General features: G+C 45.0%; 47 protein-coding genes, 1 tRNA gene and 1 pseudogene. 29 read left to right on the top strand and 20 right to left on the bottom strand.

The features are described 5' to 3' along the window. Window positions 1-687: 687 nt before the first annotated feature. Window positions 688-804 (bottom strand): annotated as a pseudogene (locus tag IM485_RS22990) (Clp protease N-terminal domain-containing protein); the annotation flags it as partial. Between the two features lie 168 nt (window positions 805-972). On the opposite strand from IM485_RS22990, the gene IM485_RS10460 reads away from it, so the two are divergent. Beyond that, window positions 973-2871: a GIY-YIG nuclease family protein gene (locus IM485_RS10460; RefSeq protein ID WP_104395418.1), complete on the top strand. Its 1899-nt coding sequence runs from the start codon at window positions 973-975 to the stop codon at window positions 2869-2871. Between the two features lie 114 nt (window positions 2872-2985). Here IM485_RS10460 and IM485_RS10455 read toward each other — a convergent pair whose 3' ends face one another. The 10 genes from IM485_RS10455 to IM485_RS10410 all read right to left on the bottom strand — a co-directional run bounded on the left by IM485_RS10455 (window position 2986) and on the right by IM485_RS10410 (window position 12567). Beyond that, window positions 2986-4689 (bottom strand): DUF262 domain-containing protein, encoded by a 1704-nt coding sequence (locus IM485_RS10455; RefSeq protein WP_130757157.1) that lies wholly within the window; start codon window positions 4687-4689, stop codon window positions 2986-2988. 130 nt (window positions 4690-4819) lie between these two features. Continuing rightward, a complete protein-coding gene (locus tag IM485_RS10450; RefSeq protein ID WP_002741682.1) occupies window positions 4820-5155 on the bottom strand; it encodes a ribulose bisphosphate carboxylase small subunit in 336 nt (111 codons plus the stop codon). 15 nt (window positions 5156-5170) lie between these two features. Further along, complete coding sequence (rcbX, locus tag IM485_RS10445; RefSeq protein WP_002732424.1) at window positions 5171-5569, bottom strand: RuBisCO chaperone RbcX; 399 nt, start codon at window positions 5567-5569, stop codon at window positions 5171-5173. A 130-nt stretch (window positions 5570-5699) separates the two neighbouring features. Further along, window positions 5700-7115, bottom strand: a complete 1416-nt coding sequence (locus IM485_RS10440) for a form I ribulose bisphosphate carboxylase large subunit (protein WP_002753365.1) — start codon at window positions 7113-7115, stop codon at window positions 5700-5702. A 551-nt stretch (window positions 7116-7666) separates the two neighbouring features. After that, window positions 7667-8329, bottom strand: coding sequence for a beta-carboxysome scaffolding protein CcmN (gene ccmN, locus IM485_RS10435; protein WP_287742918.1), 663 nt, complete (start codon window positions 8327-8329; stop codon window positions 7667-7669). Window positions 8330-8460: 131 nt separating this feature from the next. Further along, window positions 8461-10419, bottom strand: coding sequence for a RuBisCO small subunit-like domain-containing protein (locus IM485_RS10430; RefSeq protein ID WP_287742917.1), 1959 nt, complete (start codon window positions 10417-10419; stop codon window positions 8461-8463). Window positions 10420-10489: 70 nt separating this feature from the next. Further along, entirely contained in the window at window positions 10490-10801 is a 312-nt protein-coding gene (gene ccmL / locus IM485_RS10425) for a beta-carboxysome shell vertex protein CcmL (protein WP_002734360.1), read from the bottom strand. A gap of 32 nt (window positions 10802-10833) precedes the next feature. Then, window positions 10834-11175 carry a carbon dioxide-concentrating mechanism protein CcmK gene (locus tag IM485_RS10420; RefSeq protein WP_002733426.1) on the bottom strand — a complete coding sequence of 114 codons (342 nt, stop codon included), beginning with the start codon at window positions 11173-11175 and terminating at the stop codon, window positions 10834-10836. 66 nt (window positions 11176-11241) lie between these two features. Further along, window positions 11242-11553: a carbon dioxide-concentrating mechanism protein CcmK gene (locus tag IM485_RS10415; RefSeq protein ID WP_002734613.1), complete on the bottom strand. Its 312-nt coding sequence runs from the start codon at window positions 11551-11553 to the stop codon at window positions 11242-11244. Between the two features lie 729 nt (window positions 11554-12282). Further along, window positions 12283-12567 carry a Nif11-like leader peptide family natural product precursor gene (locus tag IM485_RS10410; RefSeq protein WP_002741693.1) on the bottom strand — a complete coding sequence of 95 codons (285 nt, stop codon included), beginning with the start codon at window positions 12565-12567 and terminating at the stop codon, window positions 12283-12285. Between the two features lie 310 nt (window positions 12568-12877). On the opposite strand from IM485_RS10410, the gene miaB reads away from it, so the two are divergent. Then, window positions 12878-14218 carry a tRNA (N6-isopentenyl adenosine(37)-C2)-methylthiotransferase MiaB gene (gene miaB / locus IM485_RS10405; RefSeq protein WP_104398391.1) on the top strand — a complete coding sequence of 447 codons (1341 nt, stop codon included), beginning with the start codon at window positions 12878-12880 and terminating at the stop codon, window positions 14216-14218. Window positions 14219-14474: 256 nt separating this feature from the next. After that, window positions 14475-14861 (top strand): C6orf136 family protein, encoded by a 387-nt coding sequence (locus tag IM485_RS10400; RefSeq protein WP_104398393.1) that lies wholly within the window; start codon window positions 14475-14477, stop codon window positions 14859-14861. Window positions 14862-14870: 9 nt separating this feature from the next. Here IM485_RS10400 and IM485_RS10395 read toward each other — a convergent pair whose 3' ends face one another. After that, on the bottom strand, window positions 14871-16283 hold the full coding sequence (locus IM485_RS10395; RefSeq protein ID WP_287742914.1) for a slr1306 family protein: 1413 nt from the start codon (window positions 16281-16283) through the stop codon (window positions 14871-14873). A 177-nt stretch (window positions 16284-16460) separates the two neighbouring features. Between IM485_RS10395 and rpmG the strand changes: the two genes are divergently transcribed. The 8 genes from rpmG (at window position 16461) to glgA (ending at window position 24085) form a co-directional block, all read left to right on the top strand. Beyond that, window positions 16461-16655 carry a 50S ribosomal protein L33 gene (gene rpmG, locus IM485_RS10390; protein WP_002734724.1) on the top strand — a complete coding sequence of 65 codons (195 nt, stop codon included), beginning with the start codon at window positions 16461-16463 and terminating at the stop codon, window positions 16653-16655. A gap of 40 nt (window positions 16656-16695) precedes the next feature. Continuing rightward, the gene (rpsR, locus tag IM485_RS10385) at window positions 16696-16911 is read left to right on the top strand and encodes a 30S ribosomal protein S18 (RefSeq protein ID WP_002732313.1); all 216 of its coding nucleotides are present in this window, start codon (window positions 16696-16698) and stop codon (window positions 16909-16911) included. Window positions 16912-17306: 395 nt separating this feature from the next. Beyond that, window positions 17307-19535, top strand: coding sequence for a sensor histidine kinase (locus IM485_RS10380; protein ID WP_287742912.1), 2229 nt, complete (start codon window positions 17307-17309; stop codon window positions 19533-19535). Between the two features lie 76 nt (window positions 19536-19611). Beyond that, window positions 19612-19684, top strand: a tRNA-Phe gene (locus tag IM485_RS10375). 382 nt (window positions 19685-20066) lie between these two features. Next, complete coding sequence (locus IM485_RS10370) at window positions 20067-20810, top strand: HEAT repeat domain-containing protein (RefSeq protein ID WP_104398396.1); 744 nt, start codon at window positions 20067-20069, stop codon at window positions 20808-20810. Further along, window positions 20794-21411 carry a flavin prenyltransferase UbiX gene (locus IM485_RS10365; RefSeq protein ID WP_002734602.1) on the top strand — a complete coding sequence of 206 codons (618 nt, stop codon included), beginning with the start codon at window positions 20794-20796 and terminating at the stop codon, window positions 21409-21411. The genes IM485_RS10370 and IM485_RS10365 overlap by 17 nt, the downstream gene beginning before the upstream one ends. A gap of 127 nt (window positions 21412-21538) precedes the next feature. After that, window positions 21539-22201, top strand: a complete 663-nt coding sequence (locus IM485_RS10360; RefSeq protein WP_287742910.1) for a LapA family protein — start codon at window positions 21539-21541, stop codon at window positions 22199-22201. A 456-nt stretch (window positions 22202-22657) separates the two neighbouring features. Beyond that, the gene (gene glgA, locus IM485_RS10355; RefSeq protein WP_002732907.1) at window positions 22658-24085 is read left to right on the top strand and encodes a glycogen synthase GlgA; all 1428 of its coding nucleotides are present in this window, start codon (window positions 22658-22660) and stop codon (window positions 24083-24085) included. 48 nt (window positions 24086-24133) lie between these two features. On the opposite strand, the gene IM485_RS10350 is transcribed toward glgA, so the two are convergent. Beyond that, on the bottom strand, window positions 24134-24739 hold the full coding sequence (locus tag IM485_RS10350) for a vWA domain-containing protein (RefSeq protein ID WP_002733700.1): 606 nt from the start codon (window positions 24737-24739) through the stop codon (window positions 24134-24136). Window positions 24740-24933: 194 nt separating this feature from the next. On the opposite strand from IM485_RS10350, the gene IM485_RS10345 reads away from it, so the two are divergent. The 10 genes from IM485_RS10345 to IM485_RS10300 all read left to right on the top strand — a co-directional run bounded on the left by IM485_RS10345 (window position 24934) and on the right by IM485_RS10300 (window position 32974). After that, entirely contained in the window at window positions 24934-25266 is a 333-nt protein-coding gene (locus IM485_RS10345) for a TMEM165/GDT1 family protein (protein WP_002741725.1), read from the top strand. 7 nt (window positions 25267-25273) lie between these two features. Then, a complete protein-coding gene (locus tag IM485_RS10340; RefSeq protein WP_080602244.1) occupies window positions 25274-25492 on the top strand; it encodes a hypothetical protein in 219 nt (72 codons plus the stop codon). Beyond that, entirely contained in the window at window positions 25431-25706 is a 276-nt protein-coding gene (locus IM485_RS10335) for a TMEM165/GDT1 family protein (protein WP_002732425.1), read from the top strand. The genes IM485_RS10340 and IM485_RS10335 overlap by 62 nt, the downstream gene beginning before the upstream one ends. 456 nt (window positions 25707-26162) lie before the next feature. After that, window positions 26163-27479, top strand: coding sequence for an urea ABC transporter substrate-binding protein (gene urtA / locus IM485_RS10330; RefSeq protein WP_069474430.1), 1317 nt, complete (start codon window positions 26163-26165; stop codon window positions 27477-27479). Window positions 27480-27573: 94 nt separating this feature from the next. Further along, window positions 27574-28734 carry an urea ABC transporter permease subunit UrtB gene (urtB, locus tag IM485_RS10325; RefSeq protein WP_106908143.1) on the top strand — a complete coding sequence of 387 codons (1161 nt, stop codon included), beginning with the start codon at window positions 27574-27576 and terminating at the stop codon, window positions 28732-28734. A gap of 3 nt (window positions 28735-28737) precedes the next feature. After that, the gene (urtC, locus tag IM485_RS10320) at window positions 28738-29892 is read left to right on the top strand and encodes an urea ABC transporter permease subunit UrtC (protein ID WP_287742905.1); all 1155 of its coding nucleotides are present in this window, start codon (window positions 28738-28740) and stop codon (window positions 29890-29892) included. 31 nt (window positions 29893-29923) lie between these two features. After that, window positions 29924-30046, top strand: a complete 123-nt coding sequence (locus tag IM485_RS10315) for a hypothetical protein (RefSeq protein WP_287742903.1) — start codon at window positions 29924-29926, stop codon at window positions 30044-30046. Window positions 30047-30069: 23 nt separating this feature from the next. After that, window positions 30070-30816: an urea ABC transporter ATP-binding protein UrtD gene (gene urtD / locus IM485_RS10310; RefSeq protein WP_104396923.1), complete on the top strand. Its 747-nt coding sequence runs from the start codon at window positions 30070-30072 to the stop codon at window positions 30814-30816. 38 nt (window positions 30817-30854) lie between these two features. Continuing rightward, a complete protein-coding gene (gene urtE, locus IM485_RS10305) occupies window positions 30855-31553 on the top strand; it encodes an urea ABC transporter ATP-binding subunit UrtE (protein WP_004163060.1) in 699 nt (232 codons plus the stop codon). 197 nt (window positions 31554-31750) lie between these two features. Then, entirely contained in the window at window positions 31751-32974 is a 1224-nt protein-coding gene (locus IM485_RS10300; protein ID WP_012264228.1) for a BaiN/RdsA family NAD(P)/FAD-dependent oxidoreductase, read from the top strand. Between the two features lie 314 nt (window positions 32975-33288). Here the strand turns inward: IM485_RS10300 and pckA are convergent, their stop codons facing one another. Further along, complete coding sequence (gene pckA, locus IM485_RS10295; RefSeq protein ID WP_287742899.1) at window positions 33289-34968, bottom strand: phosphoenolpyruvate carboxykinase (ATP); 1680 nt, start codon at window positions 34966-34968, stop codon at window positions 33289-33291. A gap of 637 nt (window positions 34969-35605) precedes the next feature. Between pckA and IM485_RS10290 the strand changes: the two genes are divergently transcribed. After that, window positions 35606-36976, top strand: coding sequence for a cobyrinic acid a,c-diamide synthase CobB (locus tag IM485_RS10290; protein ID WP_104396920.1), 1371 nt, complete (start codon window positions 35606-35608; stop codon window positions 36974-36976). Window positions 36977-37413: 437 nt separating this feature from the next. Here IM485_RS10290 and IM485_RS10285 read toward each other — a convergent pair whose 3' ends face one another. Continuing rightward, entirely contained in the window at window positions 37414-37800 is a 387-nt protein-coding gene (locus IM485_RS10285; RefSeq protein WP_002800703.1) for a hypothetical protein, read from the bottom strand. 530 nt (window positions 37801-38330) lie between these two features. Here IM485_RS10285 and IM485_RS10280 point away from each other — a divergent pair. Continuing rightward, on the top strand, window positions 38331-40190 hold the full coding sequence (locus IM485_RS10280; RefSeq protein ID WP_104396919.1) for an iron uptake porin: 1860 nt from the start codon (window positions 38331-38333) through the stop codon (window positions 40188-40190). 47 nt (window positions 40191-40237) lie between these two features. Here IM485_RS10280 and IM485_RS10275 read toward each other — a convergent pair whose 3' ends face one another. After that, a complete protein-coding gene (locus tag IM485_RS10275) occupies window positions 40238-40654 on the bottom strand; it encodes a CoA-binding protein (RefSeq protein ID WP_002771573.1) in 417 nt (138 codons plus the stop codon). Between the two features lie 41 nt (window positions 40655-40695). On the opposite strand from IM485_RS10275, the gene IM485_RS10270 reads away from it, so the two are divergent. The 4 genes from IM485_RS10270 to thrB all read left to right on the top strand — a co-directional run bounded on the left by IM485_RS10270 (window position 40696) and on the right by thrB (window position 43393). Further along, on the top strand, window positions 40696-40899 hold the full coding sequence (locus IM485_RS10270) for a hypothetical protein (protein ID WP_287742896.1): 204 nt from the start codon (window positions 40696-40698) through the stop codon (window positions 40897-40899). After that, complete coding sequence (locus tag IM485_RS10265; RefSeq protein ID WP_287742895.1) at window positions 40886-41560, top strand: TIGR04283 family arsenosugar biosynthesis glycosyltransferase; 675 nt, start codon at window positions 40886-40888, stop codon at window positions 41558-41560. The genes IM485_RS10270 and IM485_RS10265 overlap by 14 nt, the downstream gene beginning before the upstream one ends. Window positions 41561-41762: 202 nt before the next feature. Further along, complete coding sequence (locus IM485_RS10260; protein WP_104396916.1) at window positions 41763-42473, top strand: superoxide dismutase; 711 nt, start codon at window positions 41763-41765, stop codon at window positions 42471-42473. 2 nt (window positions 42474-42475) lie between these two features. Beyond that, a complete protein-coding gene (gene thrB, locus IM485_RS10255; RefSeq protein WP_287742892.1) occupies window positions 42476-43393 on the top strand; it encodes a homoserine kinase in 918 nt (305 codons plus the stop codon). Here thrB and IM485_RS10250 read toward each other — a convergent pair. Next, on the bottom strand, window positions 43390-43569 hold the full coding sequence (locus IM485_RS10250) for a hypothetical protein (protein ID WP_287742889.1): 180 nt from the start codon (window positions 43567-43569) through the stop codon (window positions 43390-43392). The two genes, thrB and IM485_RS10250, sit on opposite strands and share 4 nt — an antisense overlap. Before the next feature lie 18 nt (window positions 43570-43587). On the opposite strand from IM485_RS10250, the gene crtD reads away from it, so the two are divergent. After that, window positions 43588-45099: a C-3',4' desaturase CrtD gene (gene crtD / locus IM485_RS10245; protein WP_287742886.1), complete on the top strand. Its 1512-nt coding sequence runs from the start codon at window positions 43588-43590 to the stop codon at window positions 45097-45099. Window positions 45100-45338: 239 nt separating this feature from the next. Here crtD and IM485_RS10240 read toward each other — a convergent pair whose 3' ends face one another. After that, on the bottom strand, window positions 45339-46676 hold the full coding sequence (locus IM485_RS10240) for a histidine phosphatase family protein (protein ID WP_287742883.1): 1338 nt from the start codon (window positions 46674-46676) through the stop codon (window positions 45339-45341). 410 nt (window positions 46677-47086) lie between these two features. Here IM485_RS10240 and IM485_RS10235 point away from each other — a divergent pair, with 410 nt between their 5' ends. Next, entirely contained in the window at window positions 47087-48334 is a 1248-nt protein-coding gene (locus tag IM485_RS10235) for a DUF4912 domain-containing protein (RefSeq protein WP_287742880.1), read from the top strand. Between the two features lie 91 nt (window positions 48335-48425). Here the strand turns inward: IM485_RS10235 and IM485_RS10230 are convergent, their stop codons facing one another. Together IM485_RS10230 and IM485_RS10225 are read right to left on the bottom strand one after the other, a co-directional pair. Next, on the bottom strand, window positions 48426-50078 hold the full coding sequence (locus IM485_RS10230; RefSeq protein ID WP_287742877.1) for an acetolactate synthase large subunit: 1653 nt from the start codon (window positions 50076-50078) through the stop codon (window positions 48426-48428). A gap of 219 nt (window positions 50079-50297) precedes the next feature. After that, the gene (locus IM485_RS10225) at window positions 50298-50777 is read right to left on the bottom strand and encodes a hypothetical protein (RefSeq protein WP_002782775.1); all 480 of its coding nucleotides are present in this window, start codon (window positions 50775-50777) and stop codon (window positions 50298-50300) included. Window positions 50778-51146: the final 369 nt, after the last annotated feature.

The following is a 51146-nucleotide window of genomic DNA, read 5'->3' as shown; positions in this document are numbered from 1 at the left end:
TTGACTGGTGCAGTTTGAGCATTTGTACTAAAAGTTCCAATACCAGCGCAGCTTATAGACTCTAACAAGTACCGAAAACTAGCACCCATAACCTTGAAAACTCAAACTGTAGGGCAGGGCATATCCGAACAGTATAATCTAAGCCTGGGGAAATAAGGTCGCTGTTTTATTGGCATTAGGGCGAAACCCTTACCCTTACTGCATGGGGCTTCTCAGAAAAAATTGACAAGCCGTTACTGAGTACATTTTCCCTTGAAAATTGACGTTCGGCGTGAGCTCAGTCGAACGCTCAGTCGAGCCGTCGAGCCGCTGTACTGTTGACTGTATCTAGAGTAGAGCGATTCTGTGGAGTTGGCTGTATAGTGATCGCTAACCTTATGGTGACAGATGGTGTCATTAATCTCTAGAGTAAGCGATTCCCTCTGTAGCCATGTTTTTGCTGGTTTTCAGCCCCGAAACAAGCTATAATGGTCTAAGGGTCGAATTTGAAAAATTTTGCCTCAAACCCTATCTGCGTAAGAACTTCAGGAGTTTGTGTTCAGTAGTCCGTTAGTATTATATTGCTTTAACTCAGGCTCTGTAAGACTTTTAGCCATAGCTAGTATATTTATACGGGGGAAGTTCAGTCATACTTCAACCTAACCTAAGTTCTAACTGACGAGGATTGAGGGAAAAATTGACTCTTTACATAATGACGTGTTCTACTTCTAAATTCTGATTTTTAAAGCGTCGCGCCACTTCTTGCGACTTGACGATCGAATCCCCAGCTTGTTCGGTAAATTTATTCGAGTCGGTGGGTTGCATTCTGAACTATGATAAGCCAGTGTCAGAGGTCTAGTATAGCGTGCTATCTGGGCAATTACACGGCGATCGGGTTTTCGGTGAGTGATAATGAGATTAATGAAAAATCAAGGGAAGTGAATTATTATTGGAATTATCCGATCTTTCCGTTAATAGATGATGATTTTCTAGATGCCTAACAAAAAAACACGACAACAGTGGCTCGAAGAATTTTATAGAGTACATGGAGACTCTTATAATTATTCATTAGTAGAGAATATCGATTCCTCCACAAAAATTAAGGTTATATGCCCTAATCATGGAGAATTTGAAATCACTCCAGGACATCATAAAAATGGGGTTGGATGCCGTAAATGCTACTTTGCATCTCAGAAGATATCAAAGGAAGAGTTTGTTCGTCGCTCCGAAGAACACTTCGGAAACCGCTATAACTATTCACTGTTTACCGAGCTTCCTAAAGTTGGTGAGCGGGTCAGTATTTCATGTAGAGAACACGGCGTAATTTTTTTACAAGAACCTCGAAGTCATATGCGAGGGCATACAGGATGCCCGCAGTGTAAATCGATGATTTTGTCTGGGTCTCAAGAGGAAATAGGCAAAATCAAAACAAAAGAGGATTTGAAAAAAAGCTTTATCGAGCGGGCGATTAAAATTCATGGTAATAAATATGATTATAGCGAGTTCGAGTATTTAAAGTCCAGTACAAAAGGAAAAATAATTTGTTCAGAACATGGAGAGTTTTGGCAAACTCCTAGCAACCATTTAAGAGGTAGTAATTGTCCAGAATGTTCGCAGGAGAGTAAACATAAAGATACCTTCAAAAATAAATGCAAGGAATTGGGCATCGATTATTGGAGAGCATTGAAAAGACGCGAGGCGGGATTGCCTGAAGAAAAAATTTTTGAAAAACAATACGTTCGTGGTTCACGAGAAATTAACAAGGTCGTGGTATTTGGAACCGAATATCCTAATCTTGAGGAGGCAGTAAGGTGTTTAAATCCATCTGCTAGTAGCACAACAATAAGCCGGTGGTTAAAAGAAGGAATAACGCCGGAAGAAGCTTTTGAGCGAATTCCTAATCCAGGCTATGCGGAAGGAATTATTTATTTGGTTACAAATAAAATATCTGGCAAGCAGTATGTTGGATTAACAATTCAGACTCTAGAGCGTCGCTGGAAATACCATATAGAACAGGCTTCCGCTGGACATATCAAAGGTGCTGAATCATTACACCACGCGATTCGAGAGCATGGTTCGGATACTTTTGAAATACGAGAAATAGATCGAGGAACTTGTAAAAAAGATCTTGAGAATAAAGAGAGAGCGTGGATCAAAAAACTAAATACTTTGGTTCCCAAGGGATATAATATTTCTACAGGTGGGGTCAGCGGTGGATCGCACAAAAAAGTCACCTATATCGATGACATCCGCTTTGAAAGTGTAGAACAAGCTTCAATATATCTCTCTAGGACTCGAAATATTAGCCTTTCTGCGGCGAAAAAAAGGATTAGTCTAGGGCGTATCGATATTAAAACTCCTGCCAAACCTGGCGAAAGCCTAGTAAAAACACAAGTTTACAAAGCTTGGAGCCGAATAATTCACTGTGTGATAAATCCCAATTCCAAAAACTATATACCAGGAGTTGAAGTTCATGATTCATGGCGTGATTTTAAGCGGTTCCTACAAGATGTTGGTCATCCGCCTGAAAAAGGTATGGTATTTTCTAGGCTAGATAAAAACCAAGGATTTTTTCCAGAAAATTGCGCTTGGCTTACGAGAAGTGAGGCAAGTAGGCTCAATGCCGAACAAACCCAAAAGAAAGGTAAGCTTAGGAAAAACAAAGATAAAAATAATCGGGAAATTATGAATCACAAAGTAAAAAGTTTATCTGATTGTATGGAAATACAACTCGAATTACCTTTAGATCTATCAGTAGGTACAGCAGATAGAATTATTGTTGAAGGTATTCAAACTCAAGACCGGAAACCTACGAAAACTTTTTTTCAAACCGCAAAATCTTTACAATTGCAAGGAGATCCGGATTGGTCGGTTCAAATCGACGATCGATAATCAGGTTTCCCTCGATCGCTCGAAATCCTGACAGATCGATCGCTTCCTCGTGAAAATTATCCTAGAAATCTATTCCCAAGTAAAAGCGAATCGAGAACATTTTTTAACCCGCTCTCAAACAAAGTCGGATTTCCAAATATGAACCGCTCGTCGGGCTAAACTTTCTTGACGTTTAGCGATCGTGTCCGGTGTCCATTCCTCTGGTACTATATTTCTCGCTAGAGCATAATCGCTTTGTTGGTAAATCTCTTGTTTATCTGTATAGTATTGATTGCCGATTTGACGATTCAAATTAGCTTCTAAAGGAATCAAGTTACCGATCCGATAGGTCATTTCCTCGATCTCGTTATCGAGAAAGTCAACGCGCCATCGATCGCTCGGCGATTCTGGTAGAATATGCTCGATCGAGAATCCATCTTCCGCTATATTAGATCGACCCGATTCGTCCATTTCTAATTTCCAGAGAATATATCGAACCAGTTTTTTCTTTTGACCTCTGGTAGAAATCGAAAGAATCGAAAAATCCTGCACGAACTTAGTATCCGTGACATAAACCGATCGCAAGCCCTCGAAAACTTGCCTCGGAGTCGTCATTTCGCCATTATTTATGGCGATTGCTATCTTATTATAAATTCCTTCTAGCTCATTCGGGTTAAGACTACTGACAATCGTGTATCGAAACGAAATTATACAAACCAATTTTAGTACGCGAGTGAAGTTCTCGCTTGAAAATTTATTGTATGCCGAGAATAAAACTGGATAGGCTTGTTTTACGCCAAATAGTTCAATTTCTCGAATATAAGGGATATTATCTGGAGTATCTTGCCAGAATTCATCATTGGGATTATTAAGAGCGATAAAAAGACCACTATATTCTTCGAGTTGTTCGAGTAATTTAAACGCGCTTTCAGCGTTTTGTATAGACTCTCGAACCCATTTAAATAAACGTTCCCGTCTTACTCTCGTCCGCGTGAGGCTGAGATAGTAACGTAGGAACTCGGGGAATTTTTCCATTGTAACGGTATCAATAATTCCTCTCCACTGTCGTTGTCCTTCTCGCAAATCATCCGCCCCTCGGAAAAGAGAAAACAAATAATTTTTTAATAGATCGGTTGAACTTAGCTCTATCCCTCTAGCGTTTAGGGTTTCGAAAACCGTATACGCATTCAATTCATCTTCAACATTAATCTGAATAAATAAGAGTCTTTTGGCAACGGTATCCGTTAAAAAAATTGCCAGTTCTTTTCCACTGTTAACTACGCTTGTAAGCTTTTGCAATGAATCCGAAAAGTATTGAAAAGCTTTCCATAGGAGTTGGTTGGATTTTGCGAGCGTTCGAGGATTGCGAGGAGGTCTAAAGTTAATGAGACGACTTTGATAAAAATCATTATTATTTTCATTCAAAATTAATTTACTAGATTCTTTTAAAGAACCCAGATCTTTATTACTCAAATAACCGCTTTTGAGAAGCTGTTGTCGTTCTATATTCGCTTCCGCTTCTTCCCCCCGATCGATTAACGTTTGAATTTTTTCGATAATCGCTATAGCGAGAATACTAATCGTTACCAATCGTTGTTGTCCGTCAATAATTGTAAAATCCGTATCCGATCGCTGGGAACCCTGTAAAACGATCGCTCCCATGTAATGACTAGAATCGGGGTTTTCATAGAGCGTTTGAATATCCTGCCAGAGATCTTCCCAATTTTCTTCCTTCCACGAATAATCTCTTTGAAAAGGGGGAACTCGGTAGATTTTGCCATTGCCGATGAGATCGCTAAAATTGCTGGTTCGGGTATCTAATAGATGAGTACGGGGCATAGGTTCGATCGGCAGTCAGTTCATCACTTCTAACTTACCAAATATCGGCCGATCGTTTACCCGTGTTAAAAACCACCAAAAAAAGGATGGCCTCGCGGCCATCCCTACAAACCTTTAAACTACAGCCAAATTAGTAGCGGCCGGCATTGGGTTTATGAACAATAAAGCTCATGGTTTGACATTGTTTGATGTTGTCAAAAGCGATAACGCGGATGTAGCAATCAGAATATTCAGTGCGGCATTCGCGAACTTCATTAAGAACTTCTTGGGGGCCAGAAACAGAGAATAAAGGCAGTTTCCACATCGTCCAATGATAATCCGCGGGTTTGGGATCTTTTTCAAATTCCACAGCAGGAATATAACCCTGATCGATCATGTATTGAATTTGTTTAGCAATTTGTTGATCGGTGAGGGGAGGCAAGTAGGAGAGGGTTTCGTAACGCTTCTCTTTAGGTAAAGTTTTCATGGGTTTCTTGATTCCTTATGGGTTGGGTAGATCATCAACATCGAGATTTAATTCCGATGTCTCTGGTTGACTTATAGCAGTACGGGTGAGACGTTCCAAAAGTTGCCGACGATGTTCGGTATTGTCATTAATAATTCCCGTTTTTACCATCTCTGGCAAGAACTCTAAAACCTGTTCGGCTAGATGTTCTCTTACCGTCATGATCCGCAAAACTAACTCTTTATTCTCAGTCATTAACCCCGCAATATAGGCCTCGCCATCCTGAATGGAATGGCTAGAAGTATAGTGACTCAGCCAAATAGCCAAAGTGGGATTAGTTTCTGACAATTGATCGATAATCGTGCGAACCGCTTGGTAAGTTAGGTAACTTTGTAAGACTTTCGCGGTATCTTGAACAACTTTTTTCGGATACATTTTATACAGTTTTCAGTTATTGGCTAGACAGTTATCAGTGTTGAAATTCTAGCGACTGCTTGCCGATTTTGGGCAAGTCCCCGGCATTATTTTGCACCGATAACTGCTAACAACCTTCTGAATGGCTGTATTAGAGGGTATCCATAGCCTCGAACTCGAATTTGATTTCTTTCCAGAGTTCGCAAGCGGCAGCCAGTTCAGGACTCCAACGGCAAGCTTCCCGGATAACGTCGTTACCTTCGCGGGCCAAGGAGCGTCCTTCGTTACGAGCTTGGATACAAGCTTCCAGAGCCACACGGTTAGCGGTGGCACCAGGTGCGTTACCCCAGGGGTGGCCGAGGGTTCCACCACCGAACTGTAAGCAGGAATCGTCACCGAAGATTTCCACCAACGCGGGCATATGCCAAACGTGGATACCACCAGAAGCAACCGGCATTACCCCGGGTAAGGAAGCGTAGTCTTGGGTGAAGAAAATACCACGAGCGCGATCTTCTTCTACATAGTCTTCACGCATCAGGTCAACAAAACCCATCGTGATGCCGCGTTCACCTTCGAGTTTACCGACAACGGTTCCCGAGTGCAGGTGATCACCACCAGAGAGACGTAAGCACTTAGCTAAAACGCGGAAGTGGATACCATGATTTTTCTGACGGTCGATAACCGCGTGCATTGCCCGGTGAATGTGGAGCAGTAACCCTTTGTCGCGGCAGAATTTCGCCAGGGTGGTGTTAGCGGTGAAACCACCGGTGAGGTAGTCGTGCATGATGATCGGGGTTTTGATTTCGGCGGCGAATTCAGCCCGTTGCATCATCTGCTCGCAGGTAGGAGCGGTTACGTTGAGGTAATGTCCTTTAACTTCGTTGGTTTCTGCTTGGGATTTAACGATCGCCTCTTGGACAAAGAGGAAACGATCGCGCCAACGCATGAAGGGTTGAGAGTTAATATTTTCGTCGTCTTTGGTGAAGTCTAAACCACCGCGGAGACATTCATAAACGGCACGACCATAGTTTTTAGCGGAAAGGCCGAGTTTGGGTTTGATGGTGCAACCGAGTAAGGGGCGACCGTATTTGTTTAATTTGTCCCGTTCAACGGTGATACCGTGGGGAGGACCTTGGAAGGTTTTGATTAAAGCGACGGGGAAACGGATATCTTCTAAACGGAGACCGCGTAGAGCTTTGAAACCGAAAACGTTACCAACGATCGAGGTGAGGATGTTGGTGACGGAACCTTCTTCAAATAGATCTAAAGGATAGGCAACGAAACAGAAGAACTGGTTATCTTCGTTGGGTACGGGTTCGATATCATAACAACGACCTTTATAGCGATCGAGGTCGGTTAAGTTATCGGTCCAAACGGTGGTCCAGGTACCTGTGGAAGATTCCGCCGCTACTGCCGCACCTGCTTCTTCAGGAGGAACTCCGGGTTGGGGTGTTACCCGGAAGCAAGCTAGTAGATCGGTATCTTTGGGGGTGTAGTCGGGGGTGTAGTAGGTCAGGCGGTAGTCTTTTACGCCGGCCTGGAAACCTTTGGATTTGGCTTGCACCATTGGGATTATTCCTCCATAAACTGCATGATTAGTCGCACCTGTAAAATCTCGCCGTCAACCGACATAGATTTTTCTTAAGCTCCTGTCCCCTGCTGCTAGGAGCGAAGTTAGGGAGCAATTTTCACTAATGTTTTTTTCAACTGATCATCTTAACACGAACTTTATCCTATTCTGATCATTTTTTTTCTCTATCCCTAAAATTTTGATTGTTTTTTTTTCTCGGGGGGATTAGTTTCTTTAATCTGTCGTCATCTAACTTTGACAATCTCTACAAAAACACAAAAAAATCAACAAAAATTTACCTGATTGACGCACAGAAACTTCTGCTCATCAGGCTTTGAGCGATTAAAACTACTCTTTAATTGAGGAAGATTATCAATAATTACAACCTCAAAAAATTGTCGGCAATCGCTAAATATTAACTGGATTTCTAAGCAATTATACCCAGTACCTAGAGGACAGTTAGACAGCAGTGAACTCTAGATAAATTAGGTCTAATTACTCAGTAATTATTGTTGAGATTTTTGGCTTGTGAACGATTATTTTCCCCTTCAAGAATTATGGTTATTGTTGCCATTAAAACGATGACGTTCTGGAAATAGCGTGACCAACAACTGATTGATATAGACCTTTCCGACCACCGATGCTTGATTCGGTCGGTTAGTAGTAGATGCTTGTTCTCTGGTTTCCGGAGGACTGGCCTCGGCGACCATTTCCTCGCTATCCCAAGGACTGGCCACGGTTTCGGCGACCACTTCCTCCACAGACGGGACTGGGGACACTTGACTGACTACGGGTTGCGGTTCCGGTAAAGGGGGCTTTTCCGGTTCCGATGGGGTTGCTGACACCTCGATGGTAATTTGACGGGAAGTATCTCCGATCAGGGAGCCGGATGGCACGAGCGACATCGCTGCCACAGAAGCATTAAAAATGGTTGTGGTTGACCCAATACAGGCATTTTCACCGATTTCACCCCGACCGACGACGAGAACACCTGTACCTAAAATTGCTCCCGCACCGATAGCAATAACACCCTGATAGGCGGTTAAAATTGTTCCCATACCCAGGCAAGCACCCGCACCGATAATTATTTGGCTATTGGGGGCTGCTCGGAGAATCACCCCCGGAGCCACGATCGCACTCTCATGAATGGTGACATCACCATTGACATAGAATTCCGAGCGGCTAATAGGTTGAACGGGGGGTAAGGACATAATTGACAGTTACTCAGTGATCAGTGATCAGTGAGCGGGGGTTAGGGGGTAGGGGTTAGAGTTTCCGGTATTTTTCCCGGTCTGCCAACACCTAACACCTATCTCCCTTCACCGATCGCCGAGTCCTGAAATTAAGGGCGTTGAATAATCGATTCGAGAACACGACGTTTCGCTTGGGAGTCAATCCCGATCAGACGAACGTATTCCCCTTGATGGTCGCGCAGACAGGTTTCTAAAGCGGCCACCACATCGGATTCGCGACTGCTCTCGATCGGGGTGCAGCTTTGCCAAGAACTGGTTTTAAAACGACGTTTATCCGCGTGTTCGGCCCCGATTTTGTGACCTTGGTTCAATAAAGAGCGAATTTGAGTGATCGTTTCTGCGGTTAAGGTACTGGTTAAAGTGGCAGTACCGCCGCCAGAAGAACCAGAAGCATAGCTTTTGAAACTCGGTTCAGCAACGGTGGCGGTTTTACCGTTGCCATTGCTAGCCACCGAACCATCGGGACGCTGGATCACCGTTTCTAAAACCCGTTTTTTGGCTTTAGCATCGATACCGAGTAAGCGGACGTATTCGCCGCTATGTTCCCGTAAACAATCTTCCAAAGCAGTAATTACATCAGATTCGCGATTGCTTTCGATCGGGGCGCAACTCTGCCAAGAACTGGTTTTAAACCGGCGTTTATCCGCGTGTTCGGTGCCGATTTTGTAGCCTTGGGCGAGCAGGGAACGAATTTGAGCGATCGTTTCCCCACTTAAGCTACCACTGCTGCTATGACTGGCTCCGTTACTAGCGGGGGCGCTGTAGCTGCTGGCTTTGCCGCTGCCGTTACTAGCGGGGGTGCCGCCGGGGCGGTGAATAATCATTTCGACGACCCGTTTTTTCGCTTGCGGGTCGATCCCGATCAGGCGGACGTACTCATCGCTATTTTCAGTCACGATCGCTTCGATATCGCGAATGATGCCCGCTTCGCTCTTGGTTTCGATCGCAGGTCCAGTTAACCAAGAACTGGTTTTAAACCGGCGTTTATCCGCGTGTTCGGTGGCGATTTTCAGCCCTTGGGCCAGCAGGGAACGCACTTGTACGGACAGGTCGGAATGCCCGTTACCGTTGCCATGACCGCCGTGGACGGCGGTGGTGGTGCGGGCCGGTTCTCCCGGGGTGTCTTCGGGGCGCTGGATAATCATTTCCAGTATGCGCCGTTTAGCGGCGGGATCGACTCCGATCAGGCGGACGTATTCGCCTTGCAGGTCTCTCAGGGAGGCTTCTAGGGATTGGGATACCTGTTCTTCGCGGCCGCCGTCGATAAAGCCGGCACTTAACCAAGAACTGGTTTTAAAGCGGCGTTTGTCAGCGTATTCGATGCCGATCTTGTAGCCTTGGGAGAGGAGGGAGCGAACCTGCGCTCGAATGTTTGTATTTAAACTCATAGGTGTCACCGAATTTCTATATAGCGTCTCATTAGCGATGTTTATAGCGGCTGCTGGTGCAGGAGTCGCTGGGCTGTGGGCTTTGACCGGGACGCTGGGGGCGAGGTCGATATCGACAATGTGACGAGTGAAGGCTCGATCGATTTCTGTGACATCGGGTAAGCGATCGGCCTGTTGTTGGCTGGTGATCACGGAACCGGATGGCACGAATTTCCCTGCGGGGATTTCCACGTCTTGAACGAGGGCGTGCATCATGACAATGCAATCGGCCCCGATGCGGGCATTAAAGACGGTGGAGCGAAAACCGATAAAGCAGCGATCGCCCACATAGGCTGGCCCGTGAATGAGTGCCATGTGGGTGATGCAGCTGCCCCGGCCGATCCACACCGAATATTCTCGGCCGTCATCTCCCACCACACGGCTTTTTTCTAAACCGTGGATGATTGCTCCGTCCTGAATTTTGCTGTCGTCGCCAATGTGAAAGGGGGTTCCTTCATCGGCGCGGATGGAAGTCCCCGGAGCAATCACCACTCGCGCCCCGATCTCGATAGCGCCACTGAGGTTAGAAAAGGTGTGGACTTTGGCACTCTCGTCTATGCGCGTTTCCTCTGGGGATTTGGTCCGCTTTTTCGGACTAGCCGCCGTTGTGCGGACGACCATAGTTAGTCTTCCTCCATACTGAATTTGGCTGGCTGGTTGTTAATTAACTGTGTTTGGGTCCTATCGATTTCTAACCGGATTGACGAAATTCGTCTCTCTTGCTGTAGAGGGTGCGATTTTCTACGGTTATAGTGTCAATAATCCCCACCACCATCGCGTCAAGGGGGCGATTGTTCTGCCCGTCTTCGATCCGAGCTGCTCCTCCCCGGGACACTAGCACCCATTCATTAAGCCCCGCTCCGACAATATCACCCGCTACTTCATATTTAGGCAAAAGTTGCCCTTGAGCGTCGATGAATTGCAAAAGCAGAAGTTTCACTCCCGTCATACTGCGCGGTTTCAGGGTGCTAACGACGGTTCCGCAAACTTTGGCAATTTGCATGGAATTTGTTTACACTAAAAGTTAGTTGCGCTCTAGATTCGTCTTAAAGGTTGTGGGTTAACACTTTCACGAAACTGTTCCACGGCTTCTGTATAACGAATGGGAAGAACGTATTCGAGGTTTTCGTGGGGACGGGCGATGATGTGGGTCGAGAGAACCTGACCACCTTTAACACGATTAGATGCCGCTTCTGTCCCCGCCGATACGGAGGCCTGTACTTCCGAAACGTCCCCTCGGACGATGACGGTGACGCGACCACTACCAATTTTTTCGTAACCTACTAGGGTTACGCGGGCGGCTTTCACCATGGCATCAGCCGCCTCGACGACGGCTGGGAAACCTAGGGTTTCCACCATGCCCACTGCAATTGACATAATATTTTTGTCTCCTAATGGTTGGCTTTCTTCGACTCTATAGATGCGGACCCCGATCAACGGTGTTTAATAGCTGCGGAATTGCTCTACTTCTTCGGTGTAGCGAATGGGCAGCACGTATTCGAGGTTTTCGTGGGGACGGGCGATGATATGGGTAGATAGCACTTGTCCTCCGTTAACCCGGTTGGCGTTTTCCACTCCGGCAGCCACAGAAGCTTGCACTTCTGAAACGTCTCCCCGGACAATGACAGTGACGCGACCACTACCGATCTTTTCGTAACCCACTAGAGTCACCCTGGCGGCCTTGACCATGGCATCGGCCGCTTCCACAACGGCGGGAAATCCTAGGGTTTCAATCATTCCTACTGCAATTGGCATTTTTTTGTTCCTCGCTTGTCAAGCCAAACTAAACTATTAATTTCGTTAGCGTTATCAACTTTGTTTCAGTCAAATTCTTTCCTTGTTACTTTTCCTGCTCTAGCTTTGGTGGCAGTCGGGATCGTGGCAAGGTGGGGGTAAGACCATCCTAAATTTTATCTCGATCGTGACTGTTTTCATCCACTAATTTTATTTTCTAGGGCTGGTTGGTAAAAATTTGACGAGTCAGGCAAAATTATCAACCTAAAAAAAGCATAGGAAACTATGACACCTTTGACAATATAAAACATTATGATTATTTCTCATCTTCCGGTTAACGAAAGTTAATCATTCTTTCCCTTCGTTCATCAGCCTCAGCAATTCTCAGGACATTGACAGCTAAAACCTTTGCTATGACTGCATTTGCGCTTTAACTTTTCTCTTGGCAGCTCGATTGTCTCTGCTGGATTTACTGGCAGATAAAAGCCTATTTTTCGCTGATTTCGGCTTTTTTATAATTTTTTTATACTATATACGGCTGGGGTTGGGGAGTGGGGAGAGGGGAGTGGGAATTATGAATTATGAATTATGAATTGGGAGCATCCCACTTTTGCCATAAGCAATTATACTTAGACTAAATGAGAAGTGCTTAGTGGGATGCTCCCTTATGAATTGGGGAGTGAGGGAGCCTTTTTCAGTGATCAGTAAACAGTGAAAGGAAAACTCACCTCTGATCACTGCTCACTGATTCTAGCGATCGATCTCACCTTCGTAGGGTTGGACACCGATCGAGGGATAATTATCGTGGTTAGGGCTGAAAACTTCTAAGACTGCATGAGCTAACTTTTGGAAAAAGTCGGGACTCTCGTGCAAGGATTTAAGTGCCGCTTCTAATTCCGGACGGGAGAAATCGAAGCCTTGGGAGCGAGCTATCTCTAGTAATTGCTGAGGATCTTGGGTTGAACGCATTTTTTGACCCAATTCTTCGTTTTTAGCGGCTAAGGCGAAAAAGTCGAACACTTGATTTTTAGACATATAAATACTTTTCCTTTGATGATTAAAGGTGTGGCCTCGGCGGCGTGGAGGTTAAACTGCCTAGTATGGTTTATTTTTATCCTACCAGTCAGGAGATATCCTCAAAGCAAAAGTTTCGTTTTTATTTGCTTGTATAGCTGAGTATGCTTTTTCTGGGGTGTGGGGTGTGGGGTGTGGGGAAGTGGGGACAATAAATAAAAATAATCTCCTCAATCCTCAATCCTAACTTTTTGGCCATCGGGGCAGGCCATAGTCAGAGGATAAATAGCCTAAAATAGAAACCTGCACTCTTGTTTCTGTAGCCAGCATCATGAATAAATCCCCACGTCGTTACCATATCACCACCTTTGGTTGTCAGATGAATAAGGCTGACTCCGAACGCATGGCGGGTATTTTAGAAGATTTGGGGTTTCAATGGTCTGAGGATGCCAACGAAGCCGATTTAATCCTCTACAATACCTGTACAATTCGCGATAATGCCGAACAGAAAGTATATTCCTATCTCGGCAGACAGGCTAAACGCAAACAAACTCAACCTGATCTTACTTTAGTTGTCGCTGGCTGCGTGGCCCAACAGGAAGGGGAACAATTATTGAGAAGGGTTCCCGAAGTGGATTTAATTATCGGTCCCCAACACGCCAACCGTTTGGGAGACTTATTACAACAAGTTTTTGACGGTTCCCAGGTGGTGGCTACCGAACCCATCCACATCATGGAAGATATCACCAAACCGCGCCGGGATAGTAATATTACCGCTTGGGTGAACGTCATCTATGGTTGTAATGAACGCTGTACCTATTGTGTGGTTCCGGGGGTGCGCGGGGTGGAACAATCGCGCACTCCTGCGGCAATTCGAGCAGAAATGGAACAATTAGGACAACAGGGTTATCAAGAAATCACCCTTTTAGGTCAAAATATCGATGCCTACGGACGGGATTTACCCGGAGTGACGGCAAGCGGCCGACATCTGCACAATTTCACCGATTTACTCTACTACATTCATGATGTGGCCGGCATTGAACGTCTCCGTTTTGCCACCAGTCACCCCCGCTATTTTACCGAACGTTTGATTAAAGCTTGTCAGGAATTACCTAAGGTTTGTGAACATTTTCATATCCCTTTTCAATCGGGGGATAATGATGTTCTCAAGGCCATGAAACGGGGCTATACTCAGGAAAAATACCGACAAATTATTGCTAATATTCGCGATTTAATGCCGGATGCTGCCATTAGTGCCGATGCGATTGTCGGATTCCCCGGAGAAACAGAGGCACAGTTCGAGAATACTTTAAAATTAGTCGATGAGATTGGTTTTGATCAATTAAATACGGCAGCCTATTCTCCCCGTCCTGGCACTCCGGCCGCTATTTGGGATAATCAATTAAGTGAGCAGGTAAAAAGCGATCGCTTACAAAGATTAAATCATTTAGTGGCCACAAAAGCCGCTGAACGTTCCCAAAGATATTTAGGCAGAATTGAGGAAATTTTAGTGGAAGACGTTAACCCTAAAGATGCTAGTCAAGTTATGGGAAGAACTAGAGGCAATCGCTTAACTTTCTTTACGGGAAATATTGAGGAATTGCGAGGCACATTTGTTAAGGTTAAAATTACCGAAGTCCGTCCCTTTAGTTTGACGGGAGTGATCTTTTAAGTAGTGGTGCAAAACTAATTTCTTGGTTAGGAGAGGCAATAGGCAATAGGCAATAGGCTTCGGCCGTGAGCTCAGCCGAACGGCAAAAGGTAGTTAAATATGTGTAACTAATTTTGCTTAGGTACTTAATAGTTAACAGTGACCCCTCTTATTCAGGGGGATTCCCCCGCCTATCGGCACCCCCCTTATCAAGGGGGGCAGGGGGGATCAAAGGCAAAATCTATCTTCAATTTGATTATAACTAATTACTTATTTTATGGATATTATCGCTATTTTGCAGCAAGATTATCAAAGATTTCCCCTCGATCAAACCTATGATATTTATGCTGATAACGTTTATTTTCAAGACCCTCTCAATCAATTTCGGGGGATTAAACGCTATCGGGAAATGATTGGTTTTATGAGTCAATGGTTCCAAGCTATCAAGATGGATGTCCACGCAATTGAACAGCAGGGAAATATTATTAATACCCGTTGGACATTGCACTGGACAACTCCTTTACCTTGGCGGCCTCGCATCGCTATTTCTGGACGCAGCCAATTAACTCTCGATGACAATAATCTGATTATTTCTCATATTGATTATTGGGATTGTTCGCGCTGGGATGTGCTGCGTCAACATTTACCTTTTCCCAGTTCTTAACCACATTTTTTAACCAGAAAATGCCGACCAACGAGCGCTCGTTTGCTTGACAAAATCCTGTAAAAATGCTAGGCGTTGATTTTGTTCCCAGACCTGTTTAACTTTATTCTGCAAACTCGTCCAATTCCAATCATTATTCAGTTGCTCGTTAATTTCCTGTTCTTGGAAATATTCAACTAAACTTAAACCAGCTAAACGAGTTAGATAGGCTGCCCCAATTCCCTGCACTGTACCACCGGCAATATAAGTAATCGCATTTCCCTTGAGAATCGTTCCCAATGCCTGGGTTGTCACCTCTACCATGCCCAATTGTACCATCATTTTCCCCAGGGTAGTCATGGCTGTTTTTGCTTGTTCAAGAGACATTTTTTGTTGATAAATTGCCCCTAAATCCACTAACATTTGAGCGTTAGTGGCTGCCGCTAAAACTAAATCTAGGGCCGCAAGAGGATTAGCAAAAGTGGCAGTAGCGGCTATCCATTGGTATTGTTCGATAACAGGTAAAGCCTTTTTGCGTCGGGATTGATTAAGTAATTGTTTGGTTTCCTTGACTAATTCGAGCGCTTGTCTCCAGATAGTTCCCAGAACTAATTCGGACTTTTCTTGTTCGATAATTTGTCGGAGATAATTATCTAGATTATCAATAACAATAGCTTGGGGTTCCGTCCATTCCTTGATTTCTCCATTGCTTTGATGTTGACGAACTTTTAGGGGTTCAGGGGCAGCGGCTATGGCTAAAATATGATGAGAGGGAATAGTTTCTTTCAGTCTTTGTTTCAGGGAAAGGAGTATTTCTTCTCTGGTTTCGGCGGGTAAACGATCCTGTTTATTCAGTAACAGGATAACACGCTGGTGCATTTGATCGAATTGCTGGAGAATTTGCCATTCGGAATCGTTTAAATCCCCATTGATCAGATACAAAACTAAGTCGGCTGCCAGAGCTTTTTTCTGGTTAGCGGTGGAGTCGAAAGTTAGAAGCGGTTCCGTTTCCAGAAAAGCGATAGATTCCCCAAAGTTGCCGTTTTCTAGTAGTTTTTTTAGGGCAGTTTTACCAGTTTTTCTAGCACCAGTAATGGCAATTTTCAGGTCTTGGCGACTAAATTCTTGATTTAATTGGGTTAAACTGATTTTGAGTGAGGTTAAGTCTTGATTGGGGTCTTCTTTGGCCAGATAATTAATTATCTTCTCGGCTTTGCTAATCGCTTGTTTAACCTTTTCTAGACTCAGGGGAGTGGGATGGGAAAAATCGATTTTCGTGTTGGGTTTTTGCCAAAACCAGATACCAGCACCAAGAGCAATCACACCGAAAATACCCCATGAACCGATTTCGCTCAGTGTACTATTGAGAGTTTCCCCCAGGGTGAAAGCGATGGTAATGCCTATCCCCGTCACTAAAATCGGTTTACCCAATCTTACCGTCATTTTTCCTCATCCTCGCCAACTGCTGTGATTATTCTAGCTTTTTTGTGCTGGATTTCATCCCAAACTCAACTTTTTAGCCGACAATTCCTCGCAGGTGTCCCGGCCGCTCTTGCCTAAAAGGCCCTAGATATGTCATAATGATCGATTGCGTGTAAATTTACCCGATCCCCTGTTGTTATGGCTAGTAAAAAAGGCGTTCGCCTAATCATCACTGTAGAATGCACGGAATGCCGCAGTAATCCCGATAAGCGTACCCCCGGCGTTTCTCGCTACACCACCAGCAAAAACCGTCGCAATACCACCGGCAGACTGGAAATCAAGAAATACTGTCCCCACTGCAATAAGCACACCGTCCACAAGGAAATTAAGTAAGCACACTTTAGTTAAAAAGTCAAGCAATCTTTACAAATCTATGAGCTACTATCGTAAACGTCTCTCCCCCATCTCCCCCAGTCAACCGATTGACTACAAAGATACCGAACTCCTCCGCAAATTCATTACCGAACGCGGCAAACTTCTACCTAGACGCATCACCGGTTTAACTTCTAAACAACAGCGAGATTTAACCGAAGCGGTAAAACGGGCCCGTTTAATGGCTTTATTGCCTTTTGTCAACCAAGAAGCCTAAATTCAGTGATCAGTAATCAGTAATCAGTGAACAGTGATCGCTGAAAATAACACATATAAGTAATAGGACAAAATTAACTTCTTGGTGAGGATAGGCACTCATGGAAGAAGTAATTGGATATGTGTAATTAATTGTATCTAGCTACTTAACTTAAAACTTAAACCTGATAACTGATAACTGATAACTGGTCACTGATAACTGATAACTGATAACTGATAAGCGATCTCAGTATATTGGGGTTGCTTTCTCGTTTTTGCAAAGAAATATATCGAAATGGGCAGCCGATAGGAAAATTCGTGCGAGAATCTAAAGAAATTGTTAAATCGCCCTAGGAGTAGCCAACGATTTTGTGATTATCGATCCAAATCCACCAATTAGCACAAGGGGAGGCTCTTATGGAAAAGCAGCCATCAGAAATCGAGATCGAGCTAGATGCACAGCTAAAAGAGGAGGATTCCGAGCAGTTTCTGCGTAGTATATTTAATTCCGTGCAAGCGTCGATTTTTGTGGTGGACGTGCTGGAAAATAGAGATTTTCGCTATGTGGGAGCAAACCCCGTTCATGAACGCTGGACAGGATTGCGTTCATCGGATATTAAAGGCAAAACTCCCGAACAAATCCTTCCCCCTGATGATGCGCGTAGTGTGCGGCAACATTATAGTGACTGTGTGCGTTACGGAACGACTATTTCCTACGAACAGTATTTACCTTTTCAAAATATACCCTACTGGTGGCTAACGACTTTAACACCCCTACGGGATAACAATGGAAGCATCTATCGTTTGGTGGGAACCAGTACCAATATCACCGAACGCAAACAGGCCGAAGAAGCTTTAAGATTACAAGCAGAACGAGAACAACTACTGGGGGTAATGCAGGAAAGAATCCGGCAATCGTTGGATCTTGATCGCATTTTGCAAAGAACCGTTAAAGAAGTGCGACAATTTCTCAACTGCGATCGAGTGTTAATTTATCGTTTATTCCCCGATCGTAGTGGCATGATTGTGGTGGAATCCCATACTGCGAGGATTAATTCTGTCTTAGGAAACAGGATCCTGGATCCCTGTTTTAATTTATCCCCAGAACGTCTGGAAAATTATCGTCGCGGCAGGATTCAAGTTATTGAAAATGTCCATAATTCTGGACTTGATCCCTGTTATCGCAGCTTACTCACCTCTTTGCAAGTACAGGCTAACCTGGTGGTGCCAATTATCTGCGATAACCAACTTTGGGGGTTACTAATTGCCCAAAACTGCCAAAAAACTCGTCCTTGGCAATCCCAAGAAATCGATCTGCTCAAACAATTAGCCATTCAAGTGGGAATTGCCATTCAACAAGCGGAACTGCACCAACGGGTAAAATGCTTGAATACTGCCTTAGAATCGGAGGTTCAGCAAAGAACCGCCGAATTGCAGATGACTTTGAAGTATGAAGCATTAATCGGACGGATTACCGAAAAAATTCGCGATAGTCTCGATGAAAATCATATTCTGCAAACTACCACTAGGGAATTAGTGCAGGTTTTACCCGTAGAAAGGGCCCAAATTGAGCTTTATGATTCCAGTCGCAGTCAAGCCACCATTGTCCACGAATATACCACTCAAGAGCTTATCTGTCAGGGAATTACCCGTCAAATTAGCGATTTTCCCGAAATCTATCAACCGCTGCTGCACAAACAAATTTTACAATTTGTTGATCGTCTTCCCCTTGGTAATCCGCAAATTGGTCGTGTTAACCGTTGCGCTTGTGCTATCTTTGACGATCAGGGCTTTTTGGGCAATCTTTGGCTAATTCGACCTGCTAATCAGATTTTTAACTCTTTAGAAACTAATTTGATTCAACATATTGCCACCGAATGTGCGATCGCTATTCGCCAGGCGCGACTTTACGAATCTTCCCAAGCACAAGTGAGGGAATTAGAGAAACTGGAAAGATTAAAAAGCGAATTCCTGAAAACCCTTTCCCATGAACTGCGAACCCCGATTACCAGCATTCGTCTAGCGGTGGAAACCCTAGAAAGTCTCCTAGAAGATCAAGGGATCGAGATCGATCCAGAGAATTCGATCGGTCAACTGTTGCAAATTCTTAACATTGAATCTCAACGTCAGAGTAAGTTAGTTAATGATCTGTTGACTTTAACCTATCTGGATGCGGAAAGCGAACCCCCGGCGATCGAAACAATCGACTTACTTTCTTGGCTACCCTTATTAGTGGAACCTTTTCGCACTCTCACCCGCGAGCGACAACAGCAGTTAATTTTAGATATAGATGGGGATATACCGGAGATTAACACCAGTCTGTGTCATATCGAGCGCATCATAGCGGAATTACTGACCAATGCTTCCAAATATACCCCAGAACAAGGAATAATTCGGGTAAATGTGAGGCGTGCGGACGAGCAAATATTAATTAGTGTGAGCAATTCAGGGGTAGAAATCGTCCCAGAGGAATTATCAAAAATATTCGCCCCTTTTTATCGCATTCCTAACCACGATCCCTGGCGCTACAGTGGTACTGGTTTAGGTTTAGCTTTGGTCGGCAAACTGATTAAACCCCTGAATGCTACCATCGATGTCACCAGTGCCAACGCTGTCACCACTTTTACCCTCACCCTGCCAATCTAGTCGAGCAGAAAACTTTTTAGAAAAAAACCTTGCAATTATTTCGAGGGCGTGCTATATTGATAAAGGACTGAAAAAAGCCGAGATAGCTCAGTTGGTAGAGCAGAGGACTGAAAATCCTCGTGTCCGCGGTTCAAATCCGCGTCTTGGCATCGGAAAAACAATAAAATTTGCCCTGTATTTACTTTCTAGTCTGCTAGGTTTTGTAAATGCAAGAATAGGCGGTGAGAATGCGTCTTATAGCGGTGTGCAGTCGTATGAGGTACAGTTTCACGAGCTATAAACCATGCTAGGCAAAGCTTGGTTTGTATCTCACTCAAGCGCTTACCGCTATAGCTTATAAGTAATGATATGGGCTGCCTATCTTCCCTCGGATTTGGCTCTTCAGTTCACAGTAACGCACAGAAAACGGGTTTCTCGGAGAAACCCGTTTTCTAACTACTCATGCAAAACTGAAAAGTCTCCCGAACCAGCAATTACTTTTTGATTTTGGGCTTGACGTAAGCGGTCACGGATTAAGATAATCTAACAAGTATGTACGACAATGAAATCCTAGACTCTAGCAACTCCTTAAATAATCCTCTCGATGGGAGCGATCCGGATCAAGCAGCGGAAATCCCCCCCGATCCCGAGGAAATGCTTTCATTGCTTACTTCTGCTCATGTCAGCGAGAGGATGATCGCGGCCCGCGCCTTTTGTGAATTGCGTGACGAAAGAGCGATCGCACCTTTACTAGAGATGTTAAACGATGTCTGTCCCCTAGTGCGTGTCAGTGTCGCCTATGCTTTGGGACGAAATCCCAGTCTTAGCGCCGTGGAGCCTTTAATCGATTTACTGGCCAGAGATTGGAATGGTTACGTCAGAAAAGGGGTAGTTTGGGCCCTGGGTAACTGTGGCGATCGCAGGGCGATCGAGCCTTTGGTTCATGCTCTCAAAACCGATATTTCGGCGGTGCGATTATGGGCTGCCAGTAGTTTGGCTCAGATTGCCAAGGTCAATTATGAAGATATCATCACCGTGTTGCCGCCTTTAATTGAAGGATTGCGCCGAGATTTAATCGCAGCGGTGCGGAGTAATTGCGCTTGGTCAATCGGTCAATTATGCCGAGAATTGCCCTTCAATGTGATTTATGCCACGGCGATCGATGCTTTGATCGAGGCCTTGGTGGAAGATGAGGATTTAGGTGTCAAGGAAGATGCTAGGGGTGCTTTATTAAAAGTGGGCGACCCGAGAGGATTACAATTGATCGAGGAATTAGAGCTTGAAGGAATTATCTAAACCGCTAATTTTGGGCGTTACAGGGGCATCAGGGCTGATTTATGCTGTCCGTACTCTCAAATATCTACTTTTAGCCGACTACACGATCGATCTAGTGGCCTCCAGATCAGCTTACACTGTCTGGCAAGCGGAAGATAATATTCGGATGCCGCCAGAACCGGAGCTGCAGGAACAATTTTGGCGCAGTCAATGCGGGGTGATGGAAGGGGGAAAATTACGCTGTCATCGTTGGGGGGATGTGGGGGCAACGATCGCCAGTGGTTCCTATCGCACCCTTGGTATGGTAATTATTCCCTGTAGCATGAGTACAGTGGCTAAATTAGCGGGGGGGTTAAGTTCCGATTTGCTAGAAAGAGCGGCGGATGTGCAGATTAAGGAGGGCAGAAAATTGGTTTTAGTGCCGCGAGAAACCCCTTTTAGTTTAATTCATCTGCGTAATTTAACCACTTTAGCCGAGGCGGGCGTTAGAATCGTGCCAGCAATACCGGCATGGTATCATCATCCCCAATCGATCGAGGATTTGGTCGATTTTGTCATCGCTCGTACTCTCGATCAGTTAGATATCGATTGTGTGACAATTAATCGCTGGCAAGGACATTAACAGTTATCAGTTATCAGTTATCAGATGTAAGTTTTAAGTTAATTAGTTAGTTAGTTATCTTTATCTTTATACCTGTTTACTGTTTACTGATCACTGTTTACTGATCACTGAGTCAAGGGAGGTAAAAATGGGCTGGATTATGGTCTTATTTGCGATCGCTGTAGGCGGATTACTGATCTGGCAGAATCTGGGGGTGATCACTTTGGTCTTTTTTGGTGGTATTATGACGGTAAAACTGCCCCTAGCTGTCTGGGTGTTACTTTTCACCCTAGCGGGAATTATCAGTGGTTTAACCCTGCAATTTCTCTATAGTTTTGGTCGTCCTTTGGCTGCCCCAAAAGCCTCCCCTCGTATAGCGAATAATCCTACAGTACCACCGCCATCTCCCCGACCTACCTATATTCAAGATACTGCTCCGTCTGCACCCCTTCGACGTAGCTCAGGGCAAGCGAGTAACGATTGGGAAAGAGATAGCGGTGATGATTGGAATTTTGATACACCCCCCCTTCGACGTAGCTCAGGGCAAGCCGAAAAACCGACGATCATTCAGGAGCGGGAAGAATTCCCGCCTAGGCTGGCAGATCAGGAAAGAGTTGATTTTGTCAAGCCACCAAGTGACAGTTCTCAAACCGGCTCGGTTTATTCCTATAGTTACCGCACAGCCAAACAGACTCGCGGGGAAAAAGCAGATCAAGTGTACGATGTCAATTATCGGATTATTACGCCCCCCGCCGAGGATCAAAACGGAGAACGGGAAGTAAACAAAGGGGATGAAGAGGAGTGGATTTAACTTTGACAGAGACAGAACCGGTGCTGATCAGCTAAAATTTGCTAAAAAGGCGGTAAAAAAAGCCTAAAAAACTTAATAATGCCCAAAACAGCTAATTGGGGCTTGCTCAATAAATCTAAAAACCTTGTTGGGTAAGACTTTTAGACTTTTTGGAAACCAAAAAGTACCAGATCTGGGAGTGATCGGGTGGAAAATTCAGGTACTTTTTCCCTGAAAATTAGGTAATTGACCAAATGAAAATCGCTAAAACCCTACACCCTACACCCCACACCCCACACCCCATACCCTACCCCCACCGAAAAACTTTTTGCCGCAAACCCTGATTATGTCCCTCGTTGGCTCTCTGGTTAGTTAAAGAAAAATCTAGGCTAATCCGATAATACCTGCTGGCAAATCCTGCTGGGGGGGGTTTATCTGTTAAAATTTCTTGTCGTCGTGAAGTGAAGCGGGAAGAGTATGCGAATTCTATTTGTGGGTGCCGAGGCCGCTCCAATTGCCAAAGTTGGGGGAATGGGGGACGTAATTGGGGCATTACCGAAAGTCTTGCGTCAGCTAGGTCATGATGTGCGGATTTTTCTACCCTACTACGGTTTTCTTCAGGAAAAAATGGACATCCCTTCCGAACCCATTTGGTCAGGATTCGCCATGTTTCAGGATTTTTCAGTCTATGAAACGGTTTTACCCGATACAGATATTCCTCTCTACCTCTTTGGTCATCTAGCTTTCTCTGGACGCAGTATCTACGGAGGCGAAGATGAGGCCTGGCGATTTACCCTATTTGCCAATGGTGCGGCGGAATTCGCCTGGAATTACTGGAAACCGCAAGTTATTCACTGTCATGATTGGCATACGGGCATGATTCCCGTCTGGATGCACCAAGACCCCGATATTAGCACCGTTTTTACTATCCATAATCTCGCCTACCAGGGTCCTTGGCGGGAGGCATTAGAAAAAATGACTTGGTGTCCTTGGTATATGCAGGGCGATAATACCATGGCCGCGGCGGTTCAATTTGCCAATCGCGTCACGACTGTCTCTCCCACCTATGCCCGTCAAATACAGACCCCCATTTATGGCGAAAATTTAGAGGGATTATTGTCCTATATTTCCGGCAATCTGGTGGGGATTGTCAACGGCATCGATACGGAGGTGTATAACCCGGCTAAAGATGTTTATCTTAAGCAGAATTTTACCCCAGAAACCATCGAAAAACGTCTGGCTAATAAAATTGCCCTGCAAGAAGAAGTGGGGCTACAGGTCAGCAGAAATGCCTTTGTCATGGGGATGGTGACGCGTTTGGTGGAACAAAAAGGTATTGATCTAGTGATGCAAATTTTAGATCGCTTTCTCACCTATACTGATGCACAATTGATTATTTTAGGTACAGGAGATCGCTATTATGAAACCCAACTATGGGAGATGACTTCCCGTTTCCGGGGGCGAATGTCCCTGCATCTTCTCTATAGCGATGCCCTTTCCCGTCGCATCTATGGGGGGGCCGATGCTTTGTTAATGCCTTCCCGTTTTGAACCCTGCGGCATTTCCCAATTAATGGCCATGCGTTACGGTTGTATTCCCATGGTACGCCGCACCGGTGGTTTAGTCGATACGGTATCTTTCCACGACCCAATTCAGGAAAAAGGAACAGGATTTAGTTTCGATCGCTATGAACCTTTAGACCTGTTTACCTGTATGATCCGGACTTGGGAAAGTTTCCGTTATAAACAGGATTGGCAAAAACTACAACAACGGGCAATGACTCAAGATTTCAGTTGGTATAAATCCGCTTTGGAATATCTCAAAATCTACAAACAAATCACCGGACAATCCGATCAATTATCCGATGAGGAAAAAGATAAATTTGTCGCCCTGACTAGCAGTTAAATCCTGATTAAGTAGGGGTGAAGATATATCACCCCTACTGGCTAGAAATTAATCGGTAACGGCGTTGAGAAGAACTTCCGCTAGGGTCATATCTTCCATATCATCGATAGTAATTGTGTCAACGATATCAAATTTAGCCCCCGCCGATTCTAGCTGATCGTCTAAAGCTTTAAGAAATTCGGTTGCTTGTCGATCATGGCCTACTTGAATCAGAGAAATGGCTAATTCTTCATCCCTATCGAGTTTTCGAGAAGCTTCGATAATTTGACGCATCACCGCTTTGCGATCATCTGGTTCTCCGTCGGTAATCACCAGAATAGTTTCTCCGTTGGGTTTAGTTTTGCCAGCAGTTTTGCGCTGAAAATAATTATTGAGGGCATCTTGGAGAACAGCGGCTAGGTCTGTCCTCCCCATGGGTTCATTTTCTTGATAAATTTGTGTCACCTTATCGGAAGTAACATTATCATAGCGTCGGAAACGTCCAGAAAAAAGATAGATAGTGATGCCGTCGGGATCGAATTCCTCGCACTTTCTAGCCAAGGCGAGGGTGGATTCTTGGGCAATTTGCCAACGGGTTTTCTCGCTGGGTTTATCAGCAGTGGACATACTGCCACTTTTGTCAATAATCAGAGTATAATCTCTGTTTTCTACCATAGGGGCTATACCTCCAAGCAATTTGCGCTCGTCCTAGTCTAATAATTATTAAACTCTAGGATGGAAACTCTACCTCGATCGACTAGGGTTTTTTAACTATTGGTGGAGGAGACAGCGTAATCAACAGCAGAAACTATCGCCAGAAAACCAGTCGGGCTAAAATGAAAAAAGTATGAAAATTATTTCCTTAGCCGATGAGTGATAGCAAATCGATCGCCTCAACCGAGAAAAAGCCAGATCATCCACCTTCTTGGAGTTTTTGGACGGTGTTTAGTTCCACCTTCCTAACCATATTTTTTGCTGAAATCGGCGATAAAACCCAATTAGCCACCCTTCTCATCAGCGCCGAATCTCAATCCCCCTGGGTGGTTTTTGCCGGGGCAGCCAGCGCTTTAATCGCTACCAGTCTCCTCGGTGTCCTGATCGGTTATTGGATTGCGCGTCGTCTTTCCCCGAAAACCTTAGATATCGGTGTCGCTATCCTTCTCCTTTTGATCACTGGTTTACTCATCGGCGATATTCTCTAATCAATCAGTGATCAAGAGTCAGGAGTCAGGAGATAGGAGACAGGAGACAGGAGATTATTTCTATTTATTCTTCCGACACCCCACACCCCACACCCCACACCCCACACCCCACTTCCCCACTTCCCCACTTCCCCACCTCCCCATCACCCATCTCCCTAGAATTTATGAATTGGCAATTATTCGGACTGACATTTATCACGGTTTTTTTGGCAGAAATAGGCGATAAAAGTCAATTAGTAGCGATCGCTCTCGGTGGCAGTTCCAAATCACCTAAAGCTGTCTTTTTTGGCTCAATTACCGCCTTAATCTGCACCAGTTTCTTAGGAGTCCTTGCGGGCGGCAGTATGGCGCAGTTATTCCCCGCTAAGATATTAAAAGCGATAGCGGCCATTGGTTTTGCGCTGCTTGCTGTCCGGCTGCTTTGGCCAGATTCAGATTGATAATTGGGTTTGCGGCAAAAAGCTTTTCGGTGGGGGCAGGGTGTGGGGTGTGGGGTGTGGGGTGTGGGGTGTAGGGTGTGGGGTGTAGGGTGTAGGGTGTGGGGTGTGGGGTGTGGGGTGTGGGGTGTGGGGTGTGGGGTGTGGGGTGTGGGGTGTCGGAAGAATAAATAGAAATAATCTCCTATCTCCTGACTCCTGTCTCCCGACTCCTGCCTCCTGTCTCCCGGCTCCTGATAGCTAAAAAACTGAGGCAAATTCCAGAAAAATAATTAATTTTTCCTGAAAAAGTAGCTAAAACTACAAAAAATATCCAAAAAGTAGCGGAAATCACAAAAAATCTGCTAACCTAGCCGTAATATCACACAGATATTTGTAGAAGGATTCCCGAAAATCTCCTCAGCAAAAACATCCGTGTGAAGTAGCTAATATTGTCAGCGAGGTTAGTTCAAGATCATCATGTCAAATTTAGGACGACGTAAATTTCTCCTGTACGGTTCTGCCGCTCTGGGAACCAGTATTCTGTTAAAAGCTTGCGGTGGCAATCAAAGCCAAACCCCCACGGCTAGTCCTAGCCCAGCTGCTAGTCCCGCCCCGGCTTCTGGAGAGACAATTAAGGTGGGTATTCTGCACTCCCTCAGTGGCACCATGGCCATCAGTGAAACCAGCGTAGTTGATGCGGAAAAACTGGCGATCGAGGAAATCAATGCCGCCGGTGGTGTTCTTGGTAAACAGATCGAGGCAGTGGTGGAAGATGGCGCTTCCGATTGGCCAACTTTTGCCGAAAAAGCCACCAAACTGATCGATCAGGACAAAGTTGCGACTGTCTTCGGTTGTTGGACTTCCGCCAGTCGTAAGGCGGTTTTACCCGTGTTTGAAGCCAAAAACCATATGCTCTGGTATCCCGTCCAGTACGAGGGTCAAGAGTGTTCTAGAAATATCTTCTACACTGGTGCTGCCCCCAACCAACAGATCGAGCCGGCAGTGACTTGGTTGCTGGAAAATAAAGGGAAAAAATTCTTCCTCGTCGGTTCCGACTACGTTTTTCCCCGCACCGCCAACACGATTATTAAAGAGCAGTTAAAGGCGAAAGGCGGCGAAACCGTAGGCGAAGACTATCTACCCCTAGGTAACACGGAAGTTACCCCGATTATTACCAAAATTAAGCAAGCTTTACCCGATGGCGGCGTTATTTTCAACACCCTCAACGGTGACAGTAACGTGGCTTTCTTTAAACAACTGCAAGCGGCCGGTTTAACTCCCGATAAATATCCGGTCATGTCGGTGAGTGTTGCCGAGGAAGAAGTTAAACAGATTGGTAAGGAATATCTCCTCGGTCAGTACGCTTGTTGGAACTATTTCCAAACCGTAGATACCCCCGCTAACAAGAAATTTGTTGCGGCTTTTCGAGCTAAATATGGTGAGGATCGCGTGACCAATGACCCCATGGAAGCGGCCTACATCATGGTCTATCTCTGGAAGCAAGCGGTAGAACAAGCGGCAACCGCCGATGATCTCGACAAAGTTCGCGCCGCAGCCGTAGGACAAAAATTCGATGCTCCCGAAGGACCGGTGGAAATGTTCCCCAATCATCATATCTCCAAAACCGTCCGCATTGGTCAGGTGAGAGATGATGGTCTATTTGACATCGTTTGGTCAACTCCGGGAGTGGTGGATCCGCAACCTTGGAACCAATTTGTCCCCGAAACTAAGGGCTTTGCCTGTGACTGGACGGATCCGGCCAAGGGCGGTAAATTCAAAATGGAAAAATCCTAGTTTTAGGAATTTTTCCAAACAATAACGAGGGTGAGGTGGGCATTACTGTTCACCCCACTTTTTAAACCTTAAAAATGCACGGGAATAACGAAAAGTGTCAGCATTATTAGAAGGATTATTTAATGGTATTAGTATCGGTTCTGTGCTATTGCTGGCCGCTTTAGGACTAGCGATTGTCTTTGGACTGATGGGGGTGATTAATCTCGCTCACGGTGAGTTAATGATGTTAGGGGCTTATACTACTTTTGTGGTGCAGAATATCTTTAAAGGTTTCGGTTCTCCCCTCTTTGATACTTATGTTTTATTCGCCCTACCGATCGCTTTTTTAGTGTCGGGATTGGCGGGATTATTATTAGAAAGGGGGGTGATTAGGTTCCTCTACGGCAGACCCCTAGAAACGCTGCTGGCCACTTGGGGAGTCAGCTTAATTCTGCAGCAATTTGTCAGAAGTGTCAACGGCTTATTAGTAATTAGTTTAATAGTTTTCTGTCTGTTATTTTTTGGGGCGATGACGGTTTTAAGTCGTCGCCTAGATTGGGAGAGAATTCGCAATTTAACTATTGGTATCACCCTGCCTTTATCCCTAGCTATCGCTGGATTATTAGGCTATCTTTTATCTTTTAATCCGGTTCTCGCTAGACCCTGGTTTAGTGCCAGAAACGTCGATGTCACGGCTCCTGCTTGGTTACGGGGAGGTTTACCTTTACCCGGTTTTCAAATGCCCTACACCCGTCTATTTATTATCATTTTAACTGCCCTTTGTTTGTTAGGGACTTATTGGTTTTTAAATAAATCTTCTTGGGGTTTACGCATTCGTGCCGTCACCCAAAATCGCCAGATGAGTGCCTGTTTAGGCATTCCGACAAATCAAGTGGATGCTTTGACTTTTGCCCTCGGTTCGGGATTAGCTGGAGTTGCCGGTTGTGCGATTAGTTTTTTGGGTTCCGTCGGTCCAAACGTGGGACAAAATTATATCGTTGATACCTTCATGGTAGTGGTGGTGGGGGGAGTGGGTAATCTCCTGGGAACTATTATCGCGGCTATGGCGATCGGTGTGGCTAATTATTTAATTGGTTCGGGAACTTTTGCCCTGATTTTTGGTTCCGTAGAAGCACTAAAACCCTTAACAGATTTCTTCACCTTTTTCTCCACCACTAGCATGGCAAAAGTGATGATTTTTGCTTTAATTATTGCTTTCTTGCAATTCAAACCTGCGGGAATTTTTCCTCCTAAAGGACGTACTGCCGAGTTATAGATTATGATTACAGAAACCATCACTAGAAACGAATCCCGACAACGGGAAAAGAAAAAGTTAATCACGGAAATCGCTGTTATTGTTAGTTTAGTGGTCATCTTTGCGGTGTTACTACCCTTAGCTTTGTCGGCTTTCCGTTTACGTTTATTGGGGCGATTTCTTTCCCTCGCTATTGTTGCTTTGGGGATAGATTTAATCTGGGGTTATACCGGTTTATTAAGTCTTGGTCATGGCATCTTTTTTGCTCTCGGTGGTTACGCTCTTGCCATGTACCTAAATCTTCAGTTACCCCCCGGACAACTGCCCGAATTTTTTACTCTCTACGGGGTGACAGAATTACCTTTTGTTTGGCAACCTTTTTATTCCCTACCTTTGACAATTCTAGCCCTAATTATCGTACCAGCGATCGTGGCGGGATTATTAGGTTATTTAATCTTCCGCAATCGCATTAAAGGGGTTTATTTCTCGATTTTGACCCAAGCGGCTTTACTGGTATTTTTTAACTTTTTTAACGGCCAACAAAAGTTAATTAACGGCACTAATGGCTTAAAAACCGATACCCAAACAATTTTCGGGTTGCTGGTGGGTTCCGATGCCGTTCAAGTGGCCTTTTATTTACTCACAATTGTCTGTTTACTGGCTATTTATCTCCTCTGTCGTTGGTTAACTACGGGCAGATTTGGGCGCTTGTTAGTCGCCATTCGCGATGATGAGGTGCGTGTCCGTTTTTCCGGTTATGATCCTACTTGGTTTAAGGTGTTAGTTTTTGCCATTTCTGGGGCGATTGCCGGTGTTGCCGGCGCTCTTTATACCGTGCAAACGGGAATTATCACCCCTAACTCTATGGATGTGGCTTTTTCCATTGAAATGGTGATTTGGGTGGCTGTGGGGGGACGTGCTACCCTTGTGGGGGCAGTTATCGGTACTTTATTAGTACGCCTAGCCCAAACTTTTTTAAGCGAACAATTTCCGGAAGTCTGGGTATTTTTCCAAGGGGCCCTATTCCTAATTGTAGTGACAGTGCTTCCCGATGGTCTTCTCGGTGGGATTAAACGTTTGCTGACTCATTTTGGTTTCCGCAAAACTTTAATCACCTATCCTAGTATTGAGGAAGCTCCAGAAGCGCAACTGGAAAGAGAAGAATTAGAGCATAAGTGACCTTATTCTGTTAGTATTCTCCGAGTCAGGAGTGGGTCGTCAGGAGTGGGTCATCAGGAGTCAGGAGATTATTTTTATTTATTCTTCCCACACCCCACACCCTACACCCTACACCCTACACCCTGCTCCCCAATTCATAATTCATAATTCATAATTACCAATTCCCTCTTAGAAATTATGACTGGAAAAATCTTAGAAATCGAGAATCTTACCGTTAGTTTTGGGGGTTTTAAAGCTCTCAATAATCTTAATTTCAGTATGGATACGGGAGAATTGCGGGTGATTATCGGTCCCAATGGTGCGGGAAAAACCACTTTTTTAGATGTGATTACGGGGAAAGTGCAACCCACCATCGGACGAGTATTATTTAAAGGTCGAGATCTCCGCAAAATTCCTGAATATGCGATCGCTCGTTTAGGTATTGGTCGCAAATTTCAAACTCCTAGGGTATATTTAAATCTAACTGTCCGAGAAAATCTCGATTTAGTTAGCAACCGTAATAAAAATGTTTTCTCGACTCTTTTCGGTCGTCCTCCCCTAGAAGATAGCAGAAAAGTTATTGGTTTATTGGAAATTATCGGGTTAACTGCTAAAGCTGATTTACCCGCTTCTTTACTTTCCCACGGGGAAAAACAACGCTTAGAAATTGGTCAATTAGTGGCCCAGTCACCAGATTTACTGCTAGTAGATGAACCCGTGGCAGGATTAACCGATGAGGAAACGGAAAACGTGGGTAATTTGTTGTTAAATCTAGCGGAAAGTCATTCAATTATTGTCATTGAACACGATATGGAATTTGTCCGTCAAATTGCCCGCAAAGTCACGGTTTTACACCAAGGAACTGTTCTATGTGAGGGGAATATGGAGCAAATTCAAAATGATCCGAAAGTTATTGAAGTTTATCTAGGTTCCTCGGAAGAATAAAAAGTCAAAGGATTAAAATTAGTTAAAAAGGGTTGACAATGTTACACATATCTGATCTCAATGTTTACTACGGAGAAAGTCATATTTTAAGAGATGTTGATCTTAACATTAATGCGGGAGAAATGGTCTGTTTAATCGGACGTAATGGCGTGGGTAAAACTACCCTATTAAAAACCTTGATGGGTATCTTAAAACCGCGAGCGGGAACAATTAATTATGAGCAAGAAAACCTGATTAATAAAACCTCAGATCAAAGAGCCAGATTAGGACTGGGTTATGTACCGCAGGGTAGGGATATTATTCCCCGTTTAACGGTAAAAGAGAATTTAATTCTCGGTTTGGAAGCTTTACCCACAAAAAGAAAAAATGCCACAATTCCCGAAGAAATCTTCGATTTGTTTCCCGTTTTAAAAACCATGTTATCGCGGATGGGAGGAGATTTAAGCGGTGGACAACAACAGCAATTAGCCATCGCTCGCGCCTTAGTGGGGGAACCAAAATTATTAATTTTAGATGAACCCACGGAAGGAATTCAACCGTCAATTATTCTCGAAATTGAAGCGGCGGTGCGGCGTATTGTTGCCAGCAAAGGAATCGCCGTTTTATTAGTAGAACAACACCTGCATTTTGTCCGCCAAGCTGATCGATATTACGCCATGCAGAAAGGGGGAATTGTTGCTTCCGGTTTCACAAGCGGATTAAGTCAAGAAGTCATTCAGCGATTTTTGTCGGTTTAAACTTAACTTTTTCCTTGATAAGTAGGTAGGCGTTAAAAATTATCAGACACCCCCCTTATCAAGGGGGGACTAAGGGGGGATCGGCACCCCCCTTATCAAGGGGGGATTAAGGGGGGATCGACACCCCCCTTATCAAGGGGGGCAGGGGGGATCAAAGACAAAATCTATCTTCAATTTAATTATAACCACTTACTTATATGACTCAAATAGTCGTAATTGGTGGCGGGGCAGCGGGATTTTTTGGCGCAATTAAAGCGGCAGAATCTAACCCAAAAGCTGGCGTTACTATCCTAGAAGCGGCAAAAGAACCTCTGGCGAAAGTGCGTATTTCCGGAGGGGGACGCTGTAATGTCACCCATCATTGTTTTGATGTTTCCCAATTGGTTAATTATTATCCTCGCGGTGGCAAAGCACTACGGGGAGCTTTTAGTCGTTTTCAACCCCAAGATACTATTAAATGGTTTGAATTGCGGGGGGTAAAACTCAAAACAGAAGCCGATGGGCGAATGTTTCCCAGCACCGATAATTCTGAAACTATTGTTAATTGTCTGCGGGAAAGTGCGACTTTTGCTGGGGTTAATTTAAGGCTAAATTCACCAGTTAAATCGGTAAAAAAACAGGAAGAAAGTTTTTTAATTGAATTAAAAAGAGATGAGCAAATTAGGGCAGATAAGCTTTTAATTGCTACGGGAAGTAGTCCTTTTGGTTATCGCACCGCTCAAGATTTAGGTCATTCTCTAGTCTCTCCTGTCCCTTCTTTATTTACCTTTCAAATTGCCGATCCTCGTCTGAAAGATTTGTTAGGGGTTACTGTGGATAAAGTGCGAGTTCGTCTTGGGGGAAGTAAATTAGAACAAATCGGACCTTTGTTAATTACCCATTGGGGAGTCAGTGGACCGGCTATTTTAAAACTTTCTGCTTGGGGAGCGCGGGTACTTCACGAGCATCATTACCGAATGCCTTTAATCATTAATTGGTTGGGGGATTATCATCCTGAAAAATTGCGAGAAATTATCTTACAAACTAAAAGTGAATATCCCAAAAGAAAACTTTTTAATTATTGTCCCTTTGAGCAGTTACCTAAGCGTATTTGGCAGAGTTTATTAAGTTACTTGACTGTTAACTCGGAAACTCCCTGGGCCGAATTATCTAAAAATACTCTCAATCGATTGATGATTGAATTACAGCAAGGGGAATATCAAATCAAAGGAAAAGGGGTGTTTAAGGAGGAATTTGTCACCGCTGGGGGAGTGAATCTTCAGGAAGTGGATTTTAAAACTATGGAAAGTAAAATCTGTCCGGGGTTATATTTTGCCGGGGAGGTACTAGATATCGATGCAGTTACGGGGGGATTTAATTTTCAAAGCGCTTGGACCACTGGTTATCTCGCCGGACAAGCTATGGGCAATAGAAGGGTGTAGAGAGCGCTGGAGAGGGGGAAGTGGGGAAGTGGGGAACCTTTTTTCAGTAAACAGTAAACAGTGAACTGAAAACTCACATCTGACAACAAGGGCCGAATCTAAGACCTAATTGGTTAAGCTAAAAGCTTTGATGTGCTTAGTTTCTAACCTTCTTTTTAGGTAGGAGAATTGTCAGATTCTGTCTTTTGCCTCTTGCCTGTTGCCTCTTGCCTTCAGAAGCTGAATACTGAATACTGAATACTGAATACTGACTCCTGAATACTGAATACTGACTCCTGAATACTGCCTTCGTTAAAACCGATTCCTTGATGCTGTTATTCCCAAATTGGACCGGCTGCAATTATTTCTTGGGAGGCAGTGGTAAATTGACGGAAATTTTCCACGAAACGATGGGCCAATTCTCGCGCCTGTAGGTCGTAGGATTCGCCATCTTGCCATGCTTGTCGCGGGTCGAGGATTTTTTTGGGAACTCCTGGGACAATTTCGGGGACGAGAACTTGAAAGATGGGATGAGGATGGAAAACTACTTCCTCTAAATCGCCATTTAAAGCGGCGGAAACCATAGCGCGGGTGTGTTTGATCGAAATGCGATCGCCGACTCCGTAGGGACCGCCAGACCAACCGGTATTAATCAGATAAACCGAGGTTTCGGGGTGTTGTTCTAAACGTTGCCCTAACATTTGGGCATAGACCAGGGGTGAGAGAGGGAAGAAACATTGACCGAAACAACTGGAAAAAGTCACCTGTGGGGCGGTGATTCCCCGTTCCGTTCCCGCTAATTTGCTAGTATAACCGGAGAGGAAATGATACATCGCCTGGTTCGTGGTTAATTTGGCGATTGGTGGCAGTACCCCAAAAGCATCGGCAGTTAAGAAGATAATAGTTTTTGGGTGGGTTCCCATGCCAGATACGGCACAATTAGGGATATAACGCAGGGGATAGGCGGCACGGGTGTTTTCGGTCAAACGTCCATCATCGTAGTCGGGAAGGCGATTATCGGGGGAAAGGATCACGTTTTCGAGAATAGTGCCAAATTGAATCGCTGCCCAGATTTGGGGTTCGTATTCGGCACTTAAACGGATGGTTTTAGCATAACAACCGCCTTCAAAGTTAAAAATGCCATCTTCTGACCAACCGTGTTCATCATCACCGATGAGGCTGCGTTTAGGATCGGCGGAAAGGGTGGTTTTACCCGTACCGGAGAGACCGAAAAAGAGGGCCGTATGACCGTGTTTATCCATGTTAGCGGCACCGTGCATCGGTAAAACCCCTTGTTTGGTCATCAGGTAGTTCATCATCGAGAAGACGGATTTTTTGATTTCGCCAGCGTAGCGAGTGCCACCGATGAGAACGATTTTTTTGGCCAGGTTGAGGACGATAAAGGCTTCGCTGTTCAGGTCGTCATCCTCGGGATCTCCCTGTAACCCCGGCAGGGCAATCACGGTAAAATCAGTTTGATGGGCAGCTAGTTCGACCGCACTGGGCCGGAGGAATAACTGATGGGCAAAGAGGTTATGATAGGCGATTTCGGTGACAACGCGCACGCCAAAGCGACAATTAGGATCGGACCCGACGTAACCATCGAAGATATATAGGTCTTTTCCCTGCACATAGGCGAGGACTTTTCGGTATAACTGCTGGAATTTTTCCTCGCTAATCGGGGCGTTATGCTGATTCCAGTCGATTTCCTTTTCGCTATTGGCTTCTTTGACAATGAATTTATCTTTGGGGGAACGACCAGTATATTTACCCGTTTCCACCACTAAAGCCCCATTATCGGCTAAAACGCCCTCATGATGTTCGATCGCCTGTTCGACTAATTGCGGTACGGAAAGATTGCGATAAACGCGACCGAGATTTTTCATGCCTAGGTTTTCGAGGCCGTAGGTGGGATGAATTTGATTTTCTAATTCGTAGTGGAAATTGACATTCTCCATGCGATCGGACAAGGGACAAGAGATACTATCATTGGTCAGCGTGTGTAGAGTCGGCATAACCCCAATTCTCCTGATAATTTAGTTGTCGGTTTAGAGCTAAGTTCTAGGTCTCTGATAGTGCAGTTATAGAAACTAGAAAAACTCCGTTCTCTGTCTTTTTTCACTCCCAGACACCTAAGAAGCTATATTGATTAGTTTATTTGACGATATTTGCCTGATTAATCTGGTCTTTCGCTGTCGGTAAAGCCAATCCTAGAGCGGTAATTCAGGATTATTTGCGTATTTACCCCTCATCTCCCAGTCAGGGTTTTTACCTTTTCCCTCTTGCCGATCTAACTGCTTTTTCTAGATATTTTTAGTCTATCTGTACAATAGGATGCAGACGATGTTTTTTTTACAAAAGTTAACAGCTACACAAAATTGATCCGCTAATCTAGAAGTTATCTTAATTGTCAGGTAGGAAGTCTCTGGTTTTGGGCAACGTCAGAACGCCGGAACAATAGCTGGTTGTCTAGAGATGATGACAATGATCCTAAACGTGGTCAAATTGATTTCACCGCTAATAAAAAAAGTCGATTGACACAGGGACCAGTTAGCGGCCAAAATTGACCTTATTAGCCGTTGGCAAGCTCTAGAATTGATTGTGTAACAGGTTAATTAAGTCTAGCTCGATCTCGAAAAAAAACAACTAATAATGATCATCGCAGGAGAAAGAAGCGGAGTCGGTAAAACTACGATTACCCTGGCAATCTTGGCCTATTTAATCAGTCGTGGCGATCGAGTGCAATCTTTTAAAGTCGGGCCCGATTATATCGATCCCATGTTCCATAGTCATTTTACCGGTCGCCCCTGTCGCAATCTCGATCCGGTTTTAACTTCCGAAGACTATGTAAAAACCTGTTTTGCCCAACACTGTCAAAATGTCGATTATGCTGTGATCGAAGGGGTAATGGGGCTATTTGATGGTATTCAATTAAGCGATACTCAATTTCCCGATTATGCCAGTACCGCCCATATTGCCCGTATTTTAGGGCTTCCTCTGCTGTTAGTTATCGATTGTAGTCGTTTATCCACCTCTGTCGCCGCTATTGTCCGCGGTTATCAATCTTTAGACAAAAATCTCCATCTAGCTGGAGTTATCCTCAATCGGGTTGGTAGCGATCGCCACCTGCAATTACTGCAAACCGCCCTAGAATCCATCAATATGCCGATTGTCGGGGTTCTGCGTCGTCAAGATTCCCTGACAATTCCTGATCGCCATCTAGGATTAGTTCCCAGGGATGAACTAGGAGAAATCAGGGAACTGCAAGATCAACTGGCTTCTATTGCCCAAAACTGCTTTAATTGGGACATTCTCTTGCCTTTACTGACTATTTCTCCCCAAGAGAACCCGAAAAATCCCACAGAAGAAAATAAGCTTTTTCCCCCTATCCGTATCGGTATTGCCAGAGATAAGGCTTTTAACTTTTATTATCCCGATAATCTCGATATTTTAGCCAATTTAGGCGCGGAATTAATCTTTTGGAGTCCCTTGCAAGGGGCAAATTTGCCCGAAAACCTGCAAGGGTTGTACTTTGGTGGCGGTTTTCCCGAAATTTTTGCCCCAGAATTAGCGGCTAACACCCCTATCTTAACTCAGGTGAGAAAAGCGATCGCCTCTGGAATGCCCACCTACGCCGAATGTGGGGGACTAATGTATTTATGTGACAAAATAATTGATTTTGAGCAAAAAAACCATTCTATGTTGCAAATAATCCCCCAATCTGCTATAATGTCCCCGAAGTTAACCCTAGGTTATCGGCAAGCCATCACCCAACAGGAGACGATCCTGCTCAAACCGGGTCAACCAGTGCGCGGCCATGAATTCCATCGCTCCCAATTAAGCGGGGTGAGCGACGCACCGATTTATCAACTGCAACCATTCCCCAGGGGTGCTATCAATGCCGAAGGGTGGCAAGGTAAGAATCTGCACGCTTCCTATCTCCACCTACATTTTGGGGGCCAACTGGGCCTGCCGAAAAAATTTTTAGCTGCCGGCCTTGATTTTTCCGCACAGCTGCGTTAAGCTAATTGCAGATAAATTTGATAATCAATCCGTTAAGGGATACAGGAGGTGATGTCGATGGTAGAAAGTAGTAAAAGCATGGGTCTCCTAATCGACAATAGCCGGCTGTGCGCCGGGGCTGTTCTCTAGACCCCCACGTCTAAACAAGATTTAGACTAGCTGGAGTTCCTTCCGGCAGTCTGGTGTCGATTCTGATGACCCGCTACACCGCCCTTACCGAGCAATTGGTAAGGGCGGATAGTTTTTGGGGGTTTCCCGTCATCTGAGAACCCCAGAACCAGAAGTAATACTAAATCCGTTGAGTATAGGCTAGTTATGAGGAGAGGCACTCATGCAAGAGGCACTAACGCAAAAGAGGGAATAGATAATCAGTTTTTAATAACCGGATTTAGTATAATGCCAATTTTGTCCTAAGTGAGCCTTTCTTCACTTTAACTCTACGGGCGCAAACTAACCCAGCGCCGCTTCTGGTTGGGGGACACCGTTTTAACGCCATTGACCGAGATAATATCATTGGCTAAATTGTCCGCCATCATGGGAATTAATCGATTTATATTATTTTTATAAGCTTTTATCCAGAATTGAGAGAGTTTCTCTCTCGCCTCCTCATTGACGTAGATAGTTTTATCTGGCATAATCAATACCATTGCCACATCACCGGAGTTTTCCGTGACGGCAAAGACAAACTGATCACGGTCGGACTTGAGACCTTCGTACCAGTAGTCTATGTGTTCTTCTAATTCGTATTCATAGAGAGCGCGTTCCATCTTGCCATCTTCTAGCAAGGCTTTACGCAGTGTATTGGCTATCTTTCTTTGTTTCATGGTCTTGTACCTGTTTTTGTGGGCGTTAAGTTTTGCTGATTAGGCATCACTCCATACTTAACAGTGCCACTATAGAAATTATCAATTAATCTGACAACAACCCAGTCCAGTCGTCGTTATCAAAATCAGAGAACCTTGCCCGACTCGTCTAGATGAGCCTGTTATTTGAGCTTAAGTTTTCTCCCAGTAAGGATTCTAACCTACTTGAGTTTTTGTTTAAGTGCCGTTAGTATCTAGAGGGTGGCGGTTCTTCTCGACTTTGTATGATAATTTTTGCTTATAGAATCGTCAAATGATTATCGGGCAGAACTTTTAGGGCTATTTTGTTGAAGTAACTATCAGTATAGGCCTGGTTTCCACACAGAAACCAGAAGATACTAGTGGCCACTTTGTCAACCGGTCAAGGGAAAAAAAATGAGATCGCATCTTTCCCTAAGCAATTAAATCGTGTATAATAACGGAAGAATAGCAAGGCTATATGCGTCATCAAACTGTGTAGTCAACCTATAAGGTGTGAGGAAAAAACCATCATGTTAAGAATGTTCTGGAGATCATTGCTGGTTAGCCCGGCGATTTTAGGGGCTACCCTGGTAGCTTCCGCTAATGCTAGTAGCTTCGATCCCGCCAAATCTACCAGTGTTTCTACCGAATTTAACAGTCTAGAGATCGCTCAAGTTCAGGACAACGGTGCAGGAACTGGCGAATTACTCAATCAGATCGAACAGTACGGTAACGAAGGTCAAGTTGCACCCGTAGAGGGCAACAGCATCGATCAAGTCACCAGCGTTAACCAACTGCGGGATGTTTCCCCCACCGCTTGGGCCTATGAAGCCCTAAGAAGTCTTGTGGAGCGCTATGGTTGTATTGTTGGTTATCCCGATCGCACCTTCCGGGGCGACCGAGCTTTAACCCGTTGGGAGTTTGCGGCTGGTTTAAACGCTTGTTTAAACGTGATGGAACGTTTAATTCAAGATGGTGTCAACGTCCTCAAGGAAGACTTAGATGCCCTCAAGCGCTTGATGGATGAGTTTCAAGCCGAGTTAGCAGCTTTAGGAGCTAGAGTTGATAACTTAGAAGGTCGGGTGTCTTTCCTCGAAAATAACCAATTCTCCACCACCACCAAATTAGCTGGGGAAGTCATCTTCGCTGTCACCGATACGGTCGGTGCCGGTAGCCCCGCCTCCCAAGCTGCCATGCAGTACCGCGCTCGTTTAGTTTTAAACACGAGCTTCACCGGTCAGGACGTGTTGAAAACTCGTTTAGCGGCGGGTAGTGCCACTCCCTTCGGATTTGATTACAAATCCACCACCACACTGCAAAATGGTGATCCCGCTTCCGTCAGATTCGATAATCTGCAAAGTCCCTCCCTATTCCAAACCTGGACTGCTGCGGGTAACGGTAGCGATGTGGTTCTCGACTGGTTGGCCTACTATACCCCGATTGACTTAGGTTATTTTGGTCGCTTCAACACCTACGTCGCCGCTTGGGGCGGTATTTGGAATGACTTCGTTCCCACCACTAATCCCTTCTTTGAAGACTTCGACGGTGGTAATGGTGCGCTTTCGACCTTCGCTTCCGAAAACCCCATCTACCGTATCGGTGGTGGTTCTGGGGCTGGTGTTAGCCTACAGTTAGGCTTCCTCCAAAGCATTGTCGGTCCGACCTCCCTATCCTTGGGTTACTTAGCCGGTGGTGGTGGCTCTAGTTCTGCGGCCAATCCTAACCCGGGTAATGGTCTCTTTAACGGAGATTACGCCGCTTTAGCACAGATTAACGCTAACCTCTTTAACTTCCTCAACGTCGGCTTCACCTACGTTAATGCCTACCAAGGTGCCGACACCGCCATCTTCGGTAACGGTGGTTCCTTCGGTGTGACGGGAAGTTCCGCCGCTAACCTTTCCCAAACTCAGTTAAACACCCTGCTCAACGTCAACGGCAACCCTCCTGGAGATGTAACCCTACAGGATGAAGTCGGTTTCTTCAACTTCGGAGCCAAAGTATCCAATAGCTACGGTTTAACCGGTGCAGTGGATATTGGTTTCGCCAGCTTGAGTGCCTTCGGTTCCTACTCCACCGTGCGTTTACTCGGTCTCGGTGACGCGGAAGTGTGGACCTACGGTGCTGGTATTGCCTTCCCCGACTTGGGTAAAGAAGGAAATATCTTAGGTCTGTTTGCTGGTGCGCAGCCCTACATCGGTCACTTAAGCTTCCGAGACATGGGGCTAAAAGTATCTAACATCGTTCCCTACCACGTTGAATTGTTCTACAAGTACCAAGTCACCGACAATATTTCTATCACCCCCGGTGTCATCTGGATTTCTGCACCTGAACAGTTCAAAGGCACTGGTAACGAGTGGATTGGCACTCTCCGCGGAACCTTTACCTTCTAGGATTTCCTAAATTAAACCCGAAACCCCACCCATGGTGGGGTTTTGTTTTAGGCAAATAGACGCTGATATTCTATCTGGATACAAGCATCCATAATTACATTTAAACCCGCCTCGATCGCCTTTTTTTCGGCAACTGGGTGATAAATTTTCAATTGTGTCCAAAGAGTAGCAGCCCGAATAGCAATAGCTGACTCGACAATTTCGGGTAAATAATCAGGATGACGAAAAACGTTAACAATATCCACAGGTTCGGGGATAGCCTCTAGAGAAGGATAGCAGCTTTGACCGTCAATTTGCTTGACCATCGGATTGACAGGATAGACTCGATAACCCACCGCTTGCAGGAATTTGGCCACCTGATAGCTGGCGCGGCTCGATTTCTCAGAATGCCCGACCACTGCGATAATTTTACTATTGCTGAAGATGGTTTTGAGCGCACCATCGTCTCCTTTAATATTCGGCATTGTCCCACCTATCTTAGAACAGAGTTTCGTTTCTGATAAAGATGAAGTTTAACCTAATTTGGCATCGACTTTTGACGGCAGCTTTAGCCACTCTGGAGAACTGGCAGCAATGTTTAACTTTTTTACCGGAAAAACAGTTATTACACATCCCAATCAATCCCTCGGTATCTGTAGGAAAATTTACCCGATGGTCGCCCCTAAATCCTCTGACTTTAGTTAGTACAAAACCTCATGAATTATCTTAGTATTATCATTCCGACTCTTAATGAGGAGTTAAGAATTGCAGCAACGTTAAAACAGATAGGTGAAGGAGTAGAAATTATTGTTGTCGATGGGGGAAGTACAGATAAAACCAGAGAAATAGCCGAACAATTGGGAGCAAAGGTAATTATTTCACCCAGTAAAGGTCGTGCATTTCAGATGAATTTAGGAGCAAAAATAGCGAAAGGAGATGTTTTGTTATTTCTGCATGGAGATACTTTACTTCCCCAAAATTATCAAGAACAAATTATCGATACTTTATCCCAATCTGGGATAGTAGCGGGGGCCTTTGAATTAAAAATTGATGGAGAGGAAAAAACCCTGCGTTTAGTGGAAAAATTAGTTAATTGGCGTTCTCGCTGGTTTTCTCTTCCCTACGGAGATCAAGGAATATTTTTAAAAGCCTCAATCTTTGCCGATTTAGGCGGTTTTCCTGAGTTGCCAATTATGGAAGATTTTGAATTAATACAAAGATTGAAAAAAAGGGGTAAAATAGCCATAGTTGCTGCTCCAGTGATTACCTCGGCAAGACGTTGGCAAAAATTAGGAGTTGGCAAAACCACCTTAGTTAATCAATTAGTTATTATTGGTTATTATCTAAAAATTCCGCCGCGCTTGTTGAAAAATTTTTATCGTTTATGGTAATAAAGGCTTGCTTAAAAAGTATTTTAGGTCATTGTGCAATGTAGGGGCGCAACGTGGTCAGTGAGTTTATCGAACTGCTTACACCGAAAATGTAATATAGAGATGCAGCCGATTGCGTTTAGGAGTCCGTCGATAAAAACTTTTCTCTGCCAAGGCACCGATCGATAGGATAATTAATAATCGGAACATCTGCTCTGAGAATATGTCTCTTGATCGCCGTCAATTTCTTTATCTTTTAGGTGCTACCCTTGGCACAGCCACTCTTGCCGGTTTTAACCGTCCCGCTTTTGCTGCTACTGGTCCCTATGGTCTTATCGCCCTACCCTATAGCTATGATGCCCTAGAACCTTATATCGATAAGGAAACGATGCAATTTCATCACGATAAACACCATGCAGCCTACGTTAATAATCTCAACGCGGCAGTGGCAAAATATCCAGAATTGCAGAAAAAAACAGTAGTAGAATTAATTAAAAATCTTGACTCTTTACCCGCCGATCTTCGCATCACTATCCGCAATAATGGCGGCGGCGATCTTAATCATACGATGTTTTGGCAGATTATGTCCCCCGATGGCGGTGGCGAACCAACAGGAGAAATAGGAGCGGCAATAATCGCTAAATTTGGCAGTTTCGAGGAATTTAAAAACGCTTTCAACCAAGCAGGTACTAAACTTTTTGGTAGTGGTTGGACATGGTTGGTTTTAAATAAGTCAGGACAACTAGAAATTATCAGCACCGCTAACCAAGATAGCCCCCTAATGATGGGATTACAGCCAATTATGGGCAATGATGTCTGGGAACACGCCTATTACTTAAAATATCGTAATCAACGGGCTGAATATTTAAAACAGTGGTGGAATGTGGTTAACTGGGAGGAGGTAAATCGCCGCTATCTTCAGGCAAAAGCTTAACGATGACAACTTTTACGGTAACAGTTCCCGCTACCACTGCTAATATTGGGCCCGGCTTCGATTGTCTCGGAGCGGCCTTAACCCTATATAATCAGTTTACTTTTACCCTGCTGCCGGCAACGACAGCTAACCCTGTCAGCATTAGTGTCAAGGGAACTGAATCAGCTAAAGTTAGCCAAGGTGCTGATAATTTAATCTACACTTCTTTTTTGCAAGTTTATCAAAAAATAGGACAGAATCCGCCCCCCATCGCCATCGAGATCGGTTTAGGGGTTCCTCTGGCTAGAGGTTTAGGTAGTTCTGCTACTGCTATTATCGGTGGGTTAGTGGCTGCCAATCAATGTGCGGGAAATCCTTTATCTATGGGGGAAATCGAAGCATTAGCGATCGCTTTGGAGGGCCATCCAGATAATGTGGTGCCGGCTTTGCGGGGCAACTGTCAGCTATCGGCAGGGGACAGCACAAATTGGGCTATTTGTCAAGTATTTTGGCAAAAAAATCTCGTTCCCGTCCTAGCGATTCCCGATTTTGAACTGGCTACGGAAAAAGCTCGGGCGGTTTTACCGGAAAAAATTAGCCGTCAGGAGGCAATTTTCAATATTTCCCGCTTGGGTTTATTATTGCGGGGATTAGAGACGGGTAACGGCGATTGGCTGAGAATTGCCCTAGAGGATAAACTGCATCAACCCTATCGCCAATCTTTGATCCCGGGTTACGAAAAGGTGAAAAAAGCCGCCATTAATGCCGGTGCTTACGGGATGGTAATTAGTGGCGCAGGTCCCACCCTATTAGCTTTAACTAACCCCGACAATGCCCAAAAAACAGCCACAGAGATGACGAATGCTTGGGAGGAAGTGGGGATTAACTCTAGTACCAAAATTTTGGCTTTAGATACCCTAGGGGCGCGGGTAAACTGTTAAGAGTCCCTGGCAGATGGGTGTAGGGTGTGGGGTGTGGGGTGTAGGGTGTAGGGTGTGGGGTGTGGGGTGTGGGGTTTAGGGTGTAGGGTGTGGGGAAGTGGGGAGAAAAAAGCTGTCTCCTGTCTCCTGTCTCCTGTCTCCTGACTCCTAACCCCACCAACAAACTTTTTCAGCAAACCCTAATTATTAAGAAAATGACGCGAATTACCGTTATTGGTGCAGGGATTGGCGGACTAACGGCGGCGGCATTATTGGCGCGTCGAGGTTATCAAGTCACAGTATATGATCAGGCGCTTGTCCCCGGGGGTTGTGCCTCGACTTTTTCCCGTCGGGGTTTTACTTTTGACGTGGGGGCAACTCAAGTGGCAGGATTAGAAGTAGGGGGCATTCATCAGCGCATTTTTGCCGAATTAGGGATAGATTTACCCGATTCTGTCCCCTGCGATCCCGCCTGTGCCGTTTTTCTGCCGGGGGAAACCACTCCGATTAATGTCTGGCGCGATCGGCAAAAGTGGCAAGAGGAAAGACAAAAACAATTTCCGGGCAGCGAACCTTTTTGGCAATTATTACAAAAACTTTTTCAAGCAAGTTGGCGTTTTCAAAGTCGCGATCCAGTTTTACCCCCGCGCAACTGGTGGGATTTAGGGCAATTAATCGCCGCTTTGCGTGTAGATACTGCCATTACCTTTCCCTTTACTTTGATGACTGTGGGCGATGCTCTGCGATTATACGGCTTAGAGAGGGATAAACGCCTAAAAACCTTCCTTGATCTCCAGTTAAAGCTTTATTCCCAAGTTAATGCCGATGAAACTGCTTTACTTTATGCCGCCACCGCCTTGGCAGTTTCTCAGTCTCCCCAAGGTTTATCCCACCTTCAGGGTAGTATGCAGGTATTAAGCGATCGCCTAGTAGCAGCTTTGGAAAAATACGGCGGTAAATTGCAAATGCGCCACACAGTGGAAAAAATACTGACAGAAAAGAAAAAATCCACGGGAATTATCGTCAGAAATCAAAAAAATGGTCAAATATATCCAGAAATGGCCGATGAGATTGTGGCTAATATCCCGATCCAAAATTTACCACAATTAATCGATCGCGAAGCCATTCCCAGTCTTTATCACCGGAGAATCGAAAAACTTCCCCCCGCATCCGCTGCTTTTGTGGTTTACTTAGGAGTCGATCGCGCTGCTATTCCCCCCGATTGTCCCCCCCATTTGCAATTCCTCTACGATTACGATGGCATAATCGGCGAAAATAACTCTTTGTTTGTTTCCGTGAGTAAAGAAGGGGATGGCCGCGCTCCAGTGGGAAAAGCGACGATTATTGCTTCTTCCTTCACCGATACCAGTCTTTGGTGGCAAAAAGGAGAAGATAATTATCAGCAATTAAAAGCAGCATACACCCAAGAGGCGATCGAGCGTCTCGGTAATTATTTCCATCTTAGTCCTGATCACATCGTTCACATCGAATCAGCTACACCTCGTACTTTTGAGCGGTTTACGGGGCGAAATCAGGGCATTGTCGGCGGTATTGGTCAAAGATTGTCCACTTTTGGCCCTTTTGGCGTAGCGACGCGCACTCCGATCCCCCATCTTTGGTTAGTAGGAGATTCCACCCATCCGGGAGAAGGCACTGCCGGAGTCAGCTATTCGGCGCTAACCGTAGTTAGACAGATTGAGAATCAATTAAGTAGTCGTGCAAAATAAATTTCCTAGTGAAGATAGGCAAGAGGCAATAGGCAATAGGCAAAAGCTTTATCGAAATGTGTAATTAATTTTGCTTAGGTACTTAGCTTCTAGTTAGCCGTAATTATGAATTATGAATTGGGAAGAATAAATAAAAGCAATCTTCTGAATACTGAATACTGAATACTGATAACTGAATACTGATAACTGTTAACTGTTAACTTACCCACTGATAACTGATAACTGATAACTGATAACTGTTATAAAGCGCCAGCTGCCGTGCGCTCGAGTATTCCCGATCCTATATGAGAGGTAATATTAATTGCTTGTAGGACCGGTTGAGAGTCAACTCCTTTGGGATAATCGATAACGCTAACCGCACCATTTCCCTGTTTAATATTCCAGAAATTGGCGGGTTTTAAACCCAATAAATAACAAAGAATCACCTTATTAATAGCATCGTGAGCTACTACCATAATTGTCTTAGGACTATCGCTATTACTATAGGTTTTAACGATTTGCCGCCAACAAGCGATCGCTCGATCCCAAACTTCCTGTAAATTCTCCCCTTCCGGCATTTGCACGGTTTCCGGGGCATTTTTCCAGTCTTCTAACATCCCGGGGAAACTCGCTTCAATTTCCTCCTCTAATTTACCTTCCCAAAGTCCGTGACAGATTTCTGTCAGATCCCCTTGGGTATCTAAGGTGACATCGGGGTGATATTGCAGGATAATTTGGGCAGTTTCCTTGGGACGGGACAAAGGACTGGTGACAGCGTGATTTATCGCCGTTTCTCGCAGAAATTCGGCGGCTTTCTCAGCTTGAGCTTTGCCATTATCATTGAGAGGAATATCGCGCACACCTTGAAAACGTTTATCCCGATTCCATTGGGTTTCTCCGTGACGCACCAGCAGCAGCCTCGATCCTTGGAAAGGAGGACGTGGTGGGGGTAAAGCTATCCCTAGGTGTGCCGTTTGATTGAGGGATTCCACCTGAACAGGATCACCAAAATCACCCGTAAAATTGAGAACATTAACGCAACAGTTAGATTGTTGCAGGGAATGGTATAAGGAAACCGGAATACCGATGGCACTGAGGATTAAACAGCGATTAATGCCGTTATGGGCAACAATGAGGATAGTTTGGCCCTCGTGTTGGGGAATAATTTCTCGCCAAAAATCCTGCGCTTGTTGATAGAGAGAGAGAACGGGATAATGTTCCTGACCATCGGGCAGTATCATCTTAAATTCGTGAGGTTTTTGGTGCCAATCCCGATATTCTTGCGGGTATTGAGCTTTTACCTCCTCTTTGACCATATTTTCCCAGATAGGCAGATCGATTTCTAGTAACTGCGAAGTGGGTTGAATGACGGGAGAGTTATTTAAACGAGACTGAATCACCTCAGCAGTAGATTTGGCTCTTTGGAGAGGACTACAGTAAAAAGCGGCGATATCGATTTGACTGAGAGCATTTCCTACTTTTTCCGCGTCCAGATGCCCTTTTTCCGTCAAAACCGAGCCATCACTGCGACCTTGTATTTTCTGCTGTGCGTTATAACTGCTTTGTCCATGACGAACAATAATCACACGGGTAGCCAAGCGGTTCAGTCTCCTTAACTAAAAGTCTCAATATCAGATTACAGGCGATCGGGATCGGAGTACAAATCAGTAATCGGTAATCAGTAATCAGTGGAGATCTGCGAGCATTTGTACTAAAATTTCCTTATGCAGTTTCAAGGCAGCACAGCGTATCAAAACTTCCTGACATGAAAATCTCTTTGGGATCAAGGGTTTGGCGTTTTTATCAAGAAATCATGACAATGTACTTGGTCAAAATCGGAATCTTACTGTTTAATAGGTATTTATAACAAGCGATTCCCTTGATCCCCATCGAGTGGATCTCTCGTTCACAAAGCAATCGATGAGTAGTTAGAAGGATTACCCAGATCACTGCTTTTGCAAATGCCCAAAAACATTTGCCGTCGTAACTAATCGGAGAGCGTCAACTCATGGTTCCAGAATACCCCCCCTTAGATGAGATGACCTTGCGGCAACTGCGACGAGTTGCCAGTCAATACAGCATCTCTCGTTACAGTCGGATGCGGAAAACGCAGTTAATCGAGGCAATTACCCAAGCTATGGGAGTAAGCGGCAATTTTAAATCTATTATTAAAGAGGAAAAACCAGTGGAAGCAGCAAAATTTGAATTAGGTCAAGCTAACCCGATCGAAGATATCCTAGGTTCGGTGGATGATGGTTTAGGAGATCTGCCCGGTGGCTACGGTGAAAATCGCATTACCCTGTTACCTCGCGATCCTCAGTGGGCCTATGCTTACTGGGATATCCCCAACGAATCAAAAGAAGATTTGCGTCGTCAAGGGGGACAACAATTAGCCCTACGTCTTTATGATGTCACCGATATCGATCTCAATAGCCAAGGCGCCCACAGTGTCCAAGAATATCTCTGTGATGAATTAGCCCGGGAATGGTATTTACCGATTCCAGTCAGCGATCGAGATTATGTTATCGATATCGGTTATCGTTGTGCTGATGGTCGTTGGTTAGTTTTGGCCCGTTCTCCTTTAGTGCGGATTCCTCCCGTCTATCCTTCCGACTGGATTGAAGATATTTTTGTCACCGTTAACTGGGAAGAAGAACTGGTGGGCAAAACTGTTTACGAACTCGTTCCCCCCAGCAAACGCTACGGCAGCAGCGCCGGAACCACGGGAACTAGCCCCATCTACGACCAAATTTTCGAGAGTGTCGGCGATATGGAAGCCCTACGGGTGGCCGGTTCCTTGTTTGGTTCCATGCAGCACGTCGCTGGTTCCGTACCGATGTCGGAAGTGATCAGTTCTTATGTATTCCCCTCCGGAGTTGGTATGTGGGCAGTTCCCACGGTATCGGGACTAACCGCTTCCGGTATCGGGATGACTGCTTCTGGTATCGGTATGGGTGCTTCGGAAACCCTACAACGTCCGCGCAAATTCTGGTTAGTTGCCGATGCAGAATTAATCGTCTATGGTGCCACCGAACCCGATGCCACCGTAACTATCGGTGGTCGTCCGATTAAACTCAATCCCGATGGCACTTTCCGCTATCAGATGTCCTTCCAAGATGGTTTAATCGATTATCCGATTATGGCCGTAGCCGCCGATGGGGAACAAAATCGTTCTATCCACATGAAATTCACCAGGGAAACCCCCTCTCGCAATACCAACACTAAAGACGAGGCGGTTCTAGAATGGTTATTCTAGATTGGGTTTTCTAACGTTACCAAAGCCAAACCAATTACTTCCCCCTAACTGAGATTTAGTTAGGGGATTTTTTTTGAGAAGATAACGGCTTTTATTCCCAAATCTGACAGCTTAAATCGCCCGATTTTTGGGAAAGACGCAGATTTTCACCGTAATCGACGGGAACATCGATCACCGTAGGGACATCTTGCCGGAAAGCATCCTCTAGTGTCGGGATCAAATCCTGAGTAGATTCCACCCGATAGCCTTTTAATCCCATACTTTCAGCAAATTTAACAAAATCGGGATTACCAAACTTAATAAAAGAAGATGTCCCAAAATAGTTTAACTGCTTCCATTCGATTAAACCGTAACCGCCATCATTAAAGATGAGAGTGACGAAGGGAGTTCCCACCCGCAAAGCTGTCTCCAATTCCTGACAATTCATCATAAAACCGCCGTCCCCCGTCACCGCCACGACGCGCTTATCGGGATGAACTAACTTAGCGGCGATCGCACCAGGGATAGCAATACCCATAGCGGCGAAACCGTTAGAAATAATGCAAGTATTAGGACAATCGGAGTGATAATGGCGGGCCATCCACATTTTATGAGCGCCCACGTCACAAATAGCGATATCTTCCGGTCCCATCACCTGACGCAGATCGTAGATCAATTTTTGTGGCTTGATCGGAAAACCCGTATCATTGGCATAGGTTTCGTAATCGGCCCGAATTTCCGTCTTTAATGCTGCGGTGACAGGAGTTGGTTTATTCTGGCGATCGGCCCGTTTGAGGATATCGATGAGAGAATCGGTGATATCACCCACCACTTCCACCACCGGAGCATAACTGCTGTCAATTTCCGCCGGAGTCATGCCGATGTGAATAATCGGTAATTTCCCCTCTGGATTCCATTTTTTCGGCGAATACTCGATTAAATCGTAACCAACAGCGATAATTAAATCACTGCGATCAAAGGCACAACTAATCAAATCCCGTTGCTGTAATCCTACCGCCCAAAGAGCCAGAGGATGGGTATAGGGAATCACCCCCTTACCCATAAAAGTGTTAGCCACAGGGATATTCAAGGCCGTGGCGAATTCCGTTAAAGCTTCACTAGCATTAGCGCGAATTGCCCCATTTCCCGCCAAAATCAAGGGATTTTTGGCTTTAGAAATCACTGCCGCCGCCATATTCAAAGTCCGATAGGAAGCGTAAACTTTTTCCTGACTATCGAGGGGCAAAGGACTACCATCGGCAGCCATAGCGGCGATATTTTCGGGAAGATCGATATGAACTGCCCCCGGTTTCTCACTTTGGGCGGTTTTAAAGGCTCTCCGTACCACTTCCGGGGTGATACCCGGCCGGACGATCTGTTTATTCCATTTCGTCACCGGGGCGAACATGGCCACCAGATCCAGATATTGATGGGATTCAATGTGCATTCGATCGGTTCCCACCTGGCCGGTGATGGCCACCAAGGGCGCCCCATCGAGATTAGCATCGGCTACCCCCGTCATCAGGTTAGTCGCCCCCGGTCCTAGGGTGGAGAGACAAACCCCCGCTTTTCCCGTCAAGCGTCCATAGACATCGGCCATAAAAGCGGCGCCCTGTTCGTGACGGGTGGTGATAAATTTGATCGAGGAGTTTTTTAGGGCTTCCAAAACATCGAGGTTTTCTTCCCCGGGTAGCCCAAAAATATACTCGACCCCTTCATTCTCTAGACATTTAACTAGAAGTTCGGCTGTGTTTAATTCCCCCATAATTCCCTCCTGTAGAGCTTACTTCATCAGTAAAGTCTCTAGAGATAGTTCATCCCGGCGGATTGAGGTTGTTGCGCTCAACTCGTCGGGATGATATCAGTAGACTATATGTACCAATGTAGCTGACTAAAATTTTGTTTAAGTCTATCCATATACCATTGTGACTTAGATCTTGACCCTTGGCAGATTATTTATTCGCACAATGGGGGAGAATTTTTTTTAGGCCGTTAATTCTTCGGCGGCGTGGGCCAGTTGGGCGGCGACTTTGGCTAAATAGGGACGACTTAACCACCAGATGAAGGGGGACAGCCAACCGCGCAGGGTGACAGAATAGGAAATATAACTACCACAGAGGGTTGATTCCACTTGGTAGGTCATTTTCTGTTCCATGCCGGGGATAGCGAGAACTCTGAGGCTGAGGAGTTCCCCGGGGCGGACATTTTCCACGAAAACCCGGATAGGAATGGGAGTCAGACGGGTGACAGCTTGATAGATTAACCCCGGTTTAGCGATTAAACCCAAGGGAACATCAGCCTTGGCAATCAAAGGATGCCAAGAGACATCGGCCACATTGATTAATTTTTGCCAGAGGACATCGACAGGGGCGCTACTGACCACCCGATAGGTTTTGTAGAGTGAAAACTTACAGAATAGTCTGCCTTTGGCCGCTACAATCCTTAAGGAAAAATTGAGAATCACCGATTGCCTCCCGCAAAAATAATCCGGCGAATTTTCTATTGTAAAAAATAAATGGCTTTCCGGGAGTGTGAGCTTTTTATAATTTTAACTTAGTCTCAGCAGAAGTCCCTCACTTAAGTGCGATCAAATGAATGCTCTATTTAACTTGGTATCATAACGTAAGTAGCTGGTTATAATTAAATTAAAAATGGATTTTGCCTTTAATCCCCCCTTGATCCCCCCTTGATCAGGCTGTCCTTTAGTCACATCTTTCTTAACATTTCAAACCTTTGTAGCACAAGGCTTTCAAGACTCGGTTAACAATTTGTAATATTCCTTGTTGACACCCTTACTGACAAAGAAAAAACTGAAATCAAGTCAGGATAAGGG

Source organism: Microcystis sp. M169S2 (assembly GCF_020245865.1).
In the GTDB taxonomy this organism is placed as follows: domain Bacteria; phylum Cyanobacteriota; class Cyanobacteriia; order Cyanobacteriales; family Microcystaceae; genus Microcystis; species Microcystis ichthyoblabe_A.
The sequence above is the reverse complement of the archived record's forward strand: the minus strand, read 5'-3'. Positions and strand labels throughout refer to the sequence as shown.

Coding starts and splice junctions, on each gene's coding strand:
- IM485_RS10460 (WP_104395418.1), top strand. CDS start 973: ATGCCTAACAAAAAAACACGACAACAGTGGCTCGAAGAATTTTATAGA.
- IM485_RS10455 (WP_130757157.1), bottom strand. CDS start 4,689: ATGCCCCGTACTCATCTATTAGATACCCGAACCAGCAATTTTAGCGAT.
- IM485_RS10450 (WP_002741682.1), bottom strand. CDS start 5,155: ATGAAAACTTTACCTAAAGAGAAGCGTTACGAAACCCTCTCCTACTTG.
- rcbX (WP_002732424.1), bottom strand. CDS start 5,569: ATGTATCCGAAAAAAGTTGTTCAAGATACCGCGAAAGTCTTACAAAGT.
- IM485_RS10440 (WP_002753365.1), bottom strand. CDS start 7,115: ATGGTGCAAGCCAAATCCAAAGGTTTCCAGGCCGGCGTAAAAGACTAC.
- ccmN (WP_287742918.1), bottom strand. CDS start 8,329: ATGTCCTTACCCCCCGTTCAACCTATTAGCCGCTCGGAATTCTATGTC.
- IM485_RS10430 (WP_287742917.1), bottom strand. CDS start 10,419: ATGGTCGTCCGCACAACGGCGGCTAGTCCGAAAAAGCGGACCAAATCC.
- ccmL (WP_002734360.1), bottom strand. CDS start 10,801: ATGCAAATTGCCAAAGTTTGCGGAACCGTCGTTAGCACCCTGAAACCG.
- IM485_RS10420 (WP_002733426.1), bottom strand. CDS start 11,175: ATGTCAATTGCAGTGGGCATGGTGGAAACCCTAGGTTTCCCAGCCGTC.
- IM485_RS10415 (WP_002734613.1), bottom strand. CDS start 11,553: ATGCCAATTGCAGTAGGAATGATTGAAACCCTAGGATTTCCCGCCGTT.
- IM485_RS10410 (WP_002741693.1), bottom strand. CDS start 12,567: ATGTCTAAAAATCAAGTGTTCGACTTTTTCGCCTTAGCCGCTAAAAAC.
- miaB (WP_104398391.1), top strand. CDS start 12,878: ATGAATAAATCCCCACGTCGTTACCATATCACCACCTTTGGTTGTCAG.
- IM485_RS10400 (WP_104398393.1), top strand. CDS start 14,475: ATGGATATTATCGCTATTTTGCAGCAAGATTATCAAAGATTTCCCCTC.
- IM485_RS10395 (WP_287742914.1), bottom strand. CDS start 16,283: ATGACGGTAAGATTGGGTAAACCGATTTTAGTGACGGGGATAGGCATT.
- rpmG (WP_002734724.1), top strand. CDS start 16,461: ATGGCTAGTAAAAAAGGCGTTCGCCTAATCATCACTGTAGAATGCACG.
- rpsR (WP_002732313.1), top strand. CDS start 16,696: ATGAGCTACTATCGTAAACGTCTCTCCCCCATCTCCCCCAGTCAACCG.
- IM485_RS10380 (WP_287742912.1), top strand. CDS start 17,307: ATGGAAAAGCAGCCATCAGAAATCGAGATCGAGCTAGATGCACAGCTA.
- IM485_RS10370 (WP_104398396.1), top strand. CDS start 20,067: ATGTACGACAATGAAATCCTAGACTCTAGCAACTCCTTAAATAATCCT.
- IM485_RS10360 (WP_287742910.1), top strand. CDS start 21,539: ATGGGCTGGATTATGGTCTTATTTGCGATCGCTGTAGGCGGATTACTG.
- glgA (WP_002732907.1), top strand. CDS start 22,658: ATGCGAATTCTATTTGTGGGTGCCGAGGCCGCTCCAATTGCCAAAGTT.
- IM485_RS10350 (WP_002733700.1), bottom strand. CDS start 24,739: ATGGTAGAAAACAGAGATTATACTCTGATTATTGACAAAAGTGGCAGT.
- IM485_RS10345 (WP_002741725.1), top strand. CDS start 24,934: ATGAGTGATAGCAAATCGATCGCCTCAACCGAGAAAAAGCCAGATCAT.
- IM485_RS10335 (WP_002732425.1), top strand. CDS start 25,431: ATGAATTGGCAATTATTCGGACTGACATTTATCACGGTTTTTTTGGCA.
- urtA (WP_069474430.1), top strand. CDS start 26,163: ATGTCAAATTTAGGACGACGTAAATTTCTCCTGTACGGTTCTGCCGCT.
- urtC (WP_287742905.1), top strand. CDS start 28,738: ATGATTACAGAAACCATCACTAGAAACGAATCCCGACAACGGGAAAAG.
- urtD (WP_104396923.1), top strand. CDS start 30,070: ATGACTGGAAAAATCTTAGAAATCGAGAATCTTACCGTTAGTTTTGGG.
- urtE (WP_004163060.1), top strand. CDS start 30,855: ATGTTACACATATCTGATCTCAATGTTTACTACGGAGAAAGTCATATT.
- IM485_RS10300 (WP_012264228.1), top strand. CDS start 31,751: ATGACTCAAATAGTCGTAATTGGTGGCGGGGCAGCGGGATTTTTTGGC.
- pckA (WP_287742899.1), bottom strand. CDS start 34,968: ATGCCGACTCTACACACGCTGACCAATGATAGTATCTCTTGTCCCTTG.
- IM485_RS10290 (WP_104396920.1), top strand. CDS start 35,606: ATGATCATCGCAGGAGAAAGAAGCGGAGTCGGTAAAACTACGATTACC.
- IM485_RS10285 (WP_002800703.1), bottom strand. CDS start 37,800: ATGAAACAAAGAAAGATAGCCAATACACTGCGTAAAGCCTTGCTAGAA.
- IM485_RS10280 (WP_104396919.1), top strand. CDS start 38,331: ATGTTAAGAATGTTCTGGAGATCATTGCTGGTTAGCCCGGCGATTTTA.
- IM485_RS10275 (WP_002771573.1), bottom strand. CDS start 40,654: ATGCCGAATATTAAAGGAGACGATGGTGCGCTCAAAACCATCTTCAGC.
- IM485_RS10270 (WP_287742896.1), top strand. CDS start 40,696: ATGAAGTTTAACCTAATTTGGCATCGACTTTTGACGGCAGCTTTAGCC.
- IM485_RS10265 (WP_287742895.1), top strand. CDS start 40,886: ATGAATTATCTTAGTATTATCATTCCGACTCTTAATGAGGAGTTAAGA.
- IM485_RS10260 (WP_104396916.1), top strand. CDS start 41,763: ATGTCTCTTGATCGCCGTCAATTTCTTTATCTTTTAGGTGCTACCCTT.
- thrB (WP_287742892.1), top strand. CDS start 42,476: ATGACAACTTTTACGGTAACAGTTCCCGCTACCACTGCTAATATTGGG.
- crtD (WP_287742886.1), top strand. CDS start 43,588: ATGACGCGAATTACCGTTATTGGTGCAGGGATTGGCGGACTAACGGCG.
- IM485_RS10235 (WP_287742880.1), top strand. CDS start 47,087: ATGGTTCCAGAATACCCCCCCTTAGATGAGATGACCTTGCGGCAACTG.
- IM485_RS10230 (WP_287742877.1), bottom strand. CDS start 50,078: ATGGGGGAATTAAACACAGCCGAACTTCTAGTTAAATGTCTAGAGAAT.